The sequence below is a fragment of the Halalkalibacter okhensis genome, from assembly GCF_000787375.1.
GTDB classification, from domain to species: Bacteria; Bacillota; Bacilli; order Bacillales; family Bacillaceae_D; genus Halalkalibacter; species Halalkalibacter okhensis.
This window is the reverse complement of sequence record NZ_JRJU01000012.1, coordinates 1-57,671: the sequence shown is the minus strand read 5'-3', so window position 1 is coordinate 57,671 and position 57,671 is coordinate 1. Positions and strand designations below refer to the sequence as shown.

The window sequence follows — 57,671 nt, the reverse complement described above, 5'->3', positions numbered from 1 at the left end:
CAAGATATTTCATTGAGTGGCACACATTAATTCCTACTGCTCATATGAAACAAGTGACCAATATGATTTTCAATGGTGTATTTGATAAGTTCCCTAACCTCGGATTGATGATGATTGAAGGCGGATTTACTTGGGTTCCCCACATTATGTGGAAAATGGATCAACAATACCGTGACCTGCGCCATGAAGTACCTTGGTTGAAACGAAAGCCAAGTGATATTTTCAAAGAACAAATTCGAGTGACAACTCAACCGGCAGAAGAACTAACAAAAAAAGAGTTCATGTCTCTTATTGAACAAATGGGTACCGATGAAATCCTATGCTTCTCTACCGATTACCCACATTGGGATTATGATTCACCAACTCGTGCATTACCAAATCTAGACCCAGAATTAAAGAAGAAAATTTTTGCAGAGAACGCGAAAGCCTTTTATCCAAAACTACCTAATTCATAGGAGGGTTACTTTATGAATGAACAAGTTGTATGTAAAACAACCGATCTAGCGCCAGGCGAAATGAAGGCAGCTGATTTTGGAAGACAAAATGTATTAGTTTGTCGAACATTAGATGGTGAATTTTATGCGTTTCTAAATCAATGTACCCACCAAGGAGCAAGACTTGAAAAAGGAATGATTTGTGGAGCAACGACCGATAAGAGTAAACCAGGAGACTACGATTACTGTCGAAAAGGTGAAATTATTCGTTGCCCATGGCATGGCAGAGAATTTGATATAAAAAACGAAGGTAGAATGCTTGCCGAGCCTAACAAAAAATTACCAAATTATAAAGTACGAGTAGAAAACGAAGACGTTATCGTATACAAGTAGTTAGAAAAGAAGGTGAAAACAATGAATCTACCCGAGAATGTTGTAGATTCCATTATTATCGGAGCAGGACCGACCGGTTTATTCGCTGCCTTTTACGGTGGTATGCGCGAGATGTCAGTCAAAGTCATTGATAGCTTGCCACAGGTTGGCGGACAGTTAATGGCTCTGTATCCAGAGAAATATATTTATGATGTCGCTGGGTTTCCAAAAGTTTTAGCAAAAGACTTAGTTAGCCAATTAGAAGAACAAGCGAAACAATTTGACCCGAAAATATGCCTAGAGGAAAACGTTCAATATGTAGAAAAATTGGATGACCAGCTTTTTAAAGTAACAACGACAAAAGATGTTCACTACGCAAAAACAGTGATTATTACAAGTGGTGCTGGCGCCTTCCAACCACGCCGTCTTAAACATGAGAAAGCTAGCGAGTACGAAGGAAATAACCTTCTCTACTCTATTACCGATCTTCAAGCGTTTAAAGATAAAAAAGTGTGTGTTGCAGGTGGTGGAGATTCTGCTGTTGATTGGGCTTTAATGTTAGAAGGTATTGCAGAGAACGTCTCACTTATTCACCGTCGCGATACATTTAGAGCTCATGAACACAGTGTCAACCAATTAAAAGAATCAACTGTTGAGGTCAAAACACCAATGGTTATTGATGATTTAATTGGTCATGACGGATTTCTTGAACAGGTTGTAATTAAAGAAAACAAAGGGAATATGACTGAAAATCTAGATATAGATGCTCTTATTGTCAATCATGGATTCCTTACTGATATAGGTGCAATTAAAGAGTGGGGATTACATCTACAAAAAAATTCAATCGTTGTAAATGAAAAAATGGAAACAAATATTCCAGGAATTTATGCTGCTGGGGATATTACAACACATGCCGGCAAGGTTAAACTCATCATCTCCGGTTTTGGGGAAGCACCAACCGCTATTAGCCAAGCAAAGCATTACATTGATCCCAACGCCAAAGTACAACCTCCACATAGTACAACCGTGTTAGGTGGCACGTAAGATTGAGTTTCCTTGAAAAAACAAGTTAAAGGAAAACAAACAGCAGGTTCATTGGGAGCAATAATTGATAATTTGCTCCCTTCTTTTATTCTATAGCAGGATGCATTTAAAAGGAGGAAGTCAACTACATGATATTAAAAAAGATGTTCATAGATGGAAAATGGGTAGATGCAAAAAATGGTCAAACACGCACGATTATTAACCCATTCAATCAAGAAGAGATTGCAACTGTTGCAGAGGGTGATCAATCAGATGCCATAGCTGCAATCGTAGCCGCTAGGCAAGCTTTTGATCAAGGAGATTGGCCAAATACTCCGGTAACCGAACGAGCAAGCATTGTTCAAAAGATTGCAGAACTAATCGAAAGAGATAAAGAAGAACTAGCTGAACTTGAATCCCTTGATACAGGTAAAACCGTCGAAGAAAGCCGCGTAGATATGGATGATATTGCCGGCGTATTTCGCTATTATGCTGAAATTGGCGACAAAAATGGTGGAGAAATCATTCCTTCTCCCGTTCCAAATTCGGTTAGTAAAGTCGTACACGAGCCTGTAGGGGTTTGTGGACAAATTACACCCTGGAATTACCCATTACTACAAGCATCATGGAAGCTTGCACCAGCTTTGGTCACCGGGAACACACTTGTGATGAAACCAAGTGAAATTACACCTCTTACAACAGTTAAAGTATTTGAATTAATCGAAGAAGCGGGTGTTCCTGCCGGCGTGGCGAACCTTGTACTAGGGGCTGGTCATTCAGTTGGTGCTGAGCTTTCCACAAATGTGGATGTTGATTTAATCTCTTTTACAGGTGGAATTGAAACCGGGAAAAAAATTATGCAAGCCGCTAGTGTGAATGTGAAAAAAATAGCCCTTGAGCTTGGTGGAAAAAACCCTAATGTTGTGTTTTCAGATGCTGATTTTGAAACAGCTGTCGATCAAGCAATGAATGCTGTATTTTTCCACGCCGGACAAATTTGTTCAGCAGGCACAAGGCTGATTATCGAAGAAAGTATTCATGATGAGTTCGTGAAAGCACTAGTAGAACGTGTTAAAAACATCAAGCTTGGTAGTGGCTTTGATGAGGATACGCAAATGGGACCACTCATTTCAGCTGAGCATTTAGCAAAGGTTGAAAGCTATGTGGAAACAGGTATTAAAGAAGGCGCAAAGCTTGTATTAGGCGGTAAGCGTCCAGAAGATCCCGCACTTCAAAATGGCTTCTTCTATTTACCAACAATATTTACAGATTGCACAACCAATATGAGCATTGTTCAAGATGAAGCATTTGGTCCAATCATTACAGTAGAAAAATTCCAAACAGAAGAGGAAGCTATTAAGCTAGCAAATGACTCCATTTACGGATTAGCTGGTGGCGTATGGACAAACGACATCGTTAAAGCAGAGCGTTGTGTTGCCAAAATGCGCATGGGCACTGTCTGGATTAACGAATTCAACCTTTACTTCCCTCATGCACCATGGGGCGGATTCAAACAATCAGGTATTGGTCGAGAATTGGGTAAACTTGGACTAGAGGAATATACAGAAACAAAGCATATCTTCCACAACTTAGATCCAAAACCTATTAACTGGTTTGGAAAATAAGTAGTGGTTTAATGAAGAAAGATGCCCAAAGAATAGGATATCCATTTGATATCCTATTCCCACCTTCTATATTAATGTATTCAACCAGGTTCTTTGCAATTGATAATCCGATCCCACTGCCTTGGTGGATACCATATAACAAAAATCTATGAAGGTTGACCCTTCTTCAAATCAATGAAAAATAAGCCCTCTTTCATTAGTTCAAATTGATATATCTAATATGTTTTTTAAGTATCTCAACCAAATTAATTACTATTACTTAATATGAATTAAGTAACTTAATTCCTTAATATCAATATCTCCTTTAGAAATTCTCTCTTCTACAGAAACTGTTGGTCTACGATCATAAGAATCAATTGATTCAATGTAACCTGAAAGAAAATAACCCCTTTTTAACAAACTATAAAATACTTTATTGAACGGCTTTTGAATATATCCAACACGTACATTTCCATTTTCCGAGTCAATAATTTCAACTGCCTCGTTATCTATAGTATTTGTTTCCTCGTTACGTAAAATCACTTGATTATTAACCTTCAAATGAATGTTACTATTTTTCGTAAATGACCAACCTGCAATTTCACCATTGTAAGTTAATTTACCATTTTCAATATATACTGGCTCTAGAAATGATAAATTATCTGTTGCAGTTCTTCCCTTCGTAATTTTTAAGTACTCCCATGTAAGAGCATTACTGTTATGAAGATGGTAATCATTAATGAACTTTTTAAAAATATTACGGCTTTGACTAGGTAACCTTCTTTCAAAAACAGAAAATAACTTATCACCACAATATTCTTTGTTTAGGTCCTTCAATCCAACAAAAGGCATAAAACCTTCTTCCTTAGCTTGTAAGACAACGTCTATATTGTAAATAAATTTATAATTTAATCCTTTTGAATTAATATTTTTAGAAAGTAGTCCAACAAAATAATTTTTTTGGGACTTCGGTCCTTTCCAAGACACTAATAATTTTTCATTATCCTTGGGCATATCAAAACCCCCTACTTTATTAAATAATCTCTTCTTGTTTTTAAAATTTTTGTTACTAATTCTTTTTTTGATTCCGACATTACTATTGGTGGAACTTTATAAATAATATTTCCCAAAATTTCATCAGTAAGTTTTGCGACATTAGTCAAATATTTACTAATTTCTTGCGGATATAAACTTTTCACTTTCTCATAAAACTCTATAATATTTAGCCTTTTTTTTGTCCATGAATCTTCCCAGCGTATAAGCGTGGATGATTTATTCCCATATATATAAGCATTGAACATATTTTCATCACGCAACATAAGTTTTACCCGATTCTCGTTCATTTCTCTTCCAATTGATGAGGAATTATCATAAAATGGAGAGAATTTTTGTTGTCCAGTTTCTTCATTTCTGATTACTCCGAAATTATCCTGGTGGCGGTCAGTATTACCAATTAATGTATCAAATAGAATCATTTTAAATAATTCATCTAAAATCCCGTTTTCATAAAAAAGCCTATATAATAAGTCGAAATTATATATCTCATGTTCACCTTGTAATTTATCTCGATCATATGTTTCATCAAAATCCATAATCATGTCCGCACCCTCAATTAGACTATCATTAGTTTCATTTAGGAAAGACCAACATAATGCCCCGTATACTTTATCCCCAATCACAGGGCATACCTCCTTCTATGGTGGAATGAAGTGGTCGGGAAACCAACTTTATCCTACCATGAAGTGAGGTTTTTTTAATACCACGCTAGAAGCTCTTTTGAACCCCCGGCATAGCCAGGGGTTTTCTAAACCACAAAAAGGCGCAACTATTAAATAGTTACGTCTCTTTTAAAACCTCATTTACTTATGATACGGTTCACCCCGATTTATCCGAAAAGCCCGATAAACCTGTTCCAACAATACCAACTTCATTAACTGATGTGGAAACGTCATTTTGGAGAACGATAAACTCTCATTCGCTCTCTTCATCACATCATCACTTAATCCTAATGATCCACCAATGACAAAGGCTACCTTACTCTTTCCATAGGTTGCAAGCTTATCAAGGGTGTCTGCTAGTTGTTCTGATGTCATCATCTTTCCTTCAATTGCTAGTGCAATAACATGGGTATCAGGATGGATTTTTGCTAATATCCGTTCTCCCTCTTTTTCCTTTATTTGCTTCATTTCTGCTTCGCTAGCTTGTTCTGGTGCTTTTTCATCTGCGACTTCAATCGTTTCTATTTTTGCATAAGCACCTAATCGTTTTGTGTACTCATCTATCCCAAGCTTTAAATATTTTTCTTTCAATTTTCCAACAGTTACGATTTGGATATTCACAATGTGTATAACCTCCCATAATATTATCCACAGTAGTTATCCACATATCAACATAGTGGATAACAATTTAACTATCCACACTGTAGATGGCTACGCTATCACAAAAACTACAGCTTGTGGATAATGCCTCCTTCTTTGTTTCTACTTTTTCTACAACCGGTGCTAATTCTGCCTCATCGACTACCATATCAATAGCTACCTCGATGTGTTCATTGCAAGCATAATACATAAAACAACGTCCTTTCTTTTGCATTTTACATTATAGCATACCCTTTTTTATCGCTGTGGATAAATGAAATAAAAAAGAAGAACAGTGGAGAATGTTTTTCTCAACTGCTCTTCTCATAAAAGATGGGGACTGCATGGGTGTGCAGTGGGTTTAAAACCTTTTTTTCATATGCAGTGCGTACATGGGGGCACGGGCACTGGCTTCTCTCGCCGTGCGCCTTTTGAGAAGACCGCTCAAAAGGCTTAAAACATTACGGCGACTCCGCTCAGTGCTTCGCCAAAAGAAAAAAAGGTCAAAGACCGACCTTTTTTTCTTTTGGCTTAAAAACTTTCTTGTTCTGCTAGTTGGACGGTGATGACTTCTTTCTTTCCGTCTCTGTATATGGTGACTTCTAGTTCATCGCCGATTTTCTTTTCTGTGTACAGGTATCTTCTTAAGTCATGGCCGTCTTCCATTGGTTCTCCGTCGATATCGACAATGACATCATACTCTTGCATTCCTGCTCGGTCTGCTGGGGATGTTGGTGCGATGCTTGTAACGACCACTCCGCCTTTAATGTCTTCAGGAAGCTTCAATGTTTCTTGCCAATATGCGCTTGGAATTTCACTTAATGAGTGAATGCCTACACCCATTTGAGGGCGGCGTACTTCGCCAATGCTTTCTAAATCTTCTATAACAGGAATGGCGATTTCTGTTGGGATCGCAAAGCCAATTCCTTCAACTGAGCTTTGGGCAATCTTCATCGAGTTGATTCCAATGACTTGGCCTTCAATGTTCACGAGTGCTCCACCACTGTTACCAGGGTTGATCGCTGCATCGGTTTGCAGTACTTCTGCATGCCAATCAATTTGGCCGTTACCTGTTAAGTCGACAGGAATGCTACGTTCGGTTGCACTGATAATCCCTTGTGTGACGGTACTAGAAAAGCGGAGGCCTAGTGGATTACCAATAGCTAGTGCTGGTTCTCCTACGCGTAATGTTTTGGAGCTACCAAACTGCGCAACGGTCTCCACATTCGTCCCATCAATTTCAAGAACAGCTAAATCTGTAATGACATCTGTTCCTAGTAATTCTGCTGGTACTCTAGTACCATCTGCTAGGCTTACTTCAATTTCATTGGCACGTTCAATCACGTGATGATTTGTCACGACATATGCTTTATCACCACTTTTCTTATAAATAACACCAGATCCTGTTCCTTCATTTGCTTCTGATGATGAAAAGAAATTGGACTGCTGCATGTTAATGACACCAACCACAGCGTCTGATACTCGATCTACCGCCTGTGTGACATCACTATTTACATCCAAATTGACCGTTTGCAGGCCCTCTTGCGGCGTTTCTGAATCAAATACTGCTACCGACTCTGGCTCGGTGTTCAAATTATATGGTAATAGTCCGAAGTTCGCTAGAATCGGAATTGAAAATAGCACGCACAATCCTCCAATAATCGATCCGATAAAAGCTGTAATAATTGGAATGCCTCGATTCCTATTGTTACGTCTACTTGCTTGTTCTGTTACATGATCATCATAATAACCCATTTGTAACACCACCCTTTTTTTCCTAAATAAATAGTCATATTTACTTCTTATTATAATGAGAATTTGCCTGAAAAATAGCGCCAAAAGCGTTTTTCATTTATTTTTTACACTTCTTCTATAATTCCCAACAAACTTGACGCATAATCATGAAAACAGCCGGTCTAATCACTTTTTTTGCAAAAAAAAGAGAACACTGAAATCATCTTCAATGTCCTCTTCCTTGACTCTCTTCTCTATTTTAGACGACAGCTAATGCCGTTGGATTCAGTGGGTCCGTATCATATAGCTCAAATTGCTCACCAACCGCCATTCCTTGCTCTTTTAACACTTGTTCGACCGACAGACGAGCTAAATCTTTCATATTGTTATCAAGGCTTAAATGAGCCAAATAGATTCGACTCGTATTGTCGCCAATCACTTCTGATAGAGCAAGAGCCGCATCTTCATTCGATACGTGTCCAACATCACTTAAAATACGACGCTTCACGCTCCACGGGTATCGGCCCATTCGCAACATATTCATATCATGATTCGACTCAAAAATGAACATATCTGCTTTATCAATCGTTCCTTTTATTCTCTCACTAACATAGCCCATATCTGTAGCAAGGACTAGCTTTTTCCCTTCATGATGAAACGTGAAAAACATCGGTTCAGCCGCATCATGTGAGACACCAAAAGACTCGACATCCATGTTTCCAAATGTTTTTACTTCGCCTGTTGCAAACGTGAATTTTTGATCAGTCACAATCGTCCCAAGCTGCCCTTCCATGGCTTTCCACGTTTTTTCATTGGCATAGATCGGAAGTTTATGCTTTCTAGCAAAAATCCCGACCCCTTTAATATGGTCTGAATGCTCATGACTGACAAGGATTCCGTTTAGCTCTTTAGGATCTCGATTAATCTTTTGGAAGAGCTCGTCCATTTTCTTTCCACTTAAGCCTGCATCTATTAATAAACGCTGTTCTTCTGTCTCTACATAGACGGCATTTCCTGTACTGCCGCTTGCAAGGACACTAAAGCGTAAAGTCATAACTTTATCATTCCCCTCGCCAAAACTTATGTGAGCTGCTGTACAGACCCACCTATGGCATGAACTAAATACGTTTCTCCATCGACTGTAACACGCCACATTGGCGCAAATACTTGAACGTCCCCTGTTGGATTAAAAAAGCTATAGTAACCAAATTGAACATTTGTCACCGTTTGATTAGGTCGAATTAATTGGTCATTTAAAAGAACCTCAATCGCTTTTAAACTTGAAAGCATTTCACGCTCTTCTCCGTCTTGTTCTTCAAACTGAAAAAAGCGCTGTTGATAACTAATGATTTGTAGATCTTCATTTAATTGAAGAATCAATGGTTCATCATCCAAGGTGTATGCCGTCTTATCTCCATACGCCTGATACAAGAAGACTCGATTTTTTTCTGGATCAAATCCACCAAATCGATACTCGTCTCCTTCAAATACATATGTTGATAAAAACGTACCTAATTCGTTTGAAAAATCCTCACGTGTTAATGGAAAAGGTTCCTTGAGTTCAGCCACGATCGTGTGCTCATCGATTAATTCAGCTTCTTGTTCTTCTGATGCTAGAATTTCTTCTGGCGACAGATCCAAATGTTTGCCAACAACAAGCACCCCAGTCGACTCTTCTTCTGGTAAATCTACTTCAATTTTTACGTTATTTTCCCGAAGCACTTCTTGAATCGTTGCTTCTGTAATCATGCTAATTTGGTTCATATTATGGGTTTCTACCAATTGCCACGATAAAAATATATTTAAAAGAAAGAAGGTGATAATGAAAATTGTTTTTGTTCTACTCCAATCCATTTGCGTCACCTTCTTCCTTATCAAAGGTGACTTTTTGCCACCTATTGCCGTAATAAATAAACCAATGCGGCTCAACCGTTACAAACGAAGCGCTCCTTGTGACCATCTCATAGCCAACTGTCACTTTTGTTAACCTTGTTTCTTCAAAGAATTCTTGTTTCTTTAATTGTTCAATGACTTCCTCTCCAGATGGTAACTCGATTTGCTCTCGCGCATCAATCGGAAAAGGATCGAGCTCAAATAATGGCCTAGTGTAATTAACAATCTGTGTTCCTGAACGACTAATGTGTAACACCATATCGCCTTGTCCATCAAACGCAATCACAGGTAAGCCATTCACATGCATTCGATACGTTGCTTCATCACGGATATCAGATGTATTCCAGCTAGAGAGCAAATAATCATTTGTCCAGCCTCCATGGCCATTAATGAATTCATAGCTACTTAGCACAATATGTCTCGTACTTCGCTCTTGAGTTTCAATGAATACCGGATTGAAATATTCCATGAACAGCCCATTATTTTGCATCATAATAATTCGATTTCCATCTGTGTAAGAGTCTTCACCATCTGTTTGCTGATAGAATTTTACCGAATTAGGATCTGTAAAGAGTGATTGTTTATAGTATTCTGCTGACAATTCCGTCGTAGCATATGATAATCTTTCGGCCATAACGGGTTCTGTTGGCACATACACCTTCTCATTGAGGCGATCTGAGTAATCAGAATCTGCCAACACCGTTGATACTTTAATGAACTCATCAAATTTATCTACATACTCATCTTGGAACTCTCGAAAAGATAAACTAGTTTCAAACTCTACTAATCGTTCTTCTTCCGAAGATAGGATCTGCATTTGAACTTGATCGTTATCGACATAAAGAAATAATCGATCAATTTCCATAGAAGGCATGACAACTTCATCTTCATTTAACCCAAACAATTGTTGAAACATACTTACTGGTATTGAATCTGGAAAAATAAACTCGATACCTCTGTTAGCATGTTGCGTTGGAAAGTGATCTGTTGACAACATATTCACTTCGTATAGGTTTGCTGTCATCAATTTTTCGTATAGTTGTTTAAATTCAACCGCATCTTTTGGAATCATCGCATATTCTTGATTACGATGAACTATCATTTGTTCAGGCATGATCACTTCTGAAACCTTTCGTTCTTCCCGCTCCTCATTCATTGAGTCAGGAATATATCTTGATCCTGTATCATCGAGAAGGGCGATTTCTGGCTGAAAGGTGTAGAGTTGCCACGTTAAAATGATACTAATTCCAATCATCACAATTAAAATGGTTGTTTTTATATGCTCATAGCTCATCATCGTTCATCCTCCTTCATTGCATAATATGGCAATGTAAAGAAGATCGTTGTTCCTTTTCCATACTCACTTTCTGCCCAAATTTCCCCTTTATGTGCATGGATAAGTTCTTTTGCAATCGCCAAGCCAAGTCCCGTTCCACCGACGCTTCTCGCTCTTGCTTTATCAACACGATAAAAGCGGTCAAAGATTTTCCCCTGACTTTCTCTTGGAATGCCCATTCCTTCATCCTTAATACTTACTTGAAGTTGATGCCCTTGATGAAGCAATGCAATCGTTATGTTCCCACCCTCTGGTGAGTATTTCATTGCATTTGAAATCACATTATCAATGACTTGAGTCATTTTATCGGTCGCTATTTTGGCATAGGTCGGTTTTGATGGAATCTTTCTTTTAAAGGTAATATGTTTCTCTTGTGCAATCATCTCAAATCGATCGATAATATCATGAAGAAATAAACCAAGATCAATCGGTTCAAACTTCAATTTATAATCGTGGCTATCAATCTTTGATAGTTGCAGCAAATCATTTACCAGCCGGATCATACGCTCGGTCTCATTTTGAGTCACACTTAAAAAACGTGGTCCTAATTCCTGATCAGACATCGCACCATCTTCTAGCGCTTCTAAATAACTCTTCATCGTTGTCAGTGGTGTTCGTAATTCATGAGACACATTTGCCACAAATTCACGGCGTTCGTGTTCAATTTTCTCTTGCTCTGTGACATCATGTAAAACGGTAATCAAACCATTAATCGGTCCATCTTTCTCTTGAATAACTGAAAAGTTAGCTTCAAGTAAATACTCTTCTTCTTTCGTACTAAAATCTAAAAGAACAGAATCAGAGTGCTCATACAAGTCATAAAGAGCAAATGTATCTGATAGTTGAAGAACATCTGGCAAAAGTTGTCCCGTGACAGCTTTACTAGACACTGATAATAGTTCTTCAGCTCGCTTATTCATTAAAATGATTCGACCGTTTTGATCAGTTGCAATCACACCATCGGTCATATGTGTTAACACAGACTTAAGGCGTTTTTGTTCACGGTCTCTTGTTAAAGTTGCATCTTGTAGTTTCATCGTTAAATCGTTAAATGAAGTAGCTAACTGACCAATCTCATCGACACTATAAACTTTCACTTGATTTGTGAAGTCTCCTCTTCCCATCCGCATCGTTTGTTTTCTCATATCCATAATTGGTGAGGTAATTGTCCTAGCAACAAGAATAACAAGTACAGAAGAAATAATTAACGCAATAAATGTTCCACTCAACAAAATGCTATTAATTTGGCGAATTTGGCTATAAATATCCTCCATCGATGCTTCAATATATAAAGCACCAACGGGCCCATCATCCGTTTTAATTGGCACAGCTAATACACGCATCCTGTGACCTGTTATAGGGTCTCGTAGCACGTCTTCAAACTTATTGCCTAACAAAGCTCGCTTCACACGGACCTCCGTACTTTGCTGGCCGACGATATGTCGGTTGGACAAATTCGACGTACTAACAACGACTCGATTCTGATCAATAACTTGAACTTCTGATTGCTGTTCAAGGGAAAATGTATCACGAAGTAGTCTGTTTATATTGGATGTCAACGCACTTCGATCATCTTTATTTTTCGTCATTTCCTGGGCAAGATTAAAAGACAGCAAGTTCGCACGCTCGTCTAACATCTCGAAATAGTTTGTCACAAGCTGTCTTTCTAATTGCTTTGTAAAGTAAACACCGATAATTTGAATAGCAATAAAAATAATCAATACATAAATAATGATTAATTTGAATTGGATCGACTTAAAAAAGCCAACTTTTCGATCCATTTAAGATTGCTCCTTTTGTTCTGGTGATGATAAATAATAGCCTACCCCTCGTCTTGTAATGATCCAAATCGGATAACTAGGGTTGTCCTCTACTTTTTCACGCAGTCTTCGAACGGTTACATCTACTGTCCGCACATCACCAAAATAATCATAACCCCAAACAGCTTGTAACAAATGCTCTCGTGTCATCACTTGCTCAAGATGTTTGGCTAAATAATGAATCAGTTCAAATTCACGATGGGTCAGATCGATGGCCTCGCCACGCTTCTTCACTTGATAAGCCTCTGGATAAATCGTTAAATCCCCAACAGAAATTTCTTTTTGAGTCGTTGGTTCTTCTCCACTTGACTTATGACGTCGTAAATTTGCCTTCACACGCGCTAACAACTCTCTTGTACTAAATGGCTTCGTCACATAATCGTCAGCACCAAGCTCTAGCCCTAATACTTTGTCGATTTCAGAGTCCTTAGCCGTTAACATTATGATAGGTATATCAAATTGCTTCCGAACTTCTCTGCACACTTCCATGCCGTCTTTATGTGGAAGCATAATATCTAGTAAAATTAAATCAGGTTCTTCTTTATTAACAAGGTCAATGGCCTCTAATCCATCATAGGCACAGATGACATCATATCCCTCTTTTTCAAGATTGAACTTTAATATATCTGCTATTGGTCTTTCATCATCTACAACTAAAATGCGCTTATCCATTATGCAGATCTCTCCCGTCCATTGTAGTCTTACACCCATTCTAACACATGTAAGCACCATGCGTTGATAGGAACGAATGGTAATCTAGCTATTTTACACTAAAAAAGATTCGCTGTTCACTTTTTTCGTTTCTAAAAAAAACGCCCCTCAAACGGGAGCGTTTCTTATTAATAATTTAAATAATCCATTGGATTTTTCAACTGACCATTTTCATACACTTCAAAATGTAAATGAATTCCCGTAGAATTCCCTGTTTGCCCCATGACACCAATTTTCTGGCCTTTGGAGACCGTTTGACCAACACTCACATCGATGGAAGCAAGGTGAGCATATAATGTTTCCATGCCATTATTATGATTGATTCGCACAAGATTGCCGTAGCCACCTTGAGTGCCAGCAAAAGTAACAGTGCCATTATCAGCTGCTAAGATATTATAATTGCTCGGTCTAGCAATATCAATTCCACGATGGAACCGACCCCAACGATTTCCCTGATAACTAGAAATATAACCACCAACCGCTGGCCAGCCAAGTGTCCCTGATCCACGAGATGGAATCACTTTAGTACCCTTTGTAATGACTTTTTTTACAGGCTCTTTTGTCACTTTCTCAGAAAGAATTTCTCTCTTTGTCAGGCTGCCGTTTTCTTCTGTCACTTCATATTCAAGTACTTGTACACCAGCTTGCCCTTCTTGTGTTACTTTTTGGTCGCCCTTAAACATGGAGTCATCTTCTCTTACTTCTGTTTCATAAGGGATCTCTTCTTCTTGTTTTGTTACATAAGTAGAAAGAACTTTTACAACTGGCTTATAAGCTTTTACTTTCATCTCATCGCCAACTCGAATCACACTATCTGTATCTAATTCTGAATTTAATTCTAATAGCTCTGAAGTAGACAAGTCATGATCATTTGCAATGGTTCCTAATACGTCGCCCTCTTGGACGCTATAAGGCTGCTCTTCTAGAACACCTTTGTTTAGTTTTTCAATGGCATCACTAACAGTAACCACTTCATCTGGAAGAACGAGTACATTCTCCTCTGTAACCTCTTCAGTAAGAGTCACATCCATGATCTTCTTTTCTCCGACCTCTACCTGTTCATCTTCATTTCCATCGCTATCTAGAAATTGCTCATATTGATCTTCATCGATGTATTGTGTAATTAACAATTCCAACGCTTCCTCTGCTTCTTCCGTAGAAGCTAAGTAAACAACAGGTTTGTCATTTACGACTAAAGCAACAGCCTCTGCTTGAACAATGGCCTCGTCTTCTAACATTGTTAATACTTCCTCAATCTCATCTTCGTCCTCTTTATTAAAGACAAACTCTGGAACCACTCGAACATTTTCCCCTACAGCTATCGACAAATCAGGGAATTTTTCTTCATGTTCCACTTCTAATTGATTCAAATATTCATAGATTGACTCATCATCTTCAATCACGCCAAGATAATCATCATCCACATAAATATGGTAGATTGTATGAACTGGTTGTTCATTTGCTTTAATTGTATTTGTTAAGGTAAAAACAACCATTAAAGCTAAAATAAACATTAAACATGTTTGTATAGCTTTCTTTTTGGGTATTTGGAATCGTAGATGCTGTTGATCGCTTTGATTTCTCTGAACTAACATTTTCTCCTCCTACTAAAAAAACAAACCTCTATGTAATAGAATGATATTTTTTGACAAAGTTCGCCAACCTTTTTAATTCTAGCATATTCTTATATTAAAAAAACCAAAAAATCAACCTGAAAACAGATTGTAATATGCCTGTCATATTTTTGGTCATTTTAGGGAATTTTGTCATTGTTAGTAATTCTATTTATTGCGCTAAAACAAAATAAAATCCGCATGGAAAATTCCACACGGATTAAAGTGCCGGCCAGAGGACTTGAACCCCCAACCTACTGATTACAAGTCAGTTGCTCTACCAATTGAGCTAGGCCGGCAAAAATAAAAATGGTGGCTCAGGACGGAATCGAACCGCCGACACATGGATTTTCAGTCCATTGCTCTACCGACTGAGCTACTGAGCCACAAACATAATGAAATTATATGGCGGTCCGGACGGGACTCGAACCCGCGACCTCCTGCGTGACAGGCAGGCATTCTAACCAACTGAACTACCGGACCAATATAATTTATTTGAAATGGTGACCCGTACGGGATTCGAACCCGTGTTACCGCCGTGAAAGGGCGGTGTCTTAACCGCTTGACCAACGGGCCACTTTTAAAAAAGTGGTGAGCCATGAAGGACTCGAACCTTCGACCCTCTGATTAAAAGTCAGATGCTCTACCAACTGAGCTAATGGCTCTTGCTGTTATTTCAAAGATGTATTTCATGTTGCTTACGGACGATGTTTCGCTCCGCCGTCTTCATCATCGCTTGTCTTTCCCTTAGCGACAAGATTTATAATATCATGGTAACTTTTCTAATGCAAGTGTTTTTCTAAAAAAATTAAAAGTGTTTTTTTGCCGGATTTTTGTAGTAGACCTTTCGACAAAATGAAAGGGTGCCGATTTTCTTTGCACCCTTTTATTTTGATTGGGGCAACTGCCCTTCTCTGTATTCTGTGCGATCATGTTGATGGCTCCACTCGCTGCACGCCTTTTATGAGAAACCCACTCATAAAAGTCTCAAAACACAGCAGCGGCTCCGCTCATCGCTTCGTTTAATAACAAAGGGAAGACCGCCCTTTGTTATTAAACTTATGCAAAGACTCCGCGTACAAGGTTTGTTTGGTTGCGGTCTGGTCCTACGGAGAAGACCGTTAACGGGATACCTGTTAGTTGTGATACACGCTCAATATAGTGACGTGCATTAACCGGAAGTTCATTTAGTGTTTTCACGCCAGTAATATCTTCTTCCCAACCAGGAAGCTCTTCGTATACAGGCTCGCACTCTGCAAGAACTTTTAAGCTTGCAGGGAATTCTTCCATCACTTCTCCACGGTATTTATAAGCTGTACAAATTTTTAATGTTTTAATGCCTGTTAATACATCAATTGAGTTTAGTGAAAGATCTGTGATCCCACTTACGCGACGTGCGTGACGTACAACAACACTGTCAAACCAACCTACACGACGTGGACGTCCAGTAGTTGTACCGTATTCATTACCGACTTCACGAATGGTGTCGCCAATTTCATCATGTAATTCTGTTGGGAATGGACCGTCACCTACACGAGTTGTATATGCCTTTGATACACCAACGACATGATTGATTTTTGAAGGTCCTACCCCCGAACCGATCGCTACTCCACCAGCAATTGGGTTGGAAGACGTCACAAACGGGTATGTACCTTGGTCGATATCAAGCATTACCCCTTGAGCACCTTCAAATAAAACACGACGACCTTCGTCTAAAGCATCATTTAAAACAACTGATGTATCACATACATACTGAGCAATTTGTTGACCATACTCGAAGTATTCATCAAGGATTTCTTCTTTTGTGAACCCGTCTACTTCATAATACTTTTCAAAAAGGCGGTTTTTCTCTTGAAGGTTGCGCTCTAATTTCTCTTCAAATACTTCTTTATCTAATAGATCAGCGATTCGAATCCCAATACGAGCAGCTTTATCCATATAAGCTGGACCAATTCCTTTTTTCGTTGTACCAATCTTATTGGCACCTTTACGCTCTTCTTCAACAATATCTAATTTCAAGTGATACGGAAGAATAACGTGCGCACGGTTACTAATACGAAGGTTGCTTGTATCAACATTACGCTCATGCAAATAAGCTAATTCTTCAACAAGTGCTTTTGGATCTATAACCATTCCGTTACCGATCACACAAGCTTTATCTTTATAGAAAATCCCAGAAGGAATTAAATGAAGTTTGTATTTCTTCCCGTCAAAAACAATCGTATGTCCTGCGTTATTACCACCTTGGTAACGAGCAACCACTTCTGCTTTCTCTGAAAGATAATCTGTAATCTTTCCTTTTCCTTCGTCGCCCCATTGTGTACCTACAACAACAACTGATGACATGTGATGCACCTCCACCTTCACTACTGTATCTACATAATTATTTTAACTATTTCCAAAGCCATTGATAAGTATACCAACTCAGAAAACATGCGTCAATGCGAAACACGAACGTTCAAAATTAGTTTTTATTCATTTGTTCGTTTTAGTTGCACTATTTGATATAGTAAAAAAGTTTATATTATATAATAAACAAAAAAAGACTGTTAACCTAATTGGGATTAACAATCTTTTGACTAGTATGTTTTGGATTAACGTCATAGCCAGCCTTGTGCGGATCTTGGTTGAAATGGTTATGCTCCTGGTGGCATATTGCTTTCGTCGTGACGTCGTTCTAAGTTAACGAATTTATTATATTCTTTTACAAAGGCTAGTTCTACTGTCCCAACCGGACCGTTCCGTTGCTTAGCGATAATAATTTCGATAATGTTTTGATTTTCTGTTTCCTTATCGTAGTAATCATCACGATACAAGAATGCAACGATATCGGCATCTTGCTCGATACTTCCCGATTCACGAATATCTGACATCATCGGGCGCTTATCTTGACGTGATTCTACTCCACGAGAAAGCTGTGAAAGAGCAATAACAGGTACTTCAAGCTCACGGGCAATCTGTTTTAGCGTACGGGAAATTTCCGATACTTCCTGCTGCCTGTTTTCACCTGATTTGCCGTTTCCTTGAATAAGCTGCAAGTAGTCAATCATGATCATACCTAAGCCATGTTCTTGCTTTAGTCTCCGGCATTTTGCACGAATATCATTGACCTTTACGCCTGGTGTATCATCAATGTAAATACCCGCTTTAGCAAGGCTGCCCATTGCCATCGTTAGCTTCTGCCAGTCATCTGACGTAAGTGCACCCGTTCTCATCCGCTGTGCATCAATATTTCCTTCAGCACAAAGCATACGTTGAACAAGTTGACTTGCCCCCATCTCTAAACTAAAGATGGCCACATTTTCTCCTGCTCTTGTTGCGACATTTTGTGAAATGTTTAGGGCAAATGCTGTTTTACCCACGGATGGACGAGCAGCAACAATAATTAAATCATTGCGCTGGAATCCAGCCGTCATCCGGTCTAATTCTACGAACCCCGTTGGAATCCCGGTGATTTCACCTGAATGATTTTGCAATTCTTCAATCTTATCATATGTTTCGATGAGTACATCTTTAATCGAAATAAATGCACTCGTGTTTTTTCGTTGTGATACGTCTAAGATGGTTTTTTCTGCTTCTGTTAAAATCGTATCGACTTCTTCTTCACTTGCATACCCATCTGCAGCAATATTTGTTGCTACCTTTATCAATCTGCGTAATACAGATTTTTCTTCCACAATTCTACTATAATAATCGACATTGGCTGCCGTTGGTACTGCATTCGCTAAATCCCCTAAATACGCAACTCCGCCAATCTCTTCTAACCATTTCCGGTCCTGTAGCTCTGAAGTTACGGTAACAAGATCGACAGGCTCACCTTTTTCTGCAAGATCAAGCATTACCTGATACACGCGTTGATGAGATGCACGATAAAAATCATCTGGTAATAACCGTTCTGAAGCTGTAACAAGCGCTTCATCCGCTAAGAAAATAGCACCTAAGACTGCTTGCTCTGCTTCAATATTCTGAGGTGGTGTACGATCTGCAAACAAGTCACTCATGCTCTCTCTCCTCTCCTAGATTAACGATTGTCATTGCATAGAGGGTGTCCATTCCTAGGACACCCTCATCAAACACTTATTTTTCCTCAACAACATGCACTTTCACAGTTGCAATTACTTCTGGATGGATCTTAATTGGGACATTTGTGTAGCCTAATGCACGAATTGGATCATCAAGCATAATTTTGCGCTTGTCCACTTTTTTCTTCATTTTCTTTAATGTTTCCGCAATTTGCTTTGTCGAAATCGCACCGAATAAGCGTCCACCTTCACCTGATTTAGCTTTAATTTCAATCGTTAACGCCTCTAGCTCTTCTTTATACGCTTTTGCTTGATCAAGTTCCTCATCCGCTTTTTTCTGTTGGCTCTTTTTTTGTGCTTCTAGGTTTTTTAAATTCCCTTGAGTAGCTTCAACAGCTAATTGATTCGGAATCAAATAGTTTCTTGCATACCCTTCTGAAACATTTTTTGTTTCCCCTTTTTTTCCTTTGCCTTTCACATCTGCTAAAAAGATAACTTTCATAATTATTTTCCCCCTTCTAAGTAATCATCTATAGCATGTTGTAATTGTTCTTTTGCTTCAGTCATTGCCACACCCTCTAGTTGTGTAGCAGCGTTATTCAAATGCCCTCCACCATTCATTCTCTCCATGACTAGTTGGACATTTACGTCTCCTAAAGAACGAGCACTTATGCTAATCATGCCATCCTTTCGTTTAGAAATAACGAATGATGCAACGATCCCTTTCATCGTGAGCAAGGTATCTGCGGCTTGAGCAATAATAATTTGACTATATGTTTCTTCTTCACCAGCTGTCGCAATGGCAATCCCATTGCGATAAAATTCGGCACTTTCTACTAATTTAGCACGCTTTACATAATGGTCCAAGTCCTCTTTTAAAAGACGTTGAACGAGCGAGGTATCTGCGCCATTCGAACGTAAAAAGGATGCAGCGTCAAATGTACGTGCGCCCGTTCTTACCGCAAAGCTCTTCGTATCAACAATAATCCCAGCTAAAAGTGCCGTTGCCTCTAACCGGTCCATCTTCAACTTTTTCGGTTGGTATTCTAACAACTCCGTTACCAACTCTGCTGTTGAAGAGGCATATGGCTCCATATAAACAAGGACTGGGTCTTTTATAAATTCCTCGCCGCGACGATGATGATCTAGAACAATAATGCGTTCTACCTTCCCTAGCAATGCCTCTTCCATGACTAAAGATGGCTTATGTGTATCAACGACAATTAATAATGTATCTGGTGTGATTTGATCTAACGCTTCCGTTGGCGTAATAAATTTCGACCATAAATCATCATGGTCTTCCACTTCTTCCATCAGCTTTTGAACATCATGATTAATGTCATTAGGGTCTAAGATAATAAACCCTTCTGTTTCATTTACTTCCGCTATCTTTTGCACACCAATGGCTGCTCCTACCGCATCCATGTCAGGATTTTTATGACCCATAATAAACACTTGTTCACTTTCTAAAACGAAATCTCGCAGCGCATGTGAAATCACACGCGCTCTCACTCTTGTCCGTTTTTCTAGTGCATTGGATTTCCCACCGTAAAACGTTACTTTCCCGTTCTTTCTTTTAATAGCAACTTGATCGCCGCCTCGTCCCAATGCCAAGTCTAAACTAGATTGAGCTAGCAACCCTAGCTCTCTTAAAGAATCTTCTCCAGTCCCTACTCCAATACTTAATGTAATAGGTACCTTCTCTTTTCCTGTTAACTCACGGATTTGGTCAAGAATATCAAAGCGATTCTTCTCGATCTCTTTTAACACTTTTACATTCATAATCGCAATGAATTTATCGGATGCCGTACGACGTAAAAAGATTTGTTTTTCATTTGCCCAATTGTTCAATGTCAATGTCACCTGGCTCATTAAACGACTACGCAGTTGATCTTCCATTCCTTGCGTTACTTCATCATAATTATCTAGAAAAATAAATGCGACAACTGTTTGTGTTTCTTCAAAGAGCACTTTTACTTCTTCTTTCTCGGTTACATCTAAGAAATAAATGAGTCGTTCATCCGCCTCAATGGATACATGAAAAACCAAATCACCAATTTTAATTGTTTCATTTTTCACACCATCATCCAACAAAGTTTGAAGCTCTTCACTCACTTCTTCAATTTGTTTACCGATGACATCTGTCACAATCACAGAAGATACATACGGATTAGCCCATTGAATTTTCTGGTCTTCATTATAGAGCATAATCCCAATAGGCATCTTCGTTACAGCATCTTCGCCAGCTTTTGATACCCTATATGAGAGGGTCATAATATATTTCTCTAAGTCGCGTTCAAAGTAGATTCTAGCTTGAATTGTATAAATGGCAATGGCTCCTAATATTAAGAATCCAATTACTCCAAGTTGCCATTGATACCAAGTTAGTATACTAACAAACAAAAATGCTGCGACAAATAAAGTTATAATATGGTAGCCGTGCCACCGTTTCAATAAAAACTTTGGCATAATGTCAGCTCCTACTTTTTCTGGTCTGAAATACGCTTTCGTAAATCAAAACCTAAATCAATGATTCCAATGATTCGAACGATATACAATAATGGTGGCACCAAAATTGCGCCAATAAGAATAAGAACAGGAACGACGGTTGTTACCTTCTTTTGATAGAAATAATAGAACATCACTGCAAATCCTTGAATGGCAATAATGATTTCAAGCAACGGGAACAAATTCCAAATGACCATAAACATCGTTGTTCCTTCCTCAGCTCCAACCATCGCAAGAATTAAAATGATTAAATAATACCAAAGAAAGGCTTTTGGAAAACTCCATTCCCGAAAAGGAGGCAACGGACTTACCTTATGACCAAGCCTTTTCAAAAGTAAATAGCTAATAAGCTTTGTAATTAATCCAAGAGTAATCCCTATTCCAACAATCATCACAGGAGCCAAATAAACAAGATTGTCTATTAATTCAAATGCTTGCTCAAGTTGGTCACCAGATTGTCCAAAAGAACCTAATGTCGACTGAGCTAATTCCATTTGCTCTCTCGTTAAATCAATTGCCATTTGCATTGGGTTTTCCCCAATTATGAGAACAAGACCTAAGAATAGGAGTAGCGCATTCAAGGTATAAACCAAACCAGCTCCGATTAAAACGCCAAACCCCGACAACTTCCTACGGTAAAGTTCCCCAACAATGATCCCTCCACTACCAAACATGAAGGCTGTTGGAATCGTCACCAACCCACCAATAATAAAAGCTAAAAAGAAGGCCACAACCCACAACAATAAGCCTGCTTTTAGACCTCTTCGATACGTATATACAACAAACGGCAATGGCAATGCCCACACCGTTATCATGCCCAAAAGCGGGACATAAGTAGTAATAACTAAAAGTATTGCAAACAAAGAAGCAAGTAACGCCCCTTCTGTTAATACTCTTGTATTTTTCATAATACACCTCGTCTTCAACTAATAACGCTTTCTAATTCAATCAAATGATCCTTGATCTATTTTAGCGCACTTACTCTTAAAATTAAAGCACCGACTCTAATCCGGCTAGATCCAAGCAGCGAATCATGACAACTCTTTGACATTCCTTAAGAACGTATACAGACAAAAACAAAAGAAAAACAGAGCTATGCTAGCCCTGCCTTCTTAAAAATGGTACATCATTTATTTTTGGACCTTTCTTGAAATCCTGCTATGACTTCGTATTCTTTCTCTAATAATCTCGGAAGTCTAATAAATATAGGCATTAATTCTCGATAAGCTTTTGTAGCTTCTGCATTAGGCTGATGAGTGTGAATCGCTCCAACCATTGATTCTACCTCTTCTAATGAGGAAATTTCCCCTCTGCCATACATTCCAAGAACAACCGCTCCTAAACATGAACTTTCAAAGCTTTCAGGGATGGTCACCTCTTGGTCAAAAACATCAGCTAACATCTGTCTCCACATGACTGAACGAGCAAATCCACCTGTTGCTTGAACTCGTTTAGGTGTACCAATCAGCTCTTCAAGCGCAAGAAGTACACTATATAAATTCATCATTATTCCTTCTAAAACGGCTCGAATCATATGCTCTTTTTTGTGATGCATCCCTAGTCCAAAGAAAGAACCGCGAGCATTGGCATTCCAAAGAGGTGCTCTTTCTCCTGTCATATACGGATGAAAAATTAATCCATCAGATCCAGCAGGGACCTTTTGTGCTATATTTGTCAACATTTCATAAGGATCTATCCCTAACCGTTTAGCTGTCTCTACTTCACCGTTTGCTAGTTCCTCTTTAACCCAACGAAAGATCATTCCGCCGTTATTAACAGGTCCTCCTATAACCCAATGCTCGTCAGTAAGGGCATAGCAAAACGTTCTTCCTTTTGGATCTGTGACAGGCCTATCTGTCACTGCTCTGATCGCTCCACTCGTACCAATCGTCACAGCAACTACACCTTTCTCAATGGCATTTACACCTAGATTAGATAGCACTCCATCACTAGCTCCAATGACAAATGGGGTGTTCTCTGACAGACCGGTTATTTCTTGATATGTTTTCTTTAGCCCTATTACACTCTTTGTTGTAGGAAGGGGCTTAGATAATTGATCTCTTGTGACTCCGGCAATCGCCAAGGCTTCTTCATCCCAATCTAGGTTCTCTAAGTGAAATAAGCCCGTAGCTGAGGCAATCGAGTAATCAATCACATATGTACCAAATAAACGATAAAACACATACTCCTTAATCGAAATAAATTTGTTCTCAGTTTGAAATAATTCGGGGTGTTCGTGCTTTAACCACACCATCTTCACAAATGGAGACATGGGGTGTATCGGCGTCCCTGTACGTAAGTAAATCTCATGACCATTATATTCATTTTTCACTTTCTCTACATACTTTGCGCTCCGATTATCAGCCCATGTTATCGAATTTGTTACTGGTTTTCCATCACGATCAACAACAATTAAACTATGCATAGCTGAACTAAATGAAACAAAACCAACATCACTTCCTGAGACGGTTGCCTCTTTTAAGCAATGTTTAATCGCTTTTAGGACAGCTTGAAAAATTTCTTCAGGATCCTGCTCCGCTACAGCTGGTTCAGGTGTATAAAGTGGATATTCAACTCCAAAGCGACTGATTGATTTCCCTGCCTCATTAAACAAAACTGCTTTTGTGCTTGTTGTGCCAATATCGACACCGATCATATATTTAGCCATTATGTAACTCCCCAATCAAGAAAGGGGAATACCACACTCCGGTTTCCCCTTTTTATTGTTTTAAATAATAAACATCCCAAGAATAAGCGCTACAGTTAACCCAACTAGCCCTATAAGCGTTTCCATTACAGTCCATGTTTTTAATGTATCTTTTACGGTTAATCCAAAATAGCGACCAACTAACCAGAAACCAGAGTCATTAACATGTGACAGCACGGTTGCTCCAGAAGCAATAGCGATAACCATTAACCCTAAAACCGGTCCTTCAAGGTTTAATATGGAAATCAACGGAGCCATCAATCCAGCTGCTGTTACCATTGAAACCGTAGCGGAACCTTGTGCTACTCGAACAGCTGCAGCAATTAAGAAAGCCAGTAAAAGCGGCGGTAAATTAGAGCCGGCCATCATCGTACCTAGAACATCACCTACACCAGAATCAATTAACACTTGTTTAAATACCCCACCAGCTCCTGTTACGAGAATAATAATCCCCGCAGGCTCCAATGCTTTATTTGCAATATCATGCACCTCTTGACGTGAATACCCTCTCTTCGTACCAAGAAAAGTAAATGTAAGCAATGTCGCAATCGTTAAAGCAACAAACGGATGTCCTAGGAAGGTAAAGATTTGTCTAGCAATATGCCCTTCCTCTAAGAGAAACCCTGAAAACGTATTTAATAAAATTAAAACTAATGGTGTTAAGATAATAGCAGAAATAAGTTTAAAACTTGGTAGCTCTTTATCGTACTCTACTTCTTCTAAATTCATGTAATCTGGGACAACTATGTGCAATCTTTTCGAAATATATTTAGCAAATAACGGACCTGATATAATCATCGCCGGTACACCAGCAATCGCACCAAATAAGATAACCCAACCAATTTCAGCTCCAATTAAATCAGCAACAGCAATGGGTCCTGGGGTTGGCGGGATAAAACTATGAGTAACAGCCAATCCGGCCAATAATGGAATGCCATAATACAATAAGGATTTTCCCGTTTTCTTCGCTAATCCGTATACAATCGGAACTAAGATAATAAAACCAACATCAAAGAATACAGGAATGGCTACAAGAAACCCTGTAATCCCTAGTGCCCACTGAGCTCTTCCTTCTCCAAACTTTTGAATCATTGTTCTAGCTAAACGTTCAGCTCCACCGGAGACTTCTAGCATTTGACCAAACATCGCCCCTAAACCAACGACGACAGCGACGAATCCGAGTGTACCTCCCATACCACTTTGCATTGACTCAACGACTTCATTTAGCGGCATCCCAGCTAGAATCCCAACGATCAAACTAACTAATAGCAAAGCAACAAACGCATGCAGCTTTGTACGAATGACTAGGAATAAAAGAAGAAATATTCCCGCCAGTGCTATAAGAATTAATAATTGATTAGTCATGTTAGCTTCACTCCGTTTCTAATTATGTCTAAAACCTAGATTACTAGATTACTTTTATTCACTGCCTAGCTTCCTTTAATATCAGCCTCTTATGTAAAACTTTGCAATCGCTTGCATCATTCCATACTCATTTCCTTATGTATTAAATTTAATAGGGATCAGCTTTCCACTTCCTATTGTTCTATCGTTCCTTGCATATCATCATCCTGACGTTTAAAGAAATTTATTTCTTAATAAAGTTCATTATAAGAAAAAAATTTCTTTTTGTAAACGATAACAAAAAAATATTTTTTCTATACGGAAATTTTAGTATAATAAACGAAAACACTTTCAAAGGAGGTTTTAGATGGACAAGCCACAGCAGCCTTGCTTAGTCAGCATTCGTACACAATATCCTAGGTTCAGTGTCACCGAAAGGAAAATTGCTGATTATATTCTTATAAATCCTACAAAAATTATTCACTCATCGATTAACCAACTAGCTGAAGATTTAAATGTCGCAGATTCAACCGTTTTTCGTTTTTGCAAACGAATTGGCTTTAAAGGCTATCAAGCCATGAAAATTGCCTTAGCCTCTGAAGTTGTAACTCCATTACAGGATATCCATGAAAGTGTTGATGAAGGAGATAGCGCGAAAGCAATTGCTTCTAAAGTATTTAAATCAAATATGAAAACCATTGAAGACACGTTAGTTGTTTTAGATGAGGAACAACTTGAGCAAGCCGTTGACGCGATTGTATCAGCGGAAACAACTTATTTTTTTGGAAGTGGTGGATCAAGCCTGATTGCTCTTGATGCGTTCCATAAATTGATTCGCACCGGAATCAAAGTGCAAACCGTTAGTGACAGTCATTTTCAACAAATGTTAGCGTCACAAATGACAAAAAACGACTGTGCTGTTTTCATCTCACATTCAGGAGCAACCAAAGAAGTGCTACAAGCATTGAATGTCGTCAAATCTATCGGTGCTACGATGATTGCTATTACCAATTATGCAAAATCACCACTTAGTACCGGTGTGGATATCTCGCTTTTTACCGTTTCTGAAGAAACAGATTATCGTTCTGAGGCCCTTTCATCACGCATTGCACAACTTTCGGTTATTGACGCCCTATATGTCAATATATTGTTAAAGAGAGGAAGTGAGGGACAGAAGGCCCTTAAAAAAATGCGTGAGGCCATTACAGTAAAACGATTTTAAAGAACGTATCTACCCATATACCAAAAAAAGCATGACAGAGAAGTCTCTGTCATGCTTTCTATATATATAATTAGTTTACATCATTAACGTAAGGCAATAAAGCGATTTGACGAGCACGCTTAATAGCAATTGTTAATTGACGTTGGTACTTCGCTGAAGTTCCAGTTACACGACGAGGTAAGATTTTACCACGCTCAGAAATGAAACGTTTTAGAAGATCCGTATCTTTGTAATCGATTTTCGTAATTTTGTTTACAGTGAAGAAACAAACTTTACGACGCTTTGGACGACCACGACGAGCCATGAGACAGCACTCCTTTCAGATTATTATTTATCAAACACATTATTTTCCTACGAACAGTAAGAGAGGTCGTTAGAATGGCAAATCATCATCCGAGATATCAATCGGCTTCCCGTCATTTGCAAATGGATCCTCATTAAATCCACCAGATGAACGGTTTTGATTATTGTTCTGCTGCCTACCTCCAAAGTCATTCCCACTAGGAGCAGATCCACCACCAAAGTAATCATTTCCTTGTCCTTGATTGGAGTTAGAATTAGCTCCACGTGGCTCAAGGAATTGAACACTTTCCGCCATAACTTCTGTGATGAAGACACGTTTTCCTTCATTGTTGTCATAGCTACGTGTTTGGATTCGGCCGTCTACACCTGCTAAGCTACCTTTTTTTAAATAGTTAGCAACATTTTCTGCTTGTTTGCGCCAAATAACACAGTTAATAAAATCTGCTTCGCGCTCACCTTGTTGATTAGAAAATGGACGATTTACTGCCAATGTAAAGTTAGCAACTGCTACTCCATTTGGTGTGTAACGTAGTTCTGGATCGCGTGTTAAACGCCCAACTAGCACGACTCGGTTCAGCATCCGAACCCCTCCCACTTCATAAATAAATTATTCTTCGTCTTTTGTAATAAGAACACGAATAACGTTATCGTTGATCTTAATAAGACGGTTGAATTCTGCAATCGCTTCTGAGTTAGCTTGTACATTTAACAATACGTAGAAACCTTCACGAAAATCGTTGATTTCATATGCTAAACGACGCTTACCCATCTCGTTAACCTTTTCAATTTCAGCACCATTTGTAGTTAAAACGCTATTAAAACGCTCGATAACTTCCTTAGTCGCTGCTTCTTCTAGGTTTGGAGCGATGATGTACATAATTTCGTACTTACGCATTCCGGTCCACCTCCTTTTGGTCTAGCGGCTCCATAATTGGAGCAAGGAGCATTAACTCAAAGTATGAGTCATTGCACTCGCATTTATCGATTATAACAGACTGAATTTCCCTCTGCAAGCTGTTTTTGAATGGATGTTGTATTTTGTCAATTAAAATGTAGAATCGACTCGAAACTTCTTAGTCATTATACTATCTGTGGCTCAAAGCCCTCAAGTTGCTTGTTATATTTTATACAAAGCATTTTGGAAGCGAGAACAATGAGTTAAGGAAGTTTGTATAAGGAGCCCGGTATAGAGTGCAAACAGGAGTTTGATTCGCATATTTTTGGTATTCAGCTAACATCGCATTTGGGTAACAAGGTAAGACCCGATATTAGATAAGCGAATCGGATCCTGGTTCCGCTAAAATGCTGAATTGCTGCTCCAAGAGGTCTAAAAGGGATCCTGATTCCGTTAACTGGCCAAAAACTATCAATGTAAAGGCGGAAATGCCCCATTAACGGAACCAGGATCCGAAAGCATGGTTCAAACCTAGGTTTTGTGAAAAATAGCGGAATGAGGATCCATGTATCCTTGAAAATAGGGTTCTTCAACGATCTCAAAACCCTCCCTGGCTCACTCGGGTGATGGCAATGGCTTCTCTCGCCGTGCGCGTTCCTGTGAAGAGCACTCAAAATACTTAAGACCTTTACGGCGGCTCCGCTCATTGCTTTGAGCAACAAGAAAAAGGCCAAAGACCGGCCTTTTTTATCAAACCCCTCCCTAGCCCACTCGGGTGATGGCAATGGCTCCGCTCGCCGTGCGCGTTGTGAGAAGAGCACTCAAAACGCTTAAGACCTTTACGGCGGCTCCGCTCATTGCTTTGAGCAACAAGAAAAAGGCCAAAGACCGGCCTTTTTCTTGTTGCTCTTATACATTAAATCTAAAGTGGACGACATCTCCGTCTTGGACGATGTATTCTTTTCCTTCTAGGCGTACTTTTCCTCTTTCTTTGGCGACGGCCATGGTTCCTGCGTCGACTAAATCATCGTATGATACGACCTCTGCACGAATAAACCCGCGTTCGAAGTCTGTATGGATAATTCCTGCTGCTTGTGGAGCTTTTGTTCCTTTACGGAATGTCCATGCTCGTACTTCTTGGACACCTGCTGTGAAGTACGTTTGTAGTCCAAGTAAGTCATATGCTGCACGAATCAATTGATCAAGTCCTGATTCTTTGATCCCTAACTCTTCAAGAAACATTTGCTTTTCTTCGCCTTCTAGTTCAGCAATTTCTGATTCAATTTTGGCACAAACCAAAATAACTTGACTGCCTTCTGCTGCCGCAAACTCTTTTACTAGCTTCACATACTCATTATCATCAGGTGAAAGTAAATCTTCTTCACTAACATTTGCTACATATAAGACAGGTTTACTCGTAAGCAGATGAAGGTTTTTAACAATCTTTTGCTGTTCATCTGTAAAATCAACGCTGCGTGCTGGTTTTTCATTTTCAAACGCATCACGTAGAAGCTCAAGTACCTCAAGCTCAGCGACGGCCTCTTTATCTCTTGTCTTAGCTAATTTAGCAACACGTGTGATACGCTTTTCAATTGATTCAAGGTCAGCCAAGATTAGCTCAAGGTTGATGACTTCGATGTCACGAATCGGATTTACGCCTCCAGAAACGTGAGTGATGTTATCATCAGCAAAGCAACGAACAACATGAGAGATCGCATCTACTTGACGAATGTGTGAAAGAAACTTATTTCCAAGGCCCTCTCCTTTGCTTGCTCCTTCTACGATTCCTGCGATATCAGTGAATTCAAATGCCGTTGGAATGGTTTTTTTCGGTTCAACTAATTCCGTTAACTTTTGCAAGCGGACATCAGGTACCTCAACGATTCCTACATTTGGATCAATCGTACAGAAAGGGTAATTTGCTGATTCAGCACCAGCTTGTGTAATTGCATTAAATAACGTCGACTTTCCCACATTTGGCAAACCGACGATTCCAGTTGTTAAAGCCAAAATACTCACTTCCTTCTTCTATTTATGAACATACCACAGTATAAGTGCACATTTCTTATGATAAAACCTTTTCAACCATACCAATTATAGTGATTACACAATAAAAAGACAAGGCAATCTAGGCACGCATACCTATTAATCGCCTTGTTTTATTACGACCCTTGCTCTATTACTCTTTTAAGTTTCTTTGCAAAATCCTTTCGAGGAAGCATGACACTATGCTCACAACCGAGGCACTTAATACGGACATCCATCCCCATCCGAATGATCTTCCAACGATTTTCCCCACAAGGATGCTGCTTTTTCATCTCTACAACATCATGGAGAGCAAACTCTTTATTCATCATGCAGGATGCCTCCCTTTTTAACCAGCCTTTTAATGGTTGTTATTATACACGAAAACATCCACCTGAGTCGAGAAACGTCTACTAATTATGACTTCACTTTAAATTGCTTAATTAATTCCATTAACTTAGAACTTGATTGGTTTAACTGCTCAGCCGAACTTGCCACTTGAGTTAACGCATCTACTTGTTGGTCACTTGCTGCATTTACCTCTTCTACTGATGCTGATGCCTCTTGAGCAACGGCTGCGATATTTTGCATACTATCGACGACCATATCTTTATGCGTAGTCATTGTTTCTACTTCAGTTCGAATCAATGAAAGAGATGAAACAATCTCTTCTATAGACGAGACTACTTGGGCAAAGGATGACTGAGTATCATGGACAGCCTCGGTTTGCAGCTGGAATATTTCATTTGTTTTGCTAAGTTCTGCTCTTACTTTTTCAGATTGCGTAATAATGCCGCTAATGGTTTCGCTCACTCCAACTGTCGCATTGGACGATTGCTCTGCTAGCTTTCGAACTTCTGATGCGACAACAGCAAACCCTTTTCCATGTTCACCTGCTCTTGCTGCTTCAATACTTGCGTTTAATGCGAGTAAATTCGTTTGCTCTGAAATGCCATTAATCGTTCCCATAACCTGTTCAATTTCGGCAACCTTACTATATAAACCCGAAACCACTTCTTCCACATTTTGTAGAACTCGGTTTGCTTCTATTGTTTTTTCTTGCAATGTTGCTACTTTTTCCGTTCCCCTTACACTAACTTTTTTTGTCGATTTTGAAATTTGCTCCATTTCAAATGTTTCGCGTGTCACTTTTTCAATTTGATTTGATAAGGCTAATGTTCGATTTTTTGTATCATCCACATCATCAACTTGTTTACTAGAGCCACTTGCTATCTCGGCAACGGCTGAAGAAACTTCTTCACTTGATGCAATCGTCTCTTCTGAAAGAGCACTTAGACTTCCTGCTGAATCATTTACTTCGTTGGCTGATTGTTGGACTGATTCAATCAAACTCTTCATTTGACTAACCATTTCATTAAAATCACTCGTTAATTGACCAACTTCATCCTTTGCTTTTAGCGAAGCCTTAACAGTAAGGTCTCCTGATGCTACTTTGCTCACATGCGTTTTTAATTGCTTGATAGGCTTCGTAATATTGCTAGAAACCATATAGGCTATAGCTAAGGAAAGAGCGAGTAAAACAAGAGAAATGAGAGCAATTTTATTGCGTAAATCATACAAATGAGCAAACATACTATCATGATCATAAACAGCATTTATAAGCCAACCGGTTTCTGGAATCGTACTATAATACATAAAACGGTCCACCCCATCAAAATGGGAGGAAATATACCCATGTTCGCCGCCCTGGATCATTTGTTGTATTGTTTCGTTTTCTGAAAGGTCTTCCCCTGTATGTGTAGGATGAACAAGCGCCGTACCTGCTGGGTCAAAAAGACCTGCAAATCCCTGATGATTTATTTCAACTTGATTAATAATCGCCGTTAATGCGTTTAATGTAATATCAAAGCCAATGACACCTAACACATGGTTAGTCGCTGGGTCCAACACAGCTTTTGCTGCCGTTACGACAATTTCTCCACTTTCATCTTGAGTGACATAGGGTTCAGTCCAAATGACTTCATTTGGACTCTCTTTTGCAGCAATATACCACGGACGACTTGTTGGATCGAAGTCATCAGGCAAGGTTACATTTGGCGTTACGTCCATTACTTTATTTTCCGTACCGATATAGACTAATTCGATGCTTTCATTTAACTCTGTATAGCTTAAAAATCCATCCGTAACAGCACGTCCATTTAACGCTGTTGTTTCTTCTTTTAACTCCATTATGTACTCGATTACTCTATTATCTTCACTAAATAACAGTAATTGATTAGAGAATTGTTGAAGATATTGACTTGTAAACCTAGAAATCTCATGAACAACATTGCTTGCCTCATGTTCTGTACTACTTACAATGATATTCTTCGTTTGTGAATAGGTAATGAAGGAAACTGTTACAATTGCCACCATTAATATAATGGTGATTAATGCCATTACTTTTGATTGGATTTTTTTAAACATCTGCTCATTTTCCTTTCTGTTAATCTAGTATTTATAACAAACTAGTATAACAGAATCATTTTCATGCCGGTACTATCTTCCTAATAAAATCTCACAATAAAATTTTTTTGCGAGATAGTATAAATAAAAAACCTGCTACGAATAAGTTCTCATAACAGGTTCTTTAACAAAACTTATCTATTCAATTCTTTCTGACAAACAATTTAATTACAGTGCTTTATGATTCATAATTGGATAGAGTAAGATCGAAGCTAGAACGAACAGATTTAACACACCATATAGCGGGTAAAGGATTGAAATAAGGGTAGAAAATCCGAATGTCGTTAACGGTGCCATAATTGCAATGAGAAACAAGGCGATTAACCAGGCTGGTCCCTTTACCCATGCCCTCATCCTAGATAACAACCCAAATACTCCAGCTGCTGCCGTCGTATAAATGGCAAGCCATAATAGTGCTGACATGATTAACATCATAAAATAAGGGTAGTGTTTTAAAATGGCAAAAAGCGGGATTTCATATAACATAATATCACTAGCTACTTGCAGCAATGATTCGTTATATAAAAAGGAAATCGAGCCTAATATAATCCCACTACCTAATGAAGCAATCCACATTTCGCCCTTATGTTTAATTTCATGACCGATTGCACCAAGAACAGCAATGAGTGGCAAGATATTTAACGCTGTAAACGTTAAGGCAGATGGCCAATTATGCTGCGCATCAATCTTAAACTCAATCGGAAATCCTTTAAGATACTGAAATGCTACTAATATCGCAATTAAAAACACGATGAGTATGGGAATAATAAATGCATTCATTGATGTCATTCCCTTCGTATCCCACAAAAAGAGAACGACCACCAATCCACCAATGATTAGAGTGCCTAGCCAATAAGGAATATGAATGACTTCTAGCGTTGCTCCACCTCCAGCGAGCATGATGACCGTTGTCGAAAATAAATAAATGATAATCATAATGTCATACATTTGGGACAAGCGTTTTCCCATTAACACTTGCAGAACTGGCAAATAGTGTTTTGATTGATTCATATAACTAATATTTAAAATGACTTTTACTGAAATGATAAATAGAATGGCAAATAAGATAATTGCTAGTCCACTTTCAGCACCAAAAAATTCCCAAAGCTCCCTACCAGAAGCATAGCCAGCCCCTATCATTGTACCTATTATAAGAAACATCCACTTTAAGCCATTTCCCCACATATAAAATCCTCTCCTCGCCCTCTACTAAGTGAAACTCAACTGTTTTAATCAACACATCTGTTTAGATTATGTGAACTCTTTATGTATAGAAAGGAAAAAAGTTCCGTATACTGTTACTACTATGGCAAAGGAGGCGAGGTTATGAGTACAAACCATCGTCTGTTTGGAAAAAAAAGTTCATCCATGCGTGTGCATATGGAAGAAGAAACAGCGGTTAGGCAATTATCTGATCAACTAGTTAACATGACAGAAATTCATAGTAAGCGTGACCTCGTCATTGTGTGTATTGGTACCGATCGATCTACTGGGGACTCATTAGGCCCATTGATTGGAACAAAATTAGAAGATGCTCATTTGAAACGCTTTCATGTTTATGGAACATTAAAAAATCCTGTTCACGCGGTCAATCTAGAGGATCGGTTAGCAGAAATTAAAGATAACCATTCACGCCCGTTTATTTTAGCCATTGATGCGTGCCTTGGCAGAATGAACAGCGTTGGCAAAATTGCCCTTGCTGATGGCCCTGTCCAACCAGGTGCGGCTGTTCAAAAGAAACTTCCTTCTATTGGTGACATTCATATGACAGGTATTGTGAACATCGGCGGGATGATGGAATACTTTGTTTTGCAAAATACTCGGTTGCATACGGTGATGCAAATGGCCGAAACGATGGCAAAGACGATTATTGCAGCGGATCAACGTCTTCCTGAACAAGTTGCCACTCCATCTCTTTTACAATCGTTACGTTTAAAGCCACAAATATTATTACGATCCAAAAATGAAACCCCTCTGTAGAAAGGCGAGGAAACAGCAATGGCTTCACACCTTTGCATGACTTAAAGGCCACTGAAAAAGGTAAAAATCGTACCTTTTTCAGTGGCCTTGTTTAGTCTACAGTGGAGTTTCATAGATTTAAGCAAAATAATACATAGCTGTAACTAACACTGCTACAACTAGAATACTAGGTAATAAGTTCGCTACTCGTATTTTCAAAATCCCTAATATATTTAAACCAATGGCAATAATCATGACCCCACCAGTCGCTGTCATCTCGACAATAAAAGAGTCCATTAACACTGTCGGTACATATTGGTTAATTTGTGTTGCAAGAAGAGCAATTCCCCCTTGATACAGTACAACTGGGATTGCTGAAAAGATAACGCCAATCCCTAACGTTGAAGTGAAAATAAGTGCTGAGAAGCCATCAAGCAATGATTTAGTGTAAAGAACTGAATGATCACCGCGTAACCCACTGTCTAATGCACCAAGAATAGCCATCGCACCAACAACATAAATCAAAGTTGCTGTAACAAAAGCTTTTGCTACCGCCCCGTCTTCCTTTGCCCCTACTTTCGTCTCAATCCAGGCACCTACGCGATTTAGGCGTTCTTCTATATCAATTTGCTCTCCTATGATTCCACCAATAACAAGACTACCAATAACAATAAGAAATTGCTCGCTTTTTTGCGTCATTCCAATTCCCAAAACGACCACAGCAAGTGCAATCCCCTGCATTGTCGTTGTTTTCATTTTTTCTGGTATGTTACGAACTAATAAGCCTACAACTGCAGCTACTACGATAGCAAGGCCGTTTACAAGTGTCCCCGTTAAAACCATTCTCTCTTCTCCTCTACAAAAATGCTTGTCTAATCTCTTCTATAGCTTCCAAAAGTGTATCTACTTCTTTGATCGTGTTATAGGGGCCGAAACTCACGCGAACCAGCCCATTCTCACTTGTCTGTAATGTTTCGTGAGTTTTAGGAGCACAGTGCATTCCAGCTCGGACAGCGATCTGGTAATGTTCATCTAAGATCATCGCAGCTTCATGACTAGCAATCCCTTCTATTTCAAAAGGAATGACCGCAACTCTCTTAGATAAATCAGATGGTCCATAGCTAGTCACACCTGAAATACCAGCAAGTCCTTTTATGAAGTGATCCATAAGTTCTTTTTCATGTTCCCATATAGCCTCTATCCCCATTTCAATTACTGCATCGATTCCAGCTGCTAGACCAGCAATTCCCGGTGTATTCAACGTACCAGCCTCGTACCGATTAGGCCAACTTTGTGGTTGATGAAGAAGCTCAGATTGACTGCCTGTCCCTCCTACAACTAGTGGAGATAGATTATAATCACCTTTTGATAGTAAAACCCCAGTTCCTTGTGGTCCTAATAAAGATTTATGTCCGGCAAAAGCTAATAAGTCTATCCCATCACTCTCCATATCGATCGGGATCGTTCCAGCTGTTTGAGAAGCATCGAGCAATACGACAATCTCTTCTTTTTTAGCAAACTTTCCAACATCTTTAATGGAGACGACCGCCCCTGTTACATTGGACGCATGAGAAATAGCAACCATACGTGTCTTTTCAGTATGCGCATCCTCAAACTGCCTAACATCAATAATCCCTTCTTCATTAGGCTCAACATATGTAATTGAAATGCCTTTTTCTAAAACAAGTTTTTCAAGTGGCCTAATGATGGAATTATGTTCAAACATCGTTGCTACAACATGATCTCCTTCTTGAAAAGGAAAACCAAGGATCGCTTGATTAAGTGCCATGGTTGCATTTTGATAAAACCAAACATGTTTTTTACTTGGCGCATGAAACAATGTTGCTATTTTTTTTCTCGCCTGTTCGATCACATTTCCCGCTTGTTCAGCCAGCTTATGGCCACCACGACCAGGATTTGCACTATAGCTAGTCACAGCCTCATGCATAGCGAATGCCACTTGTTCTGGCTTTGGATATGATGATGCAGCATGATCAAAATATATCATTTCCTCTATTCCTTTCCTTTGTTAATCAAGTAACCGTAAATCAATTCAACTTAATAGTCAATCATAGAAAAAGAAGGTGACTTTAGGTAAGTCACCTTCTCCTACGATAATACAAGAAGCAACAAGTTTCCACTTTCTTGTATTTCATGTAGAATATTAAACCTTCTTATTTATATTATAAGGAGTCCTCAGCATTCAATAATTGAACAATTCGCTCCAAATCTTCCTCTGAAAAATAATCAATTTCTATTTTGCCTTTTTTCTTACCTGGTTTAATCGATACGGATGTTCCTAAACGAGTTCTAAGCACATCTTGCCTACTTTTTAAAAAAGGAGTAAGCGACACTTTTTTTCGACTTGTTTCACGTGGAACTTTCTCATTAATTTGATTAACTAACTCTTCCACTTCACGGACACTTAATTTCTCTTTTAATATTTTCTCAAGAAGAGCTGATAATTTCTGCTTATCTTTCAATCCTAATAAAGCTCGTCCATGTCCCATTGATAGTTTTCCATCTGAAAGAAATTCCTGAACGACTTTCGGAAGATTCAACAAGCGTAAGTGGTTGGCAATGTGAGGTCGACTCTTCCCTAAACGAGCAGCAAGCTGTTCTTGAGTCATTGACAAATGCTCCATTAGCTTTTCATAAGCAACTGCTTCTTCAATTGGATTTAAATCTTCACGTTGAAGATTTTCAATTAGAGCAAGCTCCATCATCTTCTGCTCGTCTAATTCCCTTATGACAACAGGAACTTCCGTTAGTCCAGCTTTCTGTGCTGCACGAAAGCGCCTTTCACCAACAACAATTTCATAGCCTTTGATGCTTTTTCTTGCAATGATTGGCTGTAAAATACCGTGCTCAGCAATTGAATCAGCAAGTTCTGCTATTGCTTGCTCTGTGAAAGTTTTTCGAGGTTGATAAGGATTGGGACGCAACTGCGACACCGCAATTTGTTCAACTTGATCTACAATCTCCTCATTCGGTTCAGGAAAAAACGCTTGTAACCCTTTACCTAACCCTTTCGCCACTCGCTACCACTTCCTTTGCAAGATCTAGATATACTTCAGCACCTCGTGATTTAGCATCATACGTAATAATTGGTTGACCATGACTTGGTGCTTCACCTAGACGAACATTTCTAGGGATAATCGTATCGAACACCTTTTCACGAAAATACTTTTTCACTTCTTCAATAACTTGTATTCCAAGGTTTGTTCGTGCATCTAACATCGTTAATAAGACCCCTTCAATTTCAAGGTCTGTGTTTAGATGTTTTTGTACAAGACGAACTGTATTTAGTAACTGACTCAACCCTTCTAGTGCATAGTATTCACACTGAACAGGGATTAAAACCGAATCTGATGCTGTTAAGGCATTAATTGTCAGCAACCCTAAAGAAGGGGGACAATCAATAAAAATAAAATCATAGTTATCTGCTACTGTTGATAGAGCTCGTTTTAAACGGACTTCTCTTGAAATCGTTGGAACGAGTTCAATCTCTGCACCTGATAGTTGAATGGTAGAAGGTAAAACATCTAAGCGTTCCACAGATGTTGTTTTGATCACATCGACCGCCTCAACATCTTCGACAAGAATATCATAGACACACTCATCGACATCACCTTTTTCAACACCTACTCCACTTGTTGCATTCCCTTGTGGATCAATGTCAACAAGCAAAACTCTTTTACCAATATGCGCTAAACAAGCACTTAAATTGACAGCCGTCGTCGTTTTGCCGACGCCACCTTTTTGATTTGCTACAGCAATGATTTTGGCCACGCTGTCACCTACTTTCCATCCATAACTAGAACTCTTTTATTTTAACACAATTTGTCGCAAACGTTTTTATAAAAATAACGAAAAAAAGAGGATCTATCAAAGAGACTACTGAAAAAGGTACGATTTTACCTTTTTCAGTGATCATTAAGCAATGAGCGGAACCATTGCTTTGTCTTAAGCCTGCTATGAGTGGGTTTCATAGGTGCGAACTTGCTTTGCACCGGCAGCCGACTTTAGGAGGCTCATGTTTCTCGTAGCAGGCGCGCAACGTGTGGAGCCATTGCTATCCGATTCGCTGATCTAACGACAAAATAAGCGTACCAAATCATACAATTTAGTACGCTATTTCTATTATATTTGCAAGTTTCTTTCCGAAAACTGAACTCTTAAGCAAAAGGTTATTCTTTTACCCTTTTGAGAGACTCATTAATAGACTCTCATCTCATTTATTTTTTAGGAATTCGGATCGTAAATTGATAAAATTCATCATGCTCTTCTTCATCTGTATCTACATGCAACCCACTCTTAACGACCATATCAACAGACTGACGGATCGTATTCATCGCAATACGCATATCTTTTGAATATGACTTGCGTGTAGGTTTCTTTTTCTGATTTGGCTGTCCTTCTAAAAGAGCCTTGACTCGTTCTTCCGTCTGCTTTACGTTCAACTGCTTTTCCAGAATTTCTTCTAGCAATTTCACTTGCAGTTCCTCGATCTTTAATGATAGCAATGCACGTGCATGCCGTTCAGAAATATGACGTTCCAGTATTGCATTTTGAACAGCTTCTGGTAAATTCAACAAGCGCAATTTATTAGCAACCGTTGACTGACCTTTTCCGAGGCGTTGAGCTAAGCTCTCTTGTGTTAAGCCATGCAAATCTATCAATTTCGCATAAGCTACAGCCTCTTCAATTGCTGTTAACCCTTCTCTTTGAAGGTTCTCAATTAATGCAACAGATGCAGTCTGAGAATCATTGAATTCCTTAATTAGAGCAGGGATCTTCTCCCAACCTAGCTTCGTAACCGCTCGCCATCTACGTTCGCCTGCAATGATTTCAAACTTACCTTCCCTCTCCCGTACCACAATTGGTTGAATAACTCCATGTGTTCGGATCGTTTGAGCCAATTCAGCAATTCGTTCTTCATCAAATACTGTTCGCGGCTGAAAACGATTTGGTACTATATCTGAAACAGGTATTTCCCTAACCTCTTCATTGCTGCTTCCTTCACTTGCTTCTTCGTTTTCACTAACTTCAACCTCTGCCTGCTTGTCACTAAAGCCAAAAAGGCGTGAAAACGGTTGCCTCATCGCCTGACACCACCTTCTGATAGTAACCGTCTAAAATTTAATTCGACATTCACGTGCTTTAGTCCTTCTTTTATCTCTATTTCATTTATATCCTGCACGCCATACAGCGTCAAGTGAATTTTCCGTTCAATAAATGGTAAACCTATTAAACGGAGGACATTCTACTATTTTACTAGTCTTTCATATCAGCTACCTGTTCATGCCCAAACAAAGCCTTAGGGCTATGTTCCACGTGAAACATAGCTTATAAAGGCAATTTATTTGGTGTGCCTGGTTTCCTTGGGTACTTTTTAGGAGTGGATTTCACTTTTGCCATTTGGATGATATGGCGCTCACTCTCTTCAATCGGTAATAAGAATGAGTGGTCTGCTTTTACTTTGCCTCCTAATACGTTGATTGCCTTTTGGGCATCTTTTAATTCTTCAGATGCTCCAGCGCCCTTTAATGCAATAAAGTCGCCATTTTCTTTCACTAAAGGCAAACACAGCTCGGAAAGTACAGAAAGTCTAGCAACTGCACGTGCAGTTGCTATGTCATATTGCTCACGGTGTTGCGGATTTTGACCAAATGTTTCTGCTCGATCATGGTAAAATGAAACCTTTTCTAACCCGAGTTCACTTGCTAAATGCTCTAAAAAACCAATCCGTTTTTTAAGAGAATCAACAATGCTAACATGAATTCCTGGATAGATTATTTTCAGGGGAATACTCGGAAAACCAGCACCTGCACCTACATCAATTACTTTTTTTCCATCTTCGAAAGAATAATAAAAGCTTGCTGCAATGGAATCGTAGAAATGCTTTAAATACACATCGTCTTCCTCAGTAATGGCGGTTAAATTCATCTTTTCGTTCCATTCAACTAATAGTTGATAGTATCGCTCAAACTGTTGTTGTTGTTTGGTTGAAAGCTCTATTCCTTTTTCTCGCAGTAACGTAATGAATTGTTTTTTACTCATGACGACTCTCCATATTTACTTATTGGGTTTTCGCTAATCTTCCTTGCTCAAGATACACAAGAAGAATAGAAATATCAGCAGGGTTAACACCTGATACCCTTGAAGCCTGCCCTACTGAAAGTGGACGAACTTCCGCTAATTTCTGTCTAGCTTCCGTAGCTAAGCCATTAATAGCAGAGTAATCAAGATCCTCAGGGATTTTTTTGTTTTCCATTTTCTTAGAGCGCTCTACTTGTTGAAGTTGTTTGCCAATGTACCCTTCATATTTCACTTGAATTTCTACCTGCTCTGTTACATCCTCAGATAACGGCTCTAGAGGAGCATCAATCACTTTCGCAACATCAGGATAGGTTACTTCCGGTCTCTTTAACAACATTGTGGCACTTGTTGCTTCTTTCATCGGAGCAGAACCGACTTGCTCAAGAATTTCTTTCACTTTCTCGGAAGGCTTGACGATAATTCCATCTAACCGTTTCTTTTCTTCGGCAATTTGTTCTTTTTTCTTTAAGAAACGGTCATAACGCTCTTTAGAAATCAAACCAATTTCATGACCTTTTTCCGTCAGACGTAAGTCCGCGTTATCATGACGAAGCAGCAAGCGGTACTCTGCACGTGAAGTAAGCAAGCGGTACGGCTCATTTGTGCCTTTTGTTACAAGGTCATCAATAAGTACACCAATGTAGGCTTCAGAACGGTCTAAAATGATCCCTTCTTTTCCTTGTGCTTTTCTTGCCGCATTGATTCCAGCCATAATCCCTTGACCAGCTGCTTCTTCATAACCAGATGTTCCATTAATTTGTCCAGCTGTAAATAGCCCAGGGACTTTCTTCGTTTCAAGAGTTGGCCACAGTTGCGTTGGCACCATCGCATCATACTCGATGGCATAACCCGGGCGCATCATTCTGACGTTTTGAAGACCAGGTACTGTTTTTAAGATTTCTAACTGCACATCCTCAGGTAAGCTTGTTGATAACCCTTGGACATACACTTCTGATGTATTTCTTCCTTCTGGTTCTAGAAAGATTTGGTGACGCGGCTTATCATTAAAACGGACAATTTTATCCTCAATCGACGGACAATAACGAGGTCCTGTCCCTTCAATCATCCCTGAATACATAGGCGATCTACTTAAATTATTGTTAATGATTTGGTGTGTATCTTCACTCGTATAGGTTAACCAGCAAGGCAGCTGATCCGTAATGTATTTTGTCGTTTCATATGAGAAGGCACGCGGTTTATCATCACCTGGTTGAATCTCCGTCTGGTCATAATCAATTGTACTTCCATTAACACGAGGAGGGGTCCCTGTTTTAAAGCGAACCATATCAAATCCAAGTTCTTTCAAATGATAAGATAGCTGCACGGATGGCTGCATGTTATTAGGACCACTGTCATAGCTTAAATCACCAATGATGATTTTCCCTCTTAAGTAGGTCCCTGTCGTAATAACAACGGCCTTTGCCCCGTACTCTGCACCTGTATTCGTAATAACCCCTTTGCAGACACCATCTTCTATAATAAGTCGCTCTACCATCCCTTGACGCAATAATAAATTTTCGTTTTCCTCAATGGTCTTCTTCATTTCATGCTGATACAGATATTTATCTGCTTGCGCTCGTAAAGCTCGTACCGCAGGCCCTTTTCCTGTGTTAAGCATACGCATTTGAATATGAGTCTTATCAATGTTTCGACCCATCTCACCACCTAGTGCATCAATCTCTCGTACAACAATCCCCTTAGCCGGACCGCCAACAGACGGGTTACACGGCATGTACGCAACTGCATCTAGGTTCAGCGTTAACATCAGCGTTTTTGCTCCCATTCTCGCTGCTGCAAGACCAGCTTCAACCCCTGCATGCCCTGCACCAACAACAATGACGTCAAATTGTCCACCTTGATAATTCATGAAAACTAACCTCCTTACAGAAGATGCTTTTTTATATGAGCATCTAGCCTTTAATGTAATTTGTCCATGATTAGGATGAATTCACCCTAATCCTGTGTTTTATTTCCCTAAACAGAACTGAGCGAAAAGCTGATCAATCAAACTTTCTTGGACACTGTCTCCAATGATTTCACCAAGCAACTCCCATGTTCTTGTAACATCTATTTGAACAAGATCAATCGGAACACCCATTTCAATTGCACCGACTGCATCTTCAATTGTTGATTTAGCCTGTTCGAGTAACGTTATATGCCTTGTATTAGATACATACGTAACGTCATCGCCTTCAATTTCACCTTCAAAAAATAAATCAGCAATAGCTTGTTCGAGCTGATCGACCCCTTCATCACGAAGAAGGGACGTCGTAACTAACGGACGATCTGCCGCTAGCTTCTTGACCTTGTTTAGATCGATCTTTTGCTCGACATCTGTTTTATTTACAATGACAATAACGTTCATTTTTTCTACAGCTTCAAACAGTGCTTCATCTTCTTGAGACAATTCCTCTCCATAGTTTAACACTAAAAGGATAAGATCTGCCTTCTTCAACACTTCTCTTGAACGTTCGACACCGATTCGTTCAACAATATCTTCTGTTTCGCGAATTCCCGCTGTATCCACAAGCCTTAGTGGAACCCCTTTTACATTAACATACTCTTCAATAATGTCCCTCGTTGTTCCTGCCACATCTGTTACAATCGCTTTATTTTCATGAACAAGGCTATTTAACAAGGAGGATTTCCCTACATTGGGACGACCAATAATGACGGTTGATAAACCCTCACGTAAAATTTTTCCTTGTTTAGCTGTTGTAAGTAGCTTATCAATTTCATTTATAACAAATGTAGCTTTTTCTTGAAGCATCTCATGCGTCATCGTCTCAGCATCATATTCAGGATAATCAATATTGACTTCAACATGAGCCACCGTCTCTAACAAAGCTTGGCGCAAGGTGCCAATTTTTTTCGATAACCGTCCGTCTACCTGTTTTAGGGCAACATTCATCGCACGATCTGTTTTCGCCCGAATCAAATCCATTACCCCTTCAGCTTGTGACAAATCAATTCTCCCATTTAAAAACGCTCGCTTCGTGAATTCCCCTGGTTCGGCTAGCCTTGCTCCATGCCTTAATGCCAATTGAAGAACTCGATTAACAGAAAGCACCCCCCCATGGCAATTGATTTCGACAACATCCTCACGAGTGAACGTTCTCGGTGCTCGCATTACAGAAACCATCGCTTCCTCTACCCGTTCGTTTGATGATGAATCAACAATATGCCCATATACGATTGTATGACTTGGAATAGCAGCAAGCGAATCTTTCCCACTATACAACTTATCAGCAATTTGTATGGCATCGTCACCACTCAATCTAACAATTCCAATAGCCCCTTCCCCTAGAGCCGTTGATATCGCCGCTATTGTATCAAATTCCATTACCTCTCACCTCTTTTGTCACGATCTTTCCTTAGTTTCTAGTATCGACTTAGATTCGATTTCATATAGCATTTATGAGCTGGTTCTTTCATTAATTTAAAAATTTTATTATAAAGGAGAAAACCAATCAATTAAAAGCGATCATTCTACTATTATACTCTCTAAAGAAAAATCCTCTATCATTAAGGAAGGCCACTGAAAAAGGTACGATTTTCACCTTTTTCAGTGGCCTTTAAGCAATGAGCGGAACCGTTGATTTCACTTAATCCTGCTAAGAGTGGGTTTCATAGGTGCAAACTTGCTTTGCACCGGCAGCCGACTTTAGGAGGCTCATGTTTCTCGTAGCAGGCACGCATCGTGTGGAGCCATTGCTGCTTCCTCGAATCTTCTAAAAGGACTTTTTTAGTACCTTCTCATTAAGGATAGAGGATTTTTTCTATTGAGGCTTAATGACAATATGTCGATTGGCCCCTTTTCCTTCTGATTCTGTTACAACACCTGAAACGGATTTAAGTCTTTCATGAACGATTTTACGCTCAAGGGCATTCATTGCCTCTAATGGACATGATTTCTGCGTATCTTTTGCTTTTTTTGCTACTCGAATCGCCAGTTGCTCAAGGGTTTGCTTCCGTCGTTCACGATAGTTTCCAATATCAAGTTCCAAGCGTCTGTATGATTGATCATGTCGATTACAAACAAGGTTCGTTAAATACTCGAGAGCTTCTAACGTCTGGCCTCGTTTCCCTATTAATCGACCTGCATCTTCAGAATTCGATAACTCAAACAAAATACGGTCTTTGGACTCTGTTTTATTAATGGTCGTTTCTTGCCCCATTAATCGAACAGTTTCCTCTAAGAAGCTTTGCGCTACTTCAACCGGATCAGGTAGAACATGGGCTTCAATTTTTGCAGGCTTCGAACCTATAATACCTAAAAAACCTTTTTGAGGCTCCTCTAAAATGCGGTATGAAAGTTTCTCTCTTGTTGTCTGCAACTCATTCATTGCATTAGCAATGGCCTCGTCAATTGTCTTCCCTAATACGGTTATATGCGTCACTTCTTTTTACCTCCCTTTTTTGCCTTATTCGGTTGTTTCGCAGTTGCATTGTCTTCTGCTTTTTTCCCGACGTTTGGCCCAGTGATAAAATAAGTTTGAGCGATCATAAAGATGTTTCCGACTACCCAATAAAGCGTTAATGCTGTTGGGAAGAAAATCGCAAATACGAAAATCATAATCGGCATGACATATAAAAGAATTCTCATTTGCGGGTTATCTTGGACCATCATCATTTTTTGTTGGATGAAAGTTGTAATCCCTGCAACAATTGGAAGAATAAAAATTGGATCTGGTGTTCCTAACTCAAACCATAAAAATGGTTGGTTCCCAATTTCACCCGTGCGCATAATCGCATGGTAAAAAGCAAGTAAAATCGGCATTTGGATAAACAATGGCAAACAACCTGCTAATGGATTGACACCATGTTCTTGGAACATCGCCATCATTTCTTGTTGTAATTTTTGTTGAGTCTTTTGATCTTTTGCACTATATTTTTCACGAAGCTTTTGCATTTCTGGTTGAATAGCTTGCATCGCTTTTGCACTTTTTGTTTGTTTAATCATTAAAGGCAAAATTAAAATACGTAACAAAATCGTGACAACAATAATGGAAAGACCATAACTTCCATTAAAAATATCTGCAAAATAAATGATTAACCATGATAAAGGATAAACCAAATATGAATCCCAAAAACCAGTACTATCTTTTGTAATTGGTTCTTCAATATTGAAACACCCTGTCATTAAAACAAGAAGTCCAATCATCATGGCAACCAAGCCAAATTTTTTCAGCACGAGTTCTCCTCCTTGTCCCTCTTTCAACATATATATGAAAAGCCTACTCTAACAGAATAAACTCACTTTAAAAGATTGCTCTATGTTTGCTTCACTTTCTTAAGTACTCTTGCCTTCCTTAATACATGCAGCAGGCTTTGTTCAACTTCGGCAAAACTCATGGAGGCAGCTGGCTTCCTAGCAATGACAACGTAGTCTGCATTACTTTCAATCAGTTCTTCTTTTAAACGAAACACTTCTCGAATATAGCGCTTTACTTGATTACGTGTGACAGCATTGCCAACTTTCTTACTAACAGATAATCCAAGTCTAAATGAACTTTGTCCTTCTTTAGGCAGTTTATATAGAACAAATTGCCGATTTGCAACGGATTGTCCATTTTTAAATACTTTTGAGAATTCTTCATTCGTTTTAACCCGTTGCTCTTTTCTCAAGAAATACACTCCTTAACAAATAAGAACTCTTTCATTCCTATCTACTAAATACGGATCTATAACAGAAGAAAAAGACCACTGACATTCAGTGGCCTATGCAGATAAGACTTTTCTTCCCTTACGACGACGACGAGCTAATACTTTACGGCCATTTTTTGTGCTCATACGTGCACGGAAACCGTGTACCTTTTTACGCTTACGGTTATTCGGTTGGAATGTTGGTTTTCCCATTTATTACACCTCCCTGAGGATTAACTATATCTTAAAGACATTCTTGTAAATTATAAGGAAGGACCAGGTGCTTTGTCAAGAGCAAGAACAAAAAGGACGGTCTTCCCTTTTTGTTCTTGCTCTTAGCGGTGTGCGGAGCCGTTGCTTTGTTTTTAGCCTAAAGGAGTGCTCTTCTCCTTTAGGCGTGCAACGCGCGGAGCCACCGCAATCCATGTTTACTCCCTCAACAAAAAGGACGGTCTTAACTTCTTTCACAATTTCCATCATCATTCTTCTTTATTCTCTATTCGACAAAAACACACTCGTTTTTGCCACACACTCATTCAGCCATGTATCTTGCTCTCTTTCAACTACTTATCCCTACACCACAGTTCATCATTAATAAAAATTTGAACAAGAACACATAATAACCATCTTTCCATCATACCTTATTAATAAACCCTAGTTTCTTGATCACACTTGTACAATAACCTCCCATACACCCCTGTGGATAAACACCTTCTGACATTTTTCGACTTCTCCATGAATTTATCGACAAGTTACACACATATCTTGTGCTGTGGATAAAAAACAAACACAAGATGCTGTGTTATGTGGATAAATACAACAAACCATTGCGGTTAAAGTATTTTTTTGCTATGATTGAATTGTTTTCACTCGTGGACAAGTAAATTACGCTTTTTATTGTCCACAGCCTGTGGGTAACATTGTGGACATTTATTCTTTCTTGTTAGTTCACTTGTCCACAAACTGTTTAGAACTAGTAATTTGACGCTTTTCTACTATATTATAATTTTTACACATTTACGTGTGAATGTATATTTATTCGACCGCATCCACCAACTTGTACAAAAGTTCGACAAGTTGGTGGTCGTTCGTTCGTTATTCAGAAAAGAAGGAGGGGGAACTTTTGGAGAACATCCATGACCTATGGGAACAGGCGCTTGCTGAAATTGAGAAAAAAGTGAGTAAACCTAGTTTTGAAACATGGCTGAAAGCTACGAAAGCTAACGACATTCAAAATGAAATGATCATCATCACAGCGCCAAACGAGTTTGCACGTGACTGGCTCGAAGATCACTATGCAGAGTTAACCTCTGATACGATTGAACAAATAACAGGCACACGTCTTAAACCTAAATTTGTCATTCCTCAACATGAAATGGAAGATGATTTTATCCCAGAACCGATGCCAAAAAAGCAAACTAAGCAAGAAGCCAATAATGCTAATACATCAAAAACGATGTTAAACGATAAATATATGTTTGATACATTCGTGATTGGGTCTGGAAACCGTTTTGCGCACGCAGCTTCACTCGCCGTGGCAGAAGCTCCAGCAAAAGCATACAATCCACTTTTTATCTATGGTGGTGTAGGACTTGGAAAAACCCACTTAATGCATGCAATTGGGCATTACGTCATGGATCATAACCCGAATGCAAAAGTGGTTTATTTGTCATCTGAAAAATTCACAAATGAATTCATTAACTCGATTCGTGATAACAAGGCTGTCAATTTCCGAAATAAATATCGTAATGTAGATGTCCTTCTTATTGATGATATTCAATTCCTAGCTGGAAAAGAACAAACACAAGAGGAATTTTTCCATACATTTAATGCTTTGCATGAAGAATCGAAACAAATCGTCATTTCAAGCGATCGACCCCCAAAGGAAATTCCGACTTTAGAGGACAGATTGCGATCGCGGTTTGAATGGGGCTTGATTACGGATATTACACCTCCAGATCTTGAAACGAGAATTGCTATCTTACGGAAAAAGGCTAAAGCTGAAAACCTGGATATTCCTAATGAAGTTATGCTTTATATCGCCAATCAAATAGATACAAATATTAGAGAGCTTGAAGGGGCTTTAATCCGCGTCGTTGCTTATTCTTCACTTATTAATCAAGATATGAATGCAGATTTAGCAGCAGAAGCACTAAAGGATATTATTCCAAACTCCAAACCAAAAGTATTAACCATTACAGATATCCAAAAGCTTGTTGGGGAGCATTACCATGTGAAATTAGAAGATTTCAAAGCCAAAAAACGAACGAAATCTGTCGCTTTCCCACGGCAAATTGCCATGTATCTATCGAGGGAATTAACAGATGCTTCGTTGCCTAAAATCGGTAGTGAATTCGGAGGACGGGATCATACAACCGTCATCCACGCACACGAAAAGATTTCTACATTGCTTGCTAGCGATCAAGAATTGCAAGAGAAAATTCAAGAGTTAATGGATTTATTGAGAAACTAAAAAGGATTAGAAATCATAGACTCTGTGAACACTGTGAATAAAGAGAACCAGCCTATTAACACGTTATTAACATGTGGACAGGCTGGTATTTTACTTCAATTTTGAGTTATCCACAAATTCACAGGCCCTATTACTATTATTATTATTCTTTTAAAAACATAAATATATTAATTAAGGAGTTTTGATATGCGTTTTTCTATTAATCGTGATCGCTTTGTTCATGATGTTCAAAATGTAGCAAAAGCTGTTTCTTCACGAACAACCATCCCTATATTAACTGGAATAAAAATTGTAGCTGGTCATGAAGGTTTAACCCTTACTGGTAGTGATTCAGATGTCTCGATAGAGGTGTTTATTCCTAAAGAAGAAGAAGGATCTGAAATTGTCCAAATTGAAGAAAAAGGAAGCATTGTCTTACAAGCTCGTTTCTTCGCTGAAATTGTCAAAAAGCTACCTGGTGAAAGTGTAGAATTAATTGTTCAAGATCAATTTGCAACAACGATTCGTTCAGGTTCATCTGTATTCAACTTAAATGGACTTGACCCAGAGGAATATCCGAGGTTGCCGCAGCTTGAAGAAGATCTATTGTTCCGTCTACCGCAAGATATGCTTAAGAACATGATTCGACAAACCGTTTTCGCTGTGTCCACTCAGGAAACACGCCCGGTGTTGACAGGTGTAAACTTAGAGACGGAAGAAGGTGAGTTGATCTGTACTGCAACAGATAGTCACCGATTGGCAATGAGAAAAGCGACCATTGAAAAGAATGATGAAACATTATCATTTTCAAATGTTGTTATTCCTGGCAAAAGCTTAAATGAGTTAAGTAAAATTATTGATGACACAAATGAATTAATTGATGTCGTTGTTACAGAAAATCAAATTTTATTCAAATTAAAAAACCTATTGTTTTTCTCAAGGCTGCTTGAAGGGAAATATCCAGTTACAAAAAGCATGATTCCAACACAATCAAAAACATCACTAAAATTAAAAACAAAACCGTTTTTGCAAACTTTAGAACGGGCGCTCTTACTTTCTAGAGAAGGAAAGAATAACGTGATTAATCTAAAAACGTTAGACGGTGGGAATGTTGAAATTACATCGATTTCTCCTGAGGTAGGAAAAGTAACAGAGAATATTGAAACCCAAATGCAAGGCGAAGAAATGCGAATCTCGTTTAATGGGAAAAATATTATTGATGCCCTAAAAGTAATCGATAGTGAAGAAGTAAATATTACATTCACTGGTGCTATGAGCCCATTTGTTATTCGTCCTATTGAACACGACCACTATTTACACCTCTTTTCACCAGTCCGCACATATTAATCTTGAAGAGGGATTGGCAAAAATCCCGCACGTTTAGTACAATAAAAGAAGACCAATCAAATGAACGAGAAAAAGACAGCAACTCATGTATGATTTGCTGTCTTCAATTTGCTACACGACTAGCTAAGAACGATCTTAATTACAGAAAGAGTGATAAATATGGATTCAATCGTCATTTCAACAGCTTACATAACATTAGGGCAGATGCTGAAGGAAGCGGGAATCATTGATACAGGTGGTATGGCTAAATGGTATCTTTCTGAGTATGTTGTCTTTGTGAACGATGAGGAAGAAAATCGCCGTGGGAAGAAACTAGTACCAGGTGATACGGTCACACTTGAAGATGGAACGAAATTTCAAATTGTCGCTCAATAGGGGGAATCGCTTTTGTACTTAAAGCAGCTTACTCTCAGACAATTCCGCAATTACAAAAAGATAGAACTATCGTTTCATAAACAAGTGAATGTCTTTCTAGGTGAAAATGCACAAGGCAAAACAAATATACTTGAATCCATCTTTGTATTAGCACTTGCTAAATCTCATCGAACGTCTAAAGATAAAGAGCTAATCGGGTGGGGCGAGGAATTTGCAAGAATTCAAGGAGAGATTGCTAAGAAATCAAGCTCATTGGATATTGAACTAATCCTTTCTATCAAGGGTAAAAAAGGAAAAATCAATGGTCTTGAACAAAAAAAATTAAGTGAATATGTTGGTGCAGCAAATGTCGTCATGTTTGCACCTGAAGATTTAAACCTAGTCAAAGGGAGCCCACAAGTACGTAGAAGGTTTCTTGATATGGAATTAGGTCAAATTAGCCGTGTTTATTTACACCACTTAGGGATGTATCAAAAAGTACTCAAGCAGCGCAACCATTTATTGAAAACCTTGCAATTTGGTAAAGGTTCAAAAGAAATGTTAGACATCTTAACCGATCAAATGGTTGTGTTAGCTGCAGAAGTGACGATAAGAAGGTATGGATTTATTAAGCGTCTGCAAACATGGGCCGAGCAAATCCATCATGATGTAAGTAGAGGAAAAGAGAAGTTAGAGATTCGTTATGTCTCATCAGCTGACGTATCAGAAGACAGGAATTTGTCGAAAATAAAGGAAGGATACTATCAAACATATAAGGAGCTGCGCGAACGGGAAATTCAACGGGGGATTACGTTGTTTGGTCCTCATCGTGATGACCTTGCGTTTTCTATTAATGAGCGAGATGTCCAAACTTATGGTTCACAAGGTCAACAACGAACAACAGCGCTTGCCCTTAAATTAGCCGAAATCGAATTGATTTATTCAGAGATTGGTGAATATCCTATTCTTCTTTTGGATGATGTGTTATCTGAATTAGATGATTATAGACAGTCGCATCTTCTTAAAACGATTCAAGGTCGTGTCCAAACGTTTGTTACGACAACAAATGTAAGCGGGATTGATGAACAAACATTGAATCAAGCAGCCATTTTCCATGTATCAGAAGGAACGATCACTACGTAAATGAGGCGGTGACACAATTGTTTATCCACTTAGGCGGAGATGTCATAATTAGATCTAAAGATATTATTGCTATTTTAAATTGTGATGTAAAAGAACAATCACAGGTTACTAGTACGTATCTAAAAGAAGAAGAAAAAAGAAAAAAGAAAATTGTCATTTCAAGTGACTATATTAAGTCGATCGTTCTAACAAATGAAGAAGTATATTATTCCCCTGTATCGTCATTAACTCTAAATCGTAGAGCGCAAGGGAAGGCAATAATGGATCTTCACCATGAACATGATGAAGAGAACGAGACGTCATAGATTTTCATTGATTCGAATGTTAAAATAGAGTGTTCATATAAAAATAAAGAATGGCTTTACTATTGGTATAAGTCATTGCTTGTGAGGATAAGCAACGAATGTAGATCCTCTTTAGATCGATAATGAAGAATGAAGGTGAACAAAGTGACGAATGAACAACATTCAACACAACAGTCTTATGATGAGAGTCAAATACAAGTTTTAGAGGGCTTAGAAGCTGTTCGTAAACGCCCAGGGATGTATATTGGTTCGACTAGTGCACGTGGATTACACCATCTTGTATGGGAAATTGTCGATAATAGTATCGATGAAGCAATGGCTGGTTACTGCGATACGATTAAAATAACCATTGAAGAAGATAATAGCATTACTGTAGAGGATAACGGTCGTGGGATCCCTGTTGGTATTCACGAAAAGATGGGACGTCCAGCTGTTGAAGTGATTATGACGGTTCTACATGCTGGAGGAAAATTTGGCGGTGGCGGGTACAAAGTATCCGGTGGATTGCACGGTGTAGGTGCCTCTGTTGTAAATGCTCTTTCAACGATCCTAGAAGTTAATGTCCACCGTGAAGGGAAAATTCATTATCAAAAATATGAAAAAGGTGTTCCAGCTGCTGATTTAGAAGTGATCGGAGAAACAGAAAAAAGAGGAACCGTCATTCACTTCAAACCAGATGCTGAAATTTTCCAAGAAACAACCACTTATGACTTTGATACACTCGCTACACGTTTACGTGAATTAGCATTTTTAAATAAAGGTTTAACGATTATTATTGAGGACAAACGTGAGGACGGGAAAGAAGCAGAATACCACTATGAAGGTGGAATTGCTTCCTTTGTTGAACATTTAAATCGTTCAAAAGAGGTATTGCATGAAGAGCCAATCCATATCGAAAGTGAAAAGGATGGCCTAAATGTGGAGGTAGCAGTTCAATACAATGATAGCTACACAAGCAATATTTATTCGTTTGCTAATAACATTAATACACATGAAGGCGGAACTCATGAATCTGGATTTAAAACAGGTTTAACGCGTGTGATTAATGACTATGCCAGAAAAAATAATCTCTTTAAAGAAACGGATCCTAATTTAACAGGTGATGATGTCCGTGAAGGCTTGACAGCGATCATCTCTGTTAAAATCCCTGACCCACAATTTGAAGGACAGACGAAAACAAAGTTAGGGAACAGTGAAGCAAGAACGATTACAGATTCCCTATTCAGTGAACATTTTTCCCGTTTTCTGATTGAAAATCCACAAGTAGGTAGGAAAATTGTTGAGAAGGGCTTAATGGCTTCAAGGGCTAGAGAAGCTGCTAAGAAAGCTCGTGAATTAACAAGGAGAAAAAGCGCTCTAGAGGTTAGCTCTCTTCCAGGGAAGCTCGCTGACTGTTCATCCAAAGATGCCTCAATTAGTGAAATTTACATCGTTGAGGGTGACTCTGCTGGTGGATCAGCAAAGCAAGGTCGTGATCGTCACTTTCAAGCTATTTTACCTCTAAGAGGAAAAATTATTAATGTGGAAAAAGCGAGATTAGATAAGATCCTTGCTAATAACGAGATCCGAGCAATGATCACTGCTTTTGGGACAGGCATTGGCGATGATTTCGATATTGAAAAGGCTCGTTATCACAAAATCATTATTATGACCGATGCTGACGTTGATGGTGCTCATATTCGTACGTTAATATTGACGTTCTTCTATCGCTATATGCGACCATTAATTGAAAATGGCTATGTTTATATTGCGCAACCACCTCTTTATCAGATTAAGCAAGGTAAAGAAGTGAGTTATGTTTATACAGATAAGGAATTAGAAGAAGCGCTAAAAGAAATTCCAAACAAAGATAAATTAGGTATTCAGCGTTATAAGGGGTTAGGTGAGATGAACCCGACGCAACTTTGGGAAACGACGATGGATCCAGAGCATCGTACAGTGCTTCAAGTAACATTAGAAGATGCAATGAAAGCTGATGAAATATTTGAAATTTTAATGGGTGACCGTGTAGAACCGCGCCGTGATTTTATTCAAGAAAACGCGCAGTATGTGCAAAATCTTGATATATAGGCTTGAAGATGGAGGTTTAAGTAATGGCTGAGCAAGATCAATCTAGAGTGTTAGAAAGAAATATAAGTCAGGAAATGAAAGCGTCCTTTATGGATTATGCGATGAGCGTTATCGTCAGCCGTGCCCTTCCTGATGTTCGTGACGGGTTGAAACCAGTACATCGTCGTATTTTATTTGCAATGAATGAATTAGGGATTACTTCTGATAAAGCTTATAAAAAGTCTGCGCGTATTGTTGGTGAAGTAATTGGTAAGTACCATCCACATGGTGACTCTGCGGTTTATGAAACGATGGTTCGTATGGCTCAAGACTTCAGCTTCCGTTATATGTTAGTTGATGGGCACGGAAACTTTGGATCTGTTGATGGGGATTCGGCAGCTGCGATGCGTTACACAGAGGCAAAGATGTCCAAGATCTCGATGGAACTTGTCCGTGATATTAATAAAGATACGATAGATTACCAAGATAACTATGACGGTAGTGAACGCGAACCAATTGTTCTTCCTGCGAGATTTCCTAATCTGTTAGTCAATGGTGCATCTGGTATAGCTGTAGGGATGGCGACGAATATTCCACCCCACCAGTTAGGGGAAGTTATTGACGGCGTATTGGCCCTGTCGAAGGACCGTGAGATCAGTATCCCTGAGTTAATGGAATATATTCCTGGTCCAGATTTTCCAACCGGGGCTGAGATTTTAGGCCGCTCAGGTATTCGTAAAGCTTATCAAACAGGTAGAGGATCTATTACCCTGCGTGCAAAATCTAGTATTGAAGAGCATAATGGCAAACCGCGAATTATATTTACTGAGATTCCATATCAAGTGAATAAAGCTCGCTTAATAGAAAAGATAGCTGAACTAGTTCGTGACAAGAAAATTGAGGGCATAACGGATTTACGTGATGAATCAGACCGTACAGGAATGCGGATTGTCATAGAATTAAGACGTGATGTAAATGCTAATGTTTTATTAAATAATCTATATAAACAAACAGCACTTCAATCAAGCTTTGGTATTAACCTTTTAGCTTTAGTAGGTGGACAACCAAAAGTCCTAAACTTAAAGCAATGTCTTGAACATTATTTAGATCATCAAATTGAAGTGATTCGTCGTCGTACGGCTTTTGAACTTCGTAAAGCAGAAGCGCGTGCTCATATTCTAGAAGGGTTACGTGTTGCACTTGATCATCTTGATGAAGTCATTAGCTTAATTCGTGCATCGCAAACAACGGAAATAGCTAGAAATGGGTTAATGGAACGCTTTGAACTTAGCTATGAGCAAGCCCAAGCGATTTTAGATATGCGTCTTCAGCGTCTAACGGGGTTAGAACGCGATAAAATTGAAGGTGAGTATCAAGACTTAGTTGCTCGTATTGCTGAATTAAAAGCAATTCTAGCCGACGAAGAGAAGGTACTAGAAATCATTCGTGAAGAGCTTACGGAAGTAAAGGATAAGTTTAATGATGAGCGTCGTACTGTTATTTCAATGAGTGAGGATAGTCTTGAAGATGAAGACCTCATTCCACGTTCAAATATCGCTATTACGATTTCTCACAATGGTTATATTAAACGACTTCCGATTTCCACCTATCGTAATCAAAGGCGTGGTGGAAAAGGAATTCAAGCAATGGGAACAAATGATAATGATTTTGTTCAGCATTTGTTTACAACGAGTTCTCACCATACAATTCTTTTCTTTACCAACAAAGGTAAAGTGTATCGTTTAAAAGGGTATGAAATCCCAGAGCTAGGACGAACTGCTAAGGGAATTCCTATTATTAATCTTTTACAAATAGAGCAAGGTGAGTACATTAGTACGGTCATTCCTATTGAGGAATTTACAGAGGATGCTTACTTATTCTTCTTAACAAAATATGGGGTTGCCAAACGAACTGAATTGTCTTCTTTTGCTAACATTAGAAAAGGTGGATTGTTCGCTATTAACCTTAGAGAAGAGGATGAGCTTCATGGTGTCCGCTTAACGGATGGCAGGCAGGAATTAATCATCGGTACGAAACAAGGGATGTCCATTAGATTCCCTGAAAATGATGTTCGTTTAATGGGGAGAACCGCAGCTGGGGTAAAAGGAATTTCCTTATCTGAAGATGATCATGTTGTTGGAATGGACATTATTGAAGAGGGTCATGAAGTCTTGATCGTAACAGAGAAGGGTTACGGAAAAAGAACACCGATTGAGGAGTACCGCATTCAAAACCGTGGTGGTAAAGGAATTAAAACTTGTAATATTACCGAGAGAAACGGAACGCTTGTATCTTTGAAAGTTGTTTCATCTGAACATGATATTATGATTATTACGGCTAGTGGTGTCATTATCCGAATGAATGTTGATGGAATCTCAACAACAGGTCGTAATACGCAAGGGGTCACGTTAATCAGAGTGAATGAAGGCGAAGAAGTAGCTACAGTAGCTAGAGTTGACATTGACGATGAGGACGTAGAGGAAGATATTGAAGCATCTGAGTTAGATGACAGAAGTGTAGAAGAAGAACAAGAAAGCGCCACTGAAACAAAAGATACAGAGGAAGAATAATAAAAAGTGAGGCTGTTAGGGGGAAACCTTAGCAGTCTTTTTTTTAAACTGGATTTGTCCTTACGTAATCAATGGTGAAAATTTCCTTTTACTAGTTCTTTGTGTCACGTATAATATTACTAGATACGCAGCGAAAAGAGGGTGCTGACATGAAGGTGAAACTAAATCAATTGAAGAAAGATTGTATTCTACTGAAGGATGTAATGGGATTAACGGACTTACCAATAGTTAAAAAAAATACAGTGCTAACAGAAGATCATATTGAGCTACTTAAAATGTTTCTAATAGAGTCGGTAGAGGTAGAGTCATTACTTACCAATGGTGAGCCTTTTAAACCAGTAACCGTAGAAGAGGAAGAATCGGAGGTAATTGAAACTTTACCTGAAGAAATTACGAATGTGTTGTTTACTCATCAATATTTAGAGGCGATAAAGCAATACAAACAGCTCTTTTTAAACTGGCAGGCTGGTGAAAAAGTACAGATGGTTAAAATAAGAGAGATTTTTATTCCTCTTTTTGAAAGAATCATTGATGAGCCAGAAAATCTACTTAAGCTTCATCATTTTAGCAACAAAGAAGATTATTTTTTTCATCATAGCGTGTATGTTGGGATCCTCTCTGTTTACCTTGGGTATAAGTTGCGATACTCAAAGGGAGAATATTTACAAATTGGTTTTAGTGGAGTACTGGCTGATACCGGAATGGCCAAAATATCACCAACCATATTAAAAAAACCAGGGCCCCTCACTTCAATTGAGTTTGAGGAAATAAAAAAACATCCTATTCATAGCTATAAAATGTTAAAAGGTGTAACGGGCATTTCTGATTTAGTCCTGTTAGCGGTGTTGCAACACCATGAGAGGCCTGATGAAAGTGGATACCCCCTAGGAGCGGGTGCTAAAAAGCTACACATGTTTAGTAAAGTAATTGCTGTTGCCGATGTGTATCATGCAATGACATCAGAACGTTTCTATCGCTCGAAGAGATCTCCATTCCAAGTATTAGAAGAAATTTCGAAAGAGCAATTTGGTAAATTTGATATTAAGGTTGTGCAAACATTAATCCAAAGTTTGGTTACTATATCAGTTGGTAGTCTGGTTCGGTTAAACAATGGAGAGGATGCAGAGATCGTTTTTTTTTGAAAAAGAAACATCAACAAGACCTATGGTGAAGCTCATTTCAAGTGGAGAGATTCTTCAATTAACAAAAGAGCCATCATTATTTATTGAAGAAATTAAAAGAATATAAAATAATAGTTGCATAGTTATTTGAAATTGTGGTATATTATTTCTTGTCGCCAAAACGACTTGAAAAAAACAAACAAAAAACAATTTGACATTACATTTTGATTTTGT

51 protein-coding genes and 5 tRNA genes (1 of these 56 running past the window's edge) are annotated in these 57,671 nt (G+C 38.8%); 14 read left to right on the top strand and 42 right to left on the bottom strand.

The window, feature by feature from the left end; genetic code table 11:
* From LQ50_RS10555 to betB, 4 genes are all read left to right on the top strand, one after another.
* Positions 1-455: the end of an amidohydrolase family protein gene (locus LQ50_RS10555; RefSeq protein ID WP_052144691.1), read on the top strand. Its footprint begins 607 nt before the window's first position; only the last 455 of its 1,062 coding nucleotides appear in the window; its start codon lies beyond the left edge, outside the window; the stop codon is at positions 453-455.
* A 12-nt stretch (positions 456-467) separates the two neighbouring features.
* Entirely contained in the window at positions 468-827 is a 360-nt protein-coding gene (locus LQ50_RS10550) for a Rieske (2Fe-2S) protein (protein WP_034628939.1), read from the top strand.
* Between the two features lie 21 nt (positions 828-848).
* Positions 849-1,850, top strand: coding sequence for an NAD(P)/FAD-dependent oxidoreductase (locus LQ50_RS10545; RefSeq protein ID WP_034628937.1), 1,002 nt, complete (start codon positions 849-851; stop codon positions 1,848-1,850).
* A 128-nt stretch (positions 1,851-1,978) separates the two neighbouring features.
* Complete coding sequence (gene betB / locus LQ50_RS10540; protein WP_034628935.1) at positions 1,979-3,454, top strand: betaine-aldehyde dehydrogenase; 1,476 nt, start codon at positions 1,979-1,981, stop codon at positions 3,452-3,454.
* 255 nt (positions 3,455-3,709) lie between these two features.
* On the opposite strand, the gene LQ50_RS10535 is transcribed toward betB, so the two are convergent.
* The 23 genes from LQ50_RS10535 to LQ50_RS10430 form a co-directional block, all read right to left on the bottom strand.
* On the bottom strand, positions 3,710-4,447 hold the full coding sequence (locus LQ50_RS10535; protein WP_052144690.1) for an HIRAN domain-containing protein: 738 nt from the start codon (positions 4,445-4,447) through the stop codon (positions 3,710-3,712).
* 11 nt (positions 4,448-4,458) lie between these two features.
* Positions 4,459-5,112: a HipA domain-containing protein gene (locus tag LQ50_RS10530; protein ID WP_052144689.1), complete on the bottom strand. Its 654-nt coding sequence runs from the start codon at positions 5,110-5,112 to the stop codon at positions 4,459-4,461.
* 180 nt (positions 5,113-5,292) lie between these two features.
* Positions 5,293-5,772 (bottom strand): 23S rRNA (pseudouridine(1915)-N(3))-methyltransferase RlmH, encoded by a 480-nt coding sequence (rlmH, locus tag LQ50_RS10525; RefSeq protein WP_034628934.1) that lies wholly within the window; start codon positions 5,770-5,772, stop codon positions 5,293-5,295.
* Positions 5,773-5,839: 67 nt separating this feature from the next.
* Entirely contained in the window at positions 5,840-6,001 is a 162-nt protein-coding gene (locus LQ50_RS24640; RefSeq protein WP_070808131.1) for a CxxH/CxxC protein, read from the bottom strand.
* 320 nt (positions 6,002-6,321) lie between these two features.
* Positions 6,322-7,545 (bottom strand): S1C family serine protease, encoded by a 1,224-nt coding sequence (locus LQ50_RS10520; RefSeq protein WP_034628932.1) that lies wholly within the window; start codon positions 7,543-7,545, stop codon positions 6,322-6,324.
* A 238-nt stretch (positions 7,546-7,783) separates the two neighbouring features.
* The gene (locus LQ50_RS10515; RefSeq protein ID WP_034628930.1) at positions 7,784-8,578 is read right to left on the bottom strand and encodes an MBL fold metallo-hydrolase; all 795 of its coding nucleotides are present in this window, start codon (positions 8,576-8,578) and stop codon (positions 7,784-7,786) included.
* Positions 8,579-8,604: 26 nt separating this feature from the next.
* A complete protein-coding gene (locus LQ50_RS10510; protein ID WP_034628928.1) occupies positions 8,605-9,378 on the bottom strand; it encodes a two-component system regulatory protein YycI in 774 nt (257 codons plus the stop codon).
* Complete coding sequence (locus tag LQ50_RS10505; protein ID WP_034628926.1) at positions 9,365-10,714, bottom strand: YycH family regulatory protein; 1,350 nt, start codon at positions 10,712-10,714, stop codon at positions 9,365-9,367. Before LQ50_RS10505 ends, LQ50_RS10510 begins: the two co-directional genes overlap by 14 nt.
* Positions 10,711-12,534 (bottom strand): cell wall metabolism sensor histidine kinase WalK, encoded by a 1,824-nt coding sequence (gene walK, locus LQ50_RS10500; RefSeq protein WP_034628924.1) that lies wholly within the window; start codon positions 12,532-12,534, stop codon positions 10,711-10,713. Before walK ends, LQ50_RS10505 begins: the two co-directional genes overlap by 4 nt.
* On the bottom strand, positions 12,535-13,245 hold the full coding sequence (gene yycF, locus LQ50_RS10495) for a response regulator YycF (protein ID WP_034628922.1): 711 nt from the start codon (positions 13,243-13,245) through the stop codon (positions 12,535-12,537).
* Positions 13,246-13,412: 167 nt separating this feature from the next.
* The gene (locus tag LQ50_RS10490) at positions 13,413-14,879 is read right to left on the bottom strand and encodes a M23 family metallopeptidase (RefSeq protein ID WP_034628919.1); all 1,467 of its coding nucleotides are present in this window, start codon (positions 14,877-14,879) and stop codon (positions 13,413-13,415) included.
* A gap of 244 nt (positions 14,880-15,123) precedes the next feature.
* Positions 15,124-15,196, bottom strand: a tRNA-Thr gene (locus LQ50_RS10485).
* Between the two features lie 11 nt (positions 15,197-15,207).
* Positions 15,208-15,283 (bottom strand) — tRNA-Phe (locus tag LQ50_RS10480).
* A gap of 20 nt (positions 15,284-15,303) precedes the next feature.
* Positions 15,304-15,380, bottom strand: a tRNA-Asp gene (locus LQ50_RS10475).
* 18 nt (positions 15,381-15,398) lie between these two features.
* A tRNA-Glu gene (locus tag LQ50_RS10470) sits at positions 15,399-15,473 on the bottom strand.
* Between the two features lie 13 nt (positions 15,474-15,486).
* Positions 15,487-15,562 (bottom strand) — tRNA-Lys (locus LQ50_RS10465).
* Between the two features lie 394 nt (positions 15,563-15,956).
* A complete protein-coding gene (locus LQ50_RS10460; RefSeq protein WP_034628918.1) occupies positions 15,957-17,243 on the bottom strand; it encodes an adenylosuccinate synthase in 1,287 nt (428 codons plus the stop codon).
* 290 nt (positions 17,244-17,533) lie between these two features.
* Positions 17,534-18,898 carry a replicative DNA helicase gene (dnaB, locus tag LQ50_RS10455; RefSeq protein WP_034628917.1) on the bottom strand — a complete coding sequence of 455 codons (1,365 nt, stop codon included), beginning with the start codon at positions 18,896-18,898 and terminating at the stop codon, positions 17,534-17,536.
* A gap of 76 nt (positions 18,899-18,974) precedes the next feature.
* Positions 18,975-19,421, bottom strand: a complete 447-nt coding sequence (gene rplI, locus LQ50_RS10450) for a 50S ribosomal protein L9 (RefSeq protein ID WP_034628916.1) — start codon at positions 19,419-19,421, stop codon at positions 18,975-18,977.
* A 2-nt stretch (positions 19,422-19,423) separates the two neighbouring features.
* Positions 19,424-21,388, bottom strand: a complete 1,965-nt coding sequence (locus LQ50_RS10445) for a DHH family phosphoesterase (protein ID WP_034628915.1) — start codon at positions 21,386-21,388, stop codon at positions 19,424-19,426.
* An 11-nt stretch (positions 21,389-21,399) separates the two neighbouring features.
* Entirely contained in the window at positions 21,400-22,335 is a 936-nt protein-coding gene (locus LQ50_RS10440; protein WP_034628913.1) for a YybS family protein, read from the bottom strand.
* Positions 22,336-22,553: 218 nt separating this feature from the next.
* On the bottom strand, positions 22,554-24,095 hold the full coding sequence (gntK, locus tag LQ50_RS10435; protein WP_034628912.1) for a gluconokinase: 1,542 nt from the start codon (positions 24,093-24,095) through the stop codon (positions 22,554-22,556).
* 60 nt (positions 24,096-24,155) lie between these two features.
* Positions 24,156-25,499, bottom strand: a complete 1,344-nt coding sequence (locus LQ50_RS10430) for a GntP family permease (protein WP_034628910.1) — start codon at positions 25,497-25,499, stop codon at positions 24,156-24,158.
* A 346-nt stretch (positions 25,500-25,845) separates the two neighbouring features.
* On the opposite strand from LQ50_RS10430, the gene LQ50_RS10425 reads away from it, so the two are divergent.
* A complete protein-coding gene (locus LQ50_RS10425; RefSeq protein WP_034628908.1) occupies positions 25,846-26,700 on the top strand; it encodes a MurR/RpiR family transcriptional regulator in 855 nt (284 codons plus the stop codon).
* A 70-nt stretch (positions 26,701-26,770) separates the two neighbouring features.
* Here the strand turns inward: LQ50_RS10425 and rpsR are convergent, their stop codons facing one another.
* From rpsR to LQ50_RS10390, 7 genes are all read right to left on the bottom strand, one after another.
* Positions 26,771-27,004, bottom strand: coding sequence for a 30S ribosomal protein S18 (gene rpsR, locus LQ50_RS10420; RefSeq protein ID WP_034628907.1), 234 nt, complete (start codon positions 27,002-27,004; stop codon positions 26,771-26,773).
* Between the two features lie 69 nt (positions 27,005-27,073).
* Positions 27,074-27,583: a single-stranded DNA-binding protein gene (ssb, locus tag LQ50_RS10415; RefSeq protein ID WP_034628905.1), complete on the bottom strand. Its 510-nt coding sequence runs from the start codon at positions 27,581-27,583 to the stop codon at positions 27,074-27,076.
* 27 nt (positions 27,584-27,610) lie between these two features.
* A complete protein-coding gene (gene rpsF / locus LQ50_RS10410) occupies positions 27,611-27,898 on the bottom strand; it encodes a 30S ribosomal protein S6 (protein WP_034628904.1) in 288 nt (95 codons plus the stop codon).
* A gap of 909 nt (positions 27,899-28,807) precedes the next feature.
* Positions 28,808-29,908 (bottom strand): redox-regulated ATPase YchF, encoded by a 1,101-nt coding sequence (ychF, locus tag LQ50_RS10405; protein ID WP_034628903.1) that lies wholly within the window; start codon positions 29,906-29,908, stop codon positions 28,808-28,810.
* 152 nt (positions 29,909-30,060) lie between these two features.
* A complete protein-coding gene (locus LQ50_RS10400; protein WP_034628901.1) occupies positions 30,061-30,255 on the bottom strand; it encodes a DUF951 domain-containing protein in 195 nt (64 codons plus the stop codon).
* Positions 30,256-30,340: 85 nt separating this feature from the next.
* Complete coding sequence (locus tag LQ50_RS10395) at positions 30,341-32,350, bottom strand: methyl-accepting chemotaxis protein (RefSeq protein WP_034628900.1); 2,010 nt, start codon at positions 32,348-32,350, stop codon at positions 30,341-30,343.
* 207 nt (positions 32,351-32,557) lie between these two features.
* Entirely contained in the window at positions 32,558-33,574 is a 1,017-nt protein-coding gene (locus LQ50_RS10390) for a YkvI family membrane protein (protein ID WP_034628898.1), read from the bottom strand.
* 141 nt (positions 33,575-33,715) lie between these two features.
* Here LQ50_RS10390 and yyaC point away from each other — a divergent pair, with 141 nt between their 5' ends.
* On the top strand, positions 33,716-34,369 hold the full coding sequence (gene yyaC / locus LQ50_RS10385; RefSeq protein WP_034628897.1) for a spore protease YyaC: 654 nt from the start codon (positions 33,716-33,718) through the stop codon (positions 34,367-34,369).
* Positions 34,370-34,486: 117 nt separating this feature from the next.
* On the opposite strand, the gene LQ50_RS10380 is transcribed toward yyaC, so the two are convergent.
* The 12 genes from LQ50_RS10380 to rpmH all read right to left on the bottom strand — a co-directional run bounded on the left by LQ50_RS10380 (position 34,487) and on the right by rpmH (position 46,309).
* Positions 34,487-35,191, bottom strand: a complete 705-nt coding sequence (locus LQ50_RS10380) for a DUF554 domain-containing protein (RefSeq protein WP_034628895.1) — start codon at positions 35,189-35,191, stop codon at positions 34,487-34,489.
* Positions 35,192-35,204: 13 nt separating this feature from the next.
* Positions 35,205-36,356: an aminotransferase class V-fold PLP-dependent enzyme gene (locus tag LQ50_RS10375; RefSeq protein ID WP_034628894.1), complete on the bottom strand. Its 1,152-nt coding sequence runs from the start codon at positions 36,354-36,356 to the stop codon at positions 35,205-35,207.
* A gap of 175 nt (positions 36,357-36,531) precedes the next feature.
* Positions 36,532-37,386 (bottom strand): ParB/RepB/Spo0J family partition protein, encoded by an 855-nt coding sequence (locus LQ50_RS10370; protein ID WP_034628893.1) that lies wholly within the window; start codon positions 37,384-37,386, stop codon positions 36,532-36,534.
* Positions 37,367-38,140: a ParA family protein gene (locus LQ50_RS10365; protein ID WP_034628891.1), complete on the bottom strand. Its 774-nt coding sequence runs from the start codon at positions 38,138-38,140 to the stop codon at positions 37,367-37,369. The genes LQ50_RS10370 and LQ50_RS10365 overlap by 20 nt, the downstream gene beginning before the upstream one ends.
* Before the next feature lie 446 nt (positions 38,141-38,586).
* Entirely contained in the window at positions 38,587-39,453 is an 867-nt protein-coding gene (gene noc, locus LQ50_RS10360; protein WP_034628890.1) for a nucleoid occlusion protein, read from the bottom strand.
* 244 nt (positions 39,454-39,697) lie between these two features.
* Positions 39,698-40,411 (bottom strand): 16S rRNA (guanine(527)-N(7))-methyltransferase RsmG, encoded by a 714-nt coding sequence (gene rsmG / locus LQ50_RS10355; protein WP_034628888.1) that lies wholly within the window; start codon positions 40,409-40,411, stop codon positions 39,698-39,700.
* Positions 40,412-40,430: 19 nt separating this feature from the next.
* Entirely contained in the window at positions 40,431-42,317 is a 1,887-nt protein-coding gene (gene mnmG, locus LQ50_RS10350) for a tRNA uridine-5-carboxymethylaminomethyl(34) synthesis enzyme MnmG (RefSeq protein ID WP_034628887.1), read from the bottom strand.
* 99 nt (positions 42,318-42,416) lie between these two features.
* Positions 42,417-43,793: a tRNA uridine-5-carboxymethylaminomethyl(34) synthesis GTPase MnmE gene (gene mnmE / locus LQ50_RS10345; RefSeq protein WP_034628886.1), complete on the bottom strand. Its 1,377-nt coding sequence runs from the start codon at positions 43,791-43,793 to the stop codon at positions 42,417-42,419.
* Positions 43,794-44,229: 436 nt separating this feature from the next.
* Entirely contained in the window at positions 44,230-44,850 is a 621-nt protein-coding gene (gene jag / locus LQ50_RS10340) for an RNA-binding cell elongation regulator Jag/EloR (protein ID WP_034628884.1), read from the bottom strand.
* Positions 44,847-45,644: a YidC family membrane integrase SpoIIIJ gene (gene spoIIIJ / locus LQ50_RS10335; protein ID WP_034628883.1), complete on the bottom strand. Its 798-nt coding sequence runs from the start codon at positions 45,642-45,644 to the stop codon at positions 44,847-44,849. Before spoIIIJ ends, jag begins: the two co-directional genes overlap by 4 nt.
* A gap of 80 nt (positions 45,645-45,724) precedes the next feature.
* Positions 45,725-46,078 (bottom strand): ribonuclease P protein component, encoded by a 354-nt coding sequence (gene rnpA / locus LQ50_RS10330; protein ID WP_034628882.1) that lies wholly within the window; start codon positions 46,076-46,078, stop codon positions 45,725-45,727.
* Between the two features lie 93 nt (positions 46,079-46,171).
* Complete coding sequence (rpmH, locus tag LQ50_RS10325; protein ID WP_003323480.1) at positions 46,172-46,309, bottom strand: 50S ribosomal protein L34; 138 nt, start codon at positions 46,307-46,309, stop codon at positions 46,172-46,174.
* A gap of 910 nt (positions 46,310-47,219) precedes the next feature.
* Between rpmH and dnaA the strand changes: the two genes are divergently transcribed.
* The 8 genes from dnaA (at position 47,220) to LQ50_RS10285 (ending at position 57,458) form a co-directional block, all read left to right on the top strand.
* Positions 47,220-48,569, top strand: a complete 1,350-nt coding sequence (gene dnaA, locus LQ50_RS10320; RefSeq protein WP_034628879.1) for a chromosomal replication initiator protein DnaA — start codon at positions 47,220-47,222, stop codon at positions 48,567-48,569.
* A 186-nt stretch (positions 48,570-48,755) separates the two neighbouring features.
* The gene (gene dnaN / locus LQ50_RS10315) at positions 48,756-49,895 is read left to right on the top strand and encodes a DNA polymerase III subunit beta (protein ID WP_034628878.1); all 1,140 of its coding nucleotides are present in this window, start codon (positions 48,756-48,758) and stop codon (positions 49,893-49,895) included.
* A 159-nt stretch (positions 49,896-50,054) separates the two neighbouring features.
* Entirely contained in the window at positions 50,055-50,270 is a 216-nt protein-coding gene (gene yaaA / locus LQ50_RS10310; RefSeq protein ID WP_034628876.1) for a S4 domain-containing protein YaaA, read from the top strand.
* A 12-nt stretch (positions 50,271-50,282) separates the two neighbouring features.
* Positions 50,283-51,392 (top strand): DNA replication/repair protein RecF, encoded by a 1,110-nt coding sequence (gene recF, locus LQ50_RS10305; RefSeq protein WP_034628874.1) that lies wholly within the window; start codon positions 50,283-50,285, stop codon positions 51,390-51,392.
* Between the two features lie 17 nt (positions 51,393-51,409).
* Positions 51,410-51,697 carry an extracellular matrix regulator RemB gene (remB, locus tag LQ50_RS10300; protein WP_034628872.1) on the top strand — a complete coding sequence of 96 codons (288 nt, stop codon included), beginning with the start codon at positions 51,410-51,412 and terminating at the stop codon, positions 51,695-51,697.
* 129 nt (positions 51,698-51,826) lie between these two features.
* Positions 51,827-53,767: a DNA topoisomerase (ATP-hydrolyzing) subunit B gene (gyrB, locus tag LQ50_RS10295; protein ID WP_034628870.1), complete on the top strand. Its 1,941-nt coding sequence runs from the start codon at positions 51,827-51,829 to the stop codon at positions 53,765-53,767.
* Between the two features lie 23 nt (positions 53,768-53,790).
* Positions 53,791-56,316 (top strand): DNA gyrase subunit A, encoded by a 2,526-nt coding sequence (gyrA, locus tag LQ50_RS10290; RefSeq protein ID WP_034628869.1) that lies wholly within the window; start codon positions 53,791-53,793, stop codon positions 56,314-56,316.
* A 149-nt stretch (positions 56,317-56,465) separates the two neighbouring features.
* Complete coding sequence (locus LQ50_RS10285) at positions 56,466-57,458, top strand: HD-GYP domain-containing protein (protein WP_052144688.1); 993 nt, start codon at positions 56,466-56,468, stop codon at positions 57,456-57,458.
* The last annotated feature ends 213 nt before the right edge of the window (positions 57,459-57,671 follow it).

Bases quoted from the DNA above. Each gene is read 5' to 3' on its own strand.
- LQ50_RS10285 (WP_052144688.1), top strand. From the start codon at position 56,466: ATGAAGGTGAAACTAAATCAATTGAAGAAAGATTGTATTCTACTGAAG.
- LQ50_RS10390 (WP_034628898.1), bottom strand. From the start codon at position 33,574: ATGTGGGGAAATGGCTTAAAGTGGATGTTTCTTATAATAGGTACAATG.
- gntK (WP_034628912.1), bottom strand. From the start codon at position 24,095: ATGGCTAAATATATGATCGGTGTCGATATTGGCACAACAAGCACAAAA.
- mnmG (WP_034628887.1), bottom strand. From the start codon at position 42,317: ATGAATTATCAAGGTGGACAATTTGACGTCATTGTTGTTGGTGCAGGG.
- LQ50_RS10425 (WP_034628908.1), top strand. From the start codon at position 25,846: ATGGACAAGCCACAGCAGCCTTGCTTAGTCAGCATTCGTACACAATAT.
- LQ50_RS10460 (WP_034628918.1), bottom strand. From the start codon at position 17,243: ATGTCATCAGTTGTTGTTGTAGGTACACAATGGGGCGACGAAGGAAAA.
- yyaC (WP_034628897.1), top strand. From the start codon at position 33,716: ATGAGTACAAACCATCGTCTGTTTGGAAAAAAAAGTTCATCCATGCGT.
- noc (WP_034628890.1), bottom strand. From the start codon at position 39,453: ATGAGGCAACCGTTTTCACGCCTTTTTGGCTTTAGTGACAAGCAGGCA.
- LQ50_RS10395 (WP_034628900.1), bottom strand. From the start codon at position 32,350: ATGTTTAAAAAAATCCAATCAAAAGTAATGGCATTAATCACCATTATA.
- dnaB (WP_034628917.1), bottom strand. From the start codon at position 18,898: ATGAGTGACTTGTTTGCAGATCGTACACCACCTCAGAATATTGAAGCA.
- rpsF (WP_034628904.1), bottom strand. From the start codon at position 27,898: ATGCGTAAGTACGAAATTATGTACATCATCGCTCCAAACCTAGAAGAA.
- rpsR (WP_034628907.1), bottom strand. From the start codon at position 27,004: ATGGCTCGTCGTGGTCGTCCAAAGCGTCGTAAAGTTTGTTTCTTCACT.
- LQ50_RS10445 (WP_034628915.1), bottom strand. From the start codon at position 21,388: ATGCCAAAGTTTTTATTGAAACGGTGGCACGGCTACCATATTATAACT.
- mnmE (WP_034628886.1), bottom strand. From the start codon at position 43,793: ATGGAATTTGATACAATAGCGGCGATATCAACGGCTCTAGGGGAAGGG.
- yycF (WP_034628922.1), bottom strand. From the start codon at position 13,245: ATGGATAAGCGCATTTTAGTTGTAGATGATGAAAGACCAATAGCAGAT.
- rpmH (WP_003323480.1), bottom strand. From the start codon at position 46,309: ATGGGAAAACCAACATTCCAACCGAATAACCGTAAGCGTAAAAAGGTA.
- LQ50_RS10520 (WP_034628932.1), bottom strand. From the start codon at position 7,545: ATGGGTTATTATGATGATCATGTAACAGAACAAGCAAGTAGACGTAAC.
- LQ50_RS10400 (WP_034628901.1), bottom strand. From the start codon at position 30,255: ATGATGAATAAAGAGTTTGCTCTCCATGATGTTGTAGAGATGAAAAAG.
- rplI (WP_034628916.1), bottom strand. From the start codon at position 19,421: ATGAAAGTTATCTTTTTAGCAGATGTGAAAGGCAAAGGAAAAAAAGGG.
- LQ50_RS10375 (WP_034628894.1), bottom strand. From the start codon at position 36,356: ATGATATATTTTGATCATGCTGCATCATCATATCCAAAGCCAGAACAA.
- LQ50_RS10550 (WP_034628939.1), top strand. From the start codon at position 468: ATGAATGAACAAGTTGTATGTAAAACAACCGATCTAGCGCCAGGCGAA.
- yaaA (WP_034628876.1), top strand. From the start codon at position 50,055: ATGGATTCAATCGTCATTTCAACAGCTTACATAACATTAGGGCAGATG.
- rsmG (WP_034628888.1), bottom strand. From the start codon at position 40,411: ATGAGTAAAAAACAATTCATTACGTTACTGCGAGAAAAAGGAATAGAG.
- LQ50_RS10440 (WP_034628913.1), bottom strand. From the start codon at position 22,335: ATGAAAAATACAAGAGTATTAACAGAAGGGGCGTTACTTGCTTCTTTG.
- walK (WP_034628924.1), bottom strand. From the start codon at position 12,534: ATGGATCGAAAAGTTGGCTTTTTTAAGTCGATCCAATTCAAATTAATC.
- ssb (WP_034628905.1), bottom strand. From the start codon at position 27,583: ATGCTGAACCGAGTCGTGCTAGTTGGGCGTTTAACACGCGATCCAGAA.
- gyrB (WP_034628870.1), top strand. From the start codon at position 51,827: ATGAAGGTGAACAAAGTGACGAATGAACAACATTCAACACAACAGTCT.
- LQ50_RS10510 (WP_034628928.1), bottom strand. From the start codon at position 9,378: ATGGATTGGAGTAGAACAAAAACAATTTTCATTATCACCTTCTTTCTT.
- LQ50_RS24640 (WP_070808131.1), bottom strand. From the start codon at position 6,001: ATGTATTATGCTTGCAATGAACACATCGAGGTAGCTATTGATATGGTA.
- LQ50_RS10535 (WP_052144690.1), bottom strand. From the start codon at position 4,447: ATGCCCAAGGATAATGAAAAATTATTAGTGTCTTGGAAAGGACCGAAG.
- gyrA (WP_034628869.1), top strand. From the start codon at position 53,791: ATGGCTGAGCAAGATCAATCTAGAGTGTTAGAAAGAAATATAAGTCAG.
- LQ50_RS10430 (WP_034628910.1), bottom strand. From the start codon at position 25,499: ATGACTAATCAATTATTAATTCTTATAGCACTGGCGGGAATATTTCTT.
- betB (WP_034628935.1), top strand. From the start codon at position 1,979: ATGATATTAAAAAAGATGTTCATAGATGGAAAATGGGTAGATGCAAAA.
- LQ50_RS10505 (WP_034628926.1), bottom strand. From the start codon at position 10,714: ATGATGAGCTATGAGCATATAAAAACAACCATTTTAATTGTGATGATT.
- LQ50_RS10380 (WP_034628895.1), bottom strand. From the start codon at position 35,191: ATGGTTTTAACGGGGACACTTGTAAACGGCCTTGCTATCGTAGTAGCT.
- dnaN (WP_034628878.1), top strand. From the start codon at position 48,756: ATGCGTTTTTCTATTAATCGTGATCGCTTTGTTCATGATGTTCAAAAT.
- LQ50_RS10490 (WP_034628919.1), bottom strand. From the start codon at position 14,879: ATGTTAGTTCAGAGAAATCAAAGCGATCAACAGCATCTACGATTCCAA.
- LQ50_RS10545 (WP_034628937.1), top strand. From the start codon at position 849: ATGAATCTACCCGAGAATGTTGTAGATTCCATTATTATCGGAGCAGGA.
- LQ50_RS10515 (WP_034628930.1), bottom strand. From the start codon at position 8,578: ATGACTTTACGCTTTAGTGTCCTTGCAAGCGGCAGTACAGGAAATGCC.